This is a genomic window from Variovorax sp. AC103, assembly GCF_979254005.1.
Map to the genome: position 1 here is coordinate 1 of NZ_CEEDFC010000024.1, position 47,223 is coordinate 47,223.

The following is a 47,223-nucleotide window of genomic DNA, read 5'->3' on the forward strand; positions in this document are numbered from 1 at the left end:
CCCTCAAGACCCTCCCCCTGCTCGCCACCCTGCTGCTGCCGTTCGCAGCCAGCGCCCACGTCGGTGTCGATGGCGGCATGCACCACGGGTTCACCACCGGCTTCCTGCACCCGCTGACCGGTGCCGACCACCTGGCCGCCATGGTCGCGGTCGGCTTCTGGAGCGCCCTGGCCGCGCGCCGCGCCTGGCCCGACCTGCTGTGGGCGCCGCTCGCCTTCGCCGGCATGCTGCTGGTGGGCGCGTTGATGGGCCTGGCCGGCGTGCAGTTGCCGGCGGTCGAGCCGATGATCGCGGCTTCGCTGCTGGTGCTGGGCCTGCTGGTGGTCACGCGCGTGCACCTGCCGGCCGGCGTCGCGATGGCGGTCGTCGGCGTGTTCGCCGTGTTCCACGGCGTGGCGCACGGCCACGAACTGGCCAGCGAACAGGGAGCGGCCCCCACGCTGGCCGGCATGGTCGGCGCCACGGTGCTGCTGCACGGCGCGGGCATCGCGCTGGGCTGGTCGCTGCGCCGTGCCAACGCCTGGCTGCCGCGCGTGGCCGGTGCCGCGGTGGTCGGCCTGGGCGCCACGCTGCTGGCCCAGGCCATCTGAGGCCGGCCATGATCCCCGGCGAACTCCTCACCGACGACGGCGAGCACACGCTCAACCCCGGCCGCCGCACCCTCACGCTGGTGGTGCAGAACACCGCCGACCGGCCGATCCAGGTCGGTTCGCACTACCACTTCGCCGAGACCAACGGCGCGCTCGGCTTCGACCGCGAGGCCGCGCGCGGCATGCGGCTGAACATCGCCTCGGGCGCTGCGGTGCGCTTCGAGCCGGGCCAGCAGCGCACGGTCGAACTGGTCGACTACTCGGGCGATCGCATCGTCTACGGCTTTCGCGGCCTCGTTCAAGGAAAGCTCTGATGGCGACCATTTCAAGGCGTGCTTACGCCGAAATCTTCGGCCCCACCGTGGGTGACCGCGTGCGCCTGGCGGACACCGAACTCCTGATCGAGGTCGAGGCAGACTACACCCTGCGTGCCGGCGGCTACGGCGAAGAGGTGAAGTTCGGCGGCGGCAAGACCATTCGCGACGGCATGGCGCAGTCGCAGCGCACCAGGGCGCAAGGCGCCGTCGACACCGTGCTGACCAACGCGCTCATCCTCGACCACTGGGGCATCGTGAAAGCCGACATCGGCCTGAAGGACGGCCGCATCGCCGCCATCGGCAAGGCCGGCAACCCCGACGTGCAACCGGGCGTGGACATCGTCATCGGCCCGGGCACCGAGATCATCAGCTGCGAAGGCAACATCGTCACGGCCGGCGGCATCGACAGCCACATCCACTTCATCTGCCCGCAGCAGATCGAGGAGGCCCTGGCGTCCGGCGTCACCACCATGCTCGGCGGCGGCACCGGCCCGGCCACCGGCACCTTCGCCACCACCGCCACGCCCGGCCCCTGGCACATCGAGCGCATGCTGCAGGCAGCCGACGCGTTCCCGATGAACCTGGGCTTCCTGGGCAAGGGCAACGCCAGCCTGCCCGACGCGCTGCACGAGCAGATCGACGCCGGCGTCATCGGCCTGAAGCTGCACGAAGACTGGGGCACCACGCCGGCAGCCATCAGCAACTGCCTGGACGTGGCCGACGCCACCGACACGCAGGTGGCCATCCACAGCGACACGCTCAACGAATCGGGCTTCGTGGAGAACACCATCGCGGCGGTGGGCGGGCGCGCCATCTGCGCCTTCCACACCGAAGGCGCGGGCGGCGGGCATGCGCCCGACATCCTGCGCGTGGTGGGCGAGGCGAACTTCCTGCCGTCGTCGACCAACCCCACGATGCCCTACACCGTGAACACGCTCGACGAGCACGTCGACATGCTCATGGTGTGCCACCACCTGGACGCCGGCATCGCCGAGGACCTGGCCTTTGCCGAGTCGCGCATCCGCAAGGAAACCATCGCCGCCGAAGACGTGCTGCACGACCTGGGCGCCATCAGCATGTTCAGCTCCGACAGCCAGGCCATGGGCCGCGTCGGCGAGGTGATCATCCGCACCTGGCAGACCGCGCACAAGATGAAGGTTCAGCGCGGCACGCTGCCCGAAGACAGCGAGCGCAACGACAACTTCCGCGCCAGGCGCTACATCGCCAAGTACACGATCAACCCGGCCATTGCGCACGGCATCGCGCACGAGGTCGGCTCGCTCGAGGTCGGCAAGTGGGCCGACATCGTGATCTGGAAGCCCGCATTCTTCGGCGTGAAGCCCTTCACCATCCTGAAGGGCGGCACCATCGCCATGGCGGCGATGGGCGACCCCAGCGCATCGATCCCGACGCCGCAGCCGGTGCACTTCCGCCCGATGTTCGGCGCCTACGGCGGCTCGCTCGCAAAGAGTTCGCTGACCTTCGTGTCGCAGGCCGGCCTGGCCTCGGGCATCAAGGAGCGCTACGGCCTGGCCAAGCACCTGAGCGCGGTGAAGAACATCCGCGGCGTGCGCAAGCACCACATGGTGCACAACGGCTACGCGCCGAAGATGGAGATCGACGCGCAGACCTACGCGGTGCGCGCCGACGGGCACCTGCTGACCTGCGAGCCGGCAAAGCTGCTGCCGATGGCGCAGCGGTATTTCCTGTTCTGAATGTCAGAGGTCACGCGGCGCGAGGTGATCGCGAATCCATTGCGCGAAGGACGCTTCATCGGTGTCCCCTGCCGCAAGGCCGAGCGTCTTCAGCACGCAGTCCTCATCGGATGCGAGAAGCTCGAATCCGTTGAGGGCCAGGAAGGTTTCCATGGCCACGAACGCGGTTCGCTTGTTGCCGTCCACGAACGGGTGATTGCGAGCAATGCCGAAGGCGTAGCTCGCGGCCAGCGTTGCGGCATCGGGAGACTCGTACGTCGCCCGGTTCTGCGTTCGCCCCATCGCGGATGCGAGCATTCCTTCGTCGCGCACACCGCCCGGCCCCCCATGCTCTGCGAGTTGTTCTTCATGCACCAACTGGATCATCTGGAGGTTCAGCCAGACCCAGCGCTGGTTGGCAGCGCTCACTTGGCAAGTTCGCGCAGGACGTTGCGCCGCTTCTTCATGACGCGGCGCGCGGCTTCCATCTGGCGCTCGAACTCGTCGTCGTACGGCGTGATCGTCACCCCGCCGTTGGCAGCCTGCGTGAGGTAGACCGTGTCGCCCTTGCCCACGTTCATGCTCGCCAGGACTTCCTTGGGCAGGATGACCCCGACCGAATTGCCGATCTGAGTCAATTTGAGGGCGGACATGGGACGCTCCGTTGAACAGAAGTTATAACAAGCGTTATATTAGCCCGCCCTATTTGGAGCCGCAAGCCACATGCTCACCGCCAACAAACTCATGCCCCAGGGCCGCGGCCTTGCGCCCGTGCTGCTCAAGCGCGCTGCCACCATCGAGCTCGACTGGGACGTGCGCCAGAAAAGCCGTTTCGACGCCACCGATTCGCAGGGCCGCCAGATCGGCGTGTTCCTGCCGCGCGGCACGGCGGTGCGGGGCGGCGACGTGCTGGTGGCCGAAGACGGTTCGCTGGTGCGCGTGATCGCGGCGCCGCAGCCCGTGCTGCGCATCACGCACTGCACCGCCCACGGCACGCCGTTCGACCTGACGCGCGCGGCCTACCACCTGGGCAACCGGCATGTGCCGATCGAGCTCAAGCCCGACCACCTGAAGATCGAGCCCGACCATGTGCTGGCCGACATGCTGCGTTCGATGCACCTGATCGTGGTGGCGGTCGATGAAGCCTTCGAGCCCGAGGGCGGCGCGTATGGGTCGCACGGCGGCGGTCACAGCCATGACCATGCGCCATCGCATGGCAGCAGCAAAGGGCCGAAGCCGCTCGTGCTCGCACCGGAACTGCTCGACGACCATGGCCATTCGCACGGCCATGACCACCACGGTCACTCGCACTGAACCAGAGCGGTGTACCACTGACATGTCCGACCCAGCCGGCGCCCACAGCCTCCTGCAGCTCATCTGGCTGGCCTCCCCCGCCCTGCCCGTGGGCGGCTTCTCGTATTCGGAAGGCGTCGAGGCGGCCGTCGAATGGGCGGGCATCGACTCGGAAGCCAAGGCTGCCGAATGGCTCTCGGACCAGTTGCACCTGAGCTTTGCGCGCGGCGACCTCGCCCTGTTCGCGCAGGCCGTTGCAGCCTGGCGCGCCAACGACATGCCGCGCGTGCGCGAGCTCAACCAGTGGGTCATGACCACCCGCGAATCGGCCGAATTCTTCCTGCAGACCGAGCAGATGGGCCGCTCCTTCGTCGAGTGGCTCAAGCTGCACCATGCCGACACCGCCGAAGTCTTTGCCGGCCTGCCCGCCAGCTACCCCGTGGCCTTCGCGTTCGCGGTGAGCCGCACGGGCGCCAGCGTGCACGACGGCTGCCTGGCCTTCGCGTTCGGCTGGGCCGAGAACATGGTCGGCGCCGCCGTCAAGGCCGTGCCACTGGGCCAGAGCGCGGGCCAGCGCATCCTGGGGCGGCTGTCGCAAGAAATACCCGCCGCCGTCACCCGCGCCATGGCCCTGGGCGACGACGACCGCCAGGCCTTCGCCCCCCTGCTGGCCGTGCTCTCGGCCCGCCACGAAACACAATATTCCCGCCTCTTCCGAAGCTGAACCGAGCCCACCCGCCATGACCTCCGCCCTGCACCACATCCCGAATCGCACCAAGAGACTGCCCCCGCTGCGCGTGGGCATCGGCGGCCCGGTCGGCTCCGGCAAGACCACGCTGCTCGAAATGCTCTGCAAGGCGATGCGCGACAAGTACGACCTGATCGCCATCACCAACGACATCTACACCAAGGAAGACCAGCGCCTGCTGACCGTGGCCGGCGCGCTGCCGGCCGAGCGCATCATGGGCGTGGAAACCGGCGGCTGCCCGCACACCGCCATTCGCGAAGATGCATCGATCAACCTCGAGGCGATCGACCGCATGCTCGAAGACTTTCCGGACGCCGACATCGTGTTCGTCGAGTCCGGGGGCGACAACCTGGCAGCGACGTTCAGCCCCGAGCTGTCAGACCTCACCATCTACGTGATCGACGTGGCGGCCGGCGAGAAGATCCCGCGCAAGGGCGGCCCTGGCATCACCAAGAGCGATCTCTTCGTGATCAACAAGACCGACCTGGCACCCTACGTGGGCGCCAACCTCGACGTGATGGAGCAGGACACGCAGCGCATGCGCCGCCAGCGTCCCTACGTGATGACCAACCTCAAGACCCACACCGGCGTGGCCGAGGTGGTGGCGTTCATCGAAGCGCGAGGCATGCTCGCCGAAGGATGAGCCTGCCGGGGGTCAGGGCAGGCCGAGGTAGATGCGCAGGTCGTCCTTTACCGTGCCCGCCGAGGCCACCGCCGTGCGCAGCCGTGCCTCGCTCACGCCGAACCATTGGGTCCAGTAGTCGACCTCCTTGAGGTCGGTGACATCGATGCGTTCATCGTCCTGGGGAATGCGGATCTCGGTGTCTTCGCGCATCGTCTTCTCCTGAAGAACTGAAGGTGGTTAAGGGGTTGGCAGGCAGGAAACGCAGTTTCCATGGCCGCCACGCCGCGCCAGCCGGACGATTCCGACGCGCCGTGCAGGACATGGCCTTGCCCTCCGTGCCACCGACAAAAGCTTCCGCCAGCCGTTGGCGGCGCCGTCCTGCAAGCCGCCCGGATGCTTCGATGTTTGAATTTGGGCAACCTCTTTCAATACGGAGAAGCAACATGGAGCCTCATCACCAGCGACTGCTGAGTGTTGGCGTACCGGGCCTGAACGACGTGCTCGGCGGCGGACTGGAGCCCAACCGCCTGTACCTGCTCGAAGGCACCCCGGGCGCGGGCAAGACGACGATCGCCATGCAGTTCCTGCTCGAAGGCGCACGCCTCGGCGAGTCGGTGCTGTACGTCACGCTGTCGGAAACCGAGACCGAGCTGCGCGGGGTGGCCGCCTCGCACGGCTGGGACGTGTCGCCCATCCATGTGCGCGAGATGCTGCCCACGCAGGACAGCCTGCAGCCCGACGAGCAGTACACGATGTTCCACCCCTCGGAGGTGGAGCTCAGCGAGACCACGCTGCGCATCCTGAGCGACGTGGAAGCCCTCAAGCCCTCGCGCATCGTGTTCGATTCGCTGTCCGAGCTGCGGTTGCTCTCGGGCACGTCACTGCGCTACCGGCGGCAGATCCTGGCGCTCAAGCAATTCTTCGCGGGGCGCCAGTGCACGGTGCTGCTACTCGACGACATGACCGCCACCGAGCACGACCTGCAGGTGCAGAGCATCGCGCACGCGGTCGTGCGGCTGGAGCAGTCGAACTCCGACTACGGCGCGTCGCGCCGCCGCCTGCTGGTCGTGAAGTACCGCGGGCAGTCGTTTCGCGGCGGCTACCACGACTACAAGATCCACCGCGGCGGCCTGCAGGTGTTCCCGCGCCTGGTGGCGGCCGAGCACGTGGCGGACACGACCCTCACCAAGCTGCCCAGCGGCATCGAGGAACTCGACGCACTGCTCGGAGGCGGGCTCGAAAAGGGCACCAGCACCTTGCTGGTCGGCGCACCAGGCACAGGCAAGTCGTCGGTGGCGGTGCAGTTCGCCATCGCGGCCGCCCAGCGGGGCGAGTCGGCGGCGCTGTTCATCTTCGACGAGAGCGTCAACACCCTGCGCACGCGCTGCGCCGGCCTGGGCATGACGCTGGAGCCCCACCTTCGGTCGGGCCAGATCCGCATCAAGCAGGTCGACCCGGCGGAGTTGTCTCCCGGCGAGCTGGTGCACGAGATCCGCATGGCGGTGACCCAACACGGCGCGAAGGTGGTCGTCATCGACAGCCTGAATGGCTACCTGAACGCGATGCCCGACGAGCGCTTCCTGATCGTGCAGTTGCACGAACTGCTCACCTACCTCGGCCAGTCCGGCGTGGCCACCATCCTTGTCGGCGCGCAGCACGGGCTGATCGGCATGCAGATGCAGACGCCGGTCGACGCGAGCTACCTGGCCGATGCGGTGGTGCTCATGCGCTACTTCGAAGCCGAAGGCGAGGTGCGCCAGGCCATCTCGGTGCTCAAGAAGCGCGGCGGCGCGCATGAGCGCTCCATCCGGGCCTTCTCGATGAACAGCGAAGGCCTGAACGTGGGCGAGCCGCTGCGCCATTTCCGCGGCATCCTGACCGGCGTGCCGGTGCCGGTCGACGGCATCGCCTCGCCCCCGCCGTGACGGACACCCTCCCCCTCCAGAACCCGCAGTTGCGCGTTCTGATGCGAACGGCCACGACGCGGGACGCGGTCATGGCCTCCGCCGTGCTCTCGAGCGCCAGCATCGAGACCCAGGTGTGCGCCGATCTGCCGGAACTGCTGCGCGCGGTCGGCGAAGGCGCGGGGGCATTGCTGGTGTCCGAGGAAATGCTCTCGGGCAGCGGCGCCTCGGAGCTCGCCGCCGCGGTGGCCGCCCAGCCCCCGTGGTCCGACCTGCCGGTGCTGATCCTGGCGCGGCAGGGCGCCGATTCGCGCGCCATTTCCACCGCCATGGAAGGCATGGCCAATGTCACCGTGCTGGAGCGCCCGATCCGCGTGGCGTCGCTGGTGAGTGCGCTGCGCAGCGCGCTGCGTGCGCGGCGCCGGCAGTACGAACTGCGCCGCATCCTGGAAGACCTCAACGAGGCCGACAAGCGCAAGACCGAATTCCTCGCGACCCTGGCGCACGAGCTGCGCAACCCGATGGCCCCGCTGAGCACCGCGCTGGCCATCCTGAAGCGCAAGGCACTGACGCCGGAGACCGCCCTGCCCTACTACGAGCTCATGGGCCGCCAGCTGGAGCACATGGTGCGGCTCGTGAGCGACCTGATGGAGGTCTCGCGCATCACGCGCGGCAAGATCGAACTGCAGCCCGCGGAGCTGGCGCTCAGCCAGGTGATCCGCAGCGCGGTGGAGCTCAGCCGCCCGCTGATGGACGCCGGCAAGCACACGCTCTCGCTGCACATCGCCGACGCCTCGCTGGCGGTGGAAGGCGACGGCGTGCGCCTGACGCAGGTGTTCTCCAACCTGCTGAACAACGCCGCCAAGTACACCCCCGAGGGCGGGCGCATCGATGTCTTCGTCGAGCGCGACGACCACGGCCACGCGGTGGTACGGGTGAAGGACAGCGGCGCGGGCATCCCGGCCGCGATGCTCGGCGCCATCTTCGACATGTTCGTGCAGGTGAGCGACACCGCGCGGGCCGCGCAGGGCGGCCTGGGCATCGGCCTCACCCTGGTGAAGAGCCTGGTGGAACTGCACGGCGGCACGGTCGTCGCGAAGAGCGAGGGTGCGAACCAGGGCAGCGAATTCATCGTCTCGCTCCCGCTGCTCGAGCACGGGGTGCGGGCCGGCGCCAAGGCCCGCGCATCGCAGGAGACCATCGCCGCGAAGCACCGCATCCTGGTGGTGGACGACAACCGCGATGCCGCGGAGTCGCTCGCGGCGCTGCTGGGGCTGCTGGGTGCGCAAACCGCCGTGGCGTTCAGCGGCGCGGACGCGCTGGAACAGGCCGAACACTTCAACCCGTCGTTCGGCATCCTGGACATCGGCATGCCGGGCATGGACGGCTGCGAGCTGGCGCGCCGGCTTCGGGCCCATCCGCGACTGCACGGCATGGGGCTGATCGCGCTCACGGGCTGGGGTCAGGCCGACGACCGGCTGCGCATCGCGCGGGCGGGATTCGACCACCACCTGCTGAAGCCGGTCGATGTGGAGGCGCTGTCGGCCGCGCTGCACAAGCTCGCGCAGCGCGGGGCGGGCTGAAGCGACGCGGCGCCGCTGGAGCGGCGCGCCCGCTCAGAGTTCGCTGCCGTCGCGCAGCTGCCGGGCCTTGTACACGAGCCGCACGCTGGCGCGGCGCGGGTCGCTGACCTGCTGCACGTAGACGTCGGTGTCGTTGCTCACCCAGGCGGCGTAGGCGCTGCCGGGGTCGCGCGAGGCGAGCTCGGCGCCGAACACACCGCGGCCCCATTGCACGAGCGCCGCGAAAGCCGAAGCGCCGCTGTCCGGCATGGCCTGAGCCGTGGCCACGTACTCGACGCGACGCAACTCCGAGGCGGCAAAGAAGAAGGTCGGCTCGAACAGCAGCCCGGCCATCTGGACCGGTGCGCCGTGCCAGCTGCCGACCAGGCCGCCGCTCAGGCGCTGGGGCCGTTGCACGCGTTCGGCGGCAGGCAATGCGGCCTGCAGCGCCTCGGCCGACATGCCCAGACGCACGCCCGCAGGCAGCGCCTGCGCATGCGGCGCGCCCGCTGCGAGAAGGGCCGCGCTCGCGGCAAGCGCACGAAGAAGGATCAGGGGAGCGTAGAGGCGCACGTTCGGCATCGGGGAAAAAGCGGCGGAACCATGGGACCGCGAGTATGACGCGGAGTTCCGTGGCGCCGCTTTTTCCAGGGCCTTGCGATGCATCACTCCTCGACGAAAGCCTCTTCCCGCTTGGCCTTCACCGACGGCAGCAGCACGATGACCAGCAGCAACCCGGCCACCACCAGCAGCCCCGCGGACAGCGGCCGCGTGACGAACACGCTCCAGTCGCCGCGCGACAGCAGCAGCGCGCGGCGCAGGTTCTCTTCCATCATCGGCCCCAGGATGAAGCCCAGCAGCAGCGGCGCAGGCTCGCATTTCAGCTTCAGGAAGGCGTAGCCCACGATGCCGAAGATCGCGACCATCCACACATCGAAGGTGTTGTTGTTCTCCGAGTACACGCCCACCGCGCAGAACAGCACGATCGACGGAAAGAGCCACTTGTAGGGAATGGTCAGCAGCTTGATCCAGATGCCGATCATCGGCAGGTTCAGCACGATGAGCATCAGGTTGCCGATCCACATCGAGGCGATCAGGCCCCAGAACAGCTCGGGGTTGCTGGTCATCACCTGCGGGCCGGGCTGGATGTTGTGGATGGTCATGGCGCCCACCATCAGCGCCATCACCGCGTTGGGCGGAATGCCCAGCGTGAGCAGCGGAATGAACGAGGTCTGCGCACCGGCGTTGTTGGCCGACTCGGGGCCCGCCACGCCGCGGATGTTGCCCTTGCCGAAGGGCACTTCGCCCGCCTTGAGCTTCATCTTCTTCTCGATGGTGTAGGCCGCGAAGGCCGACAGCAAAGCGCCGCCGCCCGGCAGGATGCCCAGCGCCGAACCCAGCGCCGTGCCGCGCAGCACCGCGGGCGTCATGTCCTTGAAGTCCTGCTTGGTGGGCCACAGGCCCTTGACCTTCGCGGTGAACACTTCGCGCTCGTGCTCGGGCACCGCCAGGTTGGCAATGATTTCGCCGTAGCCGAACACGCCCATCGCAATGGCGATGAAGCCGATGCCGTCGGTGAGCTCGGGAATGTCGAAGCTGTAGCGCGCCACGCCCGAATTCACGTCGGTACCGACCAGGCCCAGCGCCAGGCCGAACAGGATCATGGTGATCGCCTTGAGCAGCGAGCCCGAGGCCAGCACCACGGCGCCGATCAGGCCCAGGATCATCAGCGAGAAGTACTCGGCCGGGCCGAACTTGAAGGCCAGCTCGGTCAGCGGCGGCGCGAACGCGGCCAGGATCAGCGTGCCCACGCAGCCCGCGAAGAACGAGCCCAGCCCGGCCGCGGCGAGCGCCGGTCCGGCGCGCCCCTTTCTTGCCATCTGGTAGCCGTCGATCACGGTCACCACCGACGACGACTCGCCCGGCAGATTGACCAGAATGGCCGTGGTGGAGCCGCCGTACTGCGCGCCGTAGTAGATGCCGGCCAGCATGATCAGCGCCGACACGGGCGGCAGCGCATACGTGGCGGGCAGCAGCATCGCGATGGTCGCGACCGGGCCGATGCCCGGGAGCACGCCGATCAGCGTGCCCAGCAGGCAGCCGACGAAGGCATACACGAGGTTCTGCGCCGTGAAGGCGACGCCGAAGCCGATCGAGAGATTGGTAATCAGGTCCATTTGTCTTGTCTTGTTCTTGTGCGAATCAGCCGGCGATGAAGGTCGGCCACACCTGGAACTGCAGCTTCAGCGCGACCACGAAGGCCAGGTAGCTGCCCAGCGCCAGCACGGTCGCCAGCACGGTCACGCCCTTCCAGCCGAAGTTGTCTCCCGCGAGGCTGGCGATGAAGGTCAGCGCGTAGATGGCCACGATGAGCCCCATCGACGGCAGCCCGATGCTCGGCAGGCCGCCCAGCAGCACGCCGAAGATCAGGTTCGCGCCGATGATGAAGACCAGCGGCTTCCATGCGATGCGCCCGATGGGCTCGCCGTCTTCCGTCTCCACGCTGAGCGCCTTGAGCGTGATGGCCACGCCCATGAGGGCAATGAGGATGCCCACGATCAGGGGAAAGTAGCCGGGGCCCATGCGGGCGCCCGAGCCCACGTTGTAGGTCGTGGCGCCCCATGCGAAGGCCACGCCGAAGGCGCTGAAAAGCACGCCCGAGCAGAAGTCTCTCTGACTCTTGATTCTCACCGTTGATGTCTCCTGGAACTGCGTTGATCGGCACAGGTTGTGCGCCGAGCGATCCTAGGAATTCACCGGACTTTTGTGCATGACCAATACATTGCCGTTCGGCAATGTGGCGAACGCACGCGGCGCGTTCAGTCGCCCGCCATCGGCAGGTCGATGCACGCGCGCAGCCCCGGGCGCGCATCCGCGAACTGCAGCCGCCCGCCGTGCAGCGCCACCACCGCCTGCACGCTGGCCAGCCCCAGGCCGTGGCCCGGCGTGCTGCGGTCCAGCCGGTGGAAGCGCACGCCGATGCGCTCGTACTCGGCAGCGGGAATGCCGGGGCCGTTGTCCTGCATGAAGAGCTGCGCCCTGCCGTCCACCGTGTGCGTGCCGATGCGCACGGTGGCACCGGTGCCTGCGTACTTCAGCGCGTTGTCCAGCAGGTTGGCCGCCGCGCCGGCCAGCAGGTCGCGGTCGCCCAGCGCCACCGCGATGTCGGCGGGCTCGCGCAGCAACGCGATGCCCTGCATCTCCGCCACGGCCTCGTACAACTCCGCCACGTCGTCGGCAATCACGTGCAGCGCCACCGGCGCGAACTGCTGCCGGCGCGCACCGGCCTCGACCTCGGCGATCTGCAGCAGCTTCTCGAACACCACCGCGAGTTCCTCGAGCTCGCGGATGGCGGTGGCCACGGCCTCGCGCTGCGGGTCTTGCTGCTGCAGCGCGGCTTCCACAGCGCGCAGCCGCACCAGCACTCGCGTGAGCGGCGTGCGCAGGTTGTGCGCGATGGTGTTGGACACATGGCGCACGCCGTCCATCAGCGACTGGATGCGGTCGAGCATGGCGTTGATTTCGTGCTCCAGCAGCGCGAACTCGTCCTCCTCGCCCGACGGCGCCACGCGCTCCTGCAGCTCGCCGGCCGCAATGCGCGCGGCCGTGCGGCGCACCGCGCCCACGCTGCGTTCCAGCTCCTGGCGGAACACGAAGGTGCCGCCGATCAGCAGCAGCACCGCCACGATGCCCGCCGCCGCGCTGGCGCTCGCCACCAGCGATTCGATCGATTCCTGGTCGCGCAGGTCGTGCCCCACCACCAGCTGCCCGCCGTCCGGCAGGGGGCGCAGCACGATGTAGGCGATGACGGTCTGCCCCGCGCGCACCACGCGCCGGTGCACGCCGTCGCCCGCGTCGGGCGCGGCCGAGGGCACCTGGTCGAGGTTGCCCGCGAGCTTGCTGCCTTCGCTGTCGGTCAGCAGATAGATCTCGTTGTCGGAGTTGCGCCCGTCCGACAGCGCATTCGAAATTTCGCCCGCCACGCCGTCGGCGCCGCGCGCGTCGTAGCGCACCATCAGCTGCTGCACGCTGGCCTCCACCTGGCGCACCATGCGCTGCTGCAGTACGCCCACCGTCTGCATGTAGACGATGGCCAGCGCGGCCAGCATCGTGATGGCCACCAGCAGGCCGTAGTAGAAGGCCAGCCGGAAGCCGACCGAGCGCCACAGCTGGCGCAGCGTGCGGATCATTGCGGCGGGGCCAGCGTATAGCCCACGCCGCGCACGGTGTGAATCAGCGTGGGCACGCCGCCCGCGTCGAGCTTGCCGCGCAGCCGGCTCACCTGCACGTCGATCACGTTGGTCTGCGGGTCGAACTGGTAGTCCCACACGGCCTCCAGCAGCATGGTGCGCGTGACCACCTGGCCCGGATGCATCATGAGATAGGCCAGCAGCCGGAACTCGCGCGGCTGCAGCGCAATGTGCCGCCCGCCGCGCTCCACATGCCGGCGTGCCAGGTCCAGCGTGAGGTCGGCCAGCTGCAGCGTGCGGATCTCGGGCCCGGTGCGCGAGCGCCGCACCAGTGCCTCGGCGCGCGCCGCCAGTTCCGAGAAGGCGAAGGGCTTGGCCAGGTAGTCGTCGCCGCCGGCCTTCAGGCCGCGCACGCGTTCGTCGAGCGCGCTCAATGCGCTGAGCACCAGCACCGGCGTCTTCTTGCCGAGGGCGCGCAGGGTCGAGAGGATCGACAGGCCGTCAACGTCGTTGGGCAGCATGCGGTCGAGGATCACCAGGTCCCACGGCTCGCCCGTGGCGCGCGCCAGCGCATCGGCACCGTCCCGGCTGATCACGGCCACGTGGCCGAGCGAACGGAAGCCGTCGGCGATGTAGCGCGCGTTGTCGGCGTCGTCCTCGACGATGAGGCAGCGCCACATGGCGGTGGGGCCTAGCACGCCGGTGCCGCGCCCTCGTGCGGGGCAACGCGGCGGGCCGGGGAAACAGGAAGATCGGGGAGTGACTGCGTTCGGGTGCTCATGGCGATGGAGTCGGCCGGCCCACCGTCCATCCGGGCGCCGCCGGGACCATCCTAGCCGCGATTGAACCCGAGAAAGCGCAGCCGCTTCATTACCGTTTGTCCATGTTGGCGCAAGCCGGCGGTTGCCGGCTAGGCCTGCAGCGGCAGGCGCAGCGTCAGGCCCAGCACGCCGCCCGCACACGGCGCCGAGTAGATGCGCCCGCCGTGGTGGTCGGCAATGCGCTCGCAGGCCCGCGCGCTGGCGCCGGCTGCGTGCGCGCTGTCGAAGAACCTCGCGAGCGGCGGTCGTGCATCGACGGCATCGAGGTCGCGCCAATGGATCACGGCCTGCTCGCCTTCCGCGTGCGCGGACACCTGCAGCGTCGCGCCCGCGCGCATCACGCTGGCCGCATAGGCCGTGACCTCGGCGAGCAGTTCGCGCAGCTCGGCCTCGATCGCGAGCACGGGCACCGCTTGCGGCGGCAGCTGGACTTCGAAGCGGATGGCCTTGCCGTGCATATCGCCCGAGGCCGCGTCGAGCAGCGGCCGCAGGTCTTGCACGCGGCTGGCGCCCAGCCGCTGCTGCGCGTGCTGCCTGGCTTGTGCCGCGAGTTCACGCGCCTTCGCGCCCTGGCGCAGGTTGGCGAGGAACAGCGAGCCCATCAGGCAGACCACGCCGCCAAGGCCGAGAGAGATCACGCTGGCAATGACCACGCCGAGGTTGCCGGACTGGAGTTGTCCCGCAGCCATCAACGGGCTCCCGGCACAGGCGCGCCGGGGTCGCCCGGCGCGCCGCGCGTGCAATCGTTGCCCGGGCCGCTGCGCTGGCCATCGCAGTCCTCCCACCCGGGCGCCGGCGGCCTGCGGGCGCCGCCGAAAGGCATGGGCGGCGCGTCACCACGAAAGCCCGGTGGCAAGGGGCGGTAAGGCATGGGCGGCGGCGGCAGCACGATGCAGCCTGCGAGGCTGGTGGCCACCAGGACCCCCGCCAGAAGTCGGATTCGGTTCATTGAAAGCTCATTGCTGAATGGACGGGCTGCGCATGGGAATAAGGGCGAGCCCTTCTTCCCGCGCACAGAGCGCGCTTCGCTTCAGAACGCGTGGCGAATGCCGAAGTCGTAGCCGGTCGAGGAACGCGGCACGCCCGAGAAGCCCACGCCCGCGCTGCCGTAGCCCGTCGTGCTCGCCGAGACCAGGCTGCCGGTGTAGTTGGCGTCGTTGCGGTTGTTCACACGCGCCACCGTGGCGTACAGCGCCGTGCGCTTGGACAGGTTGTGCACGTAGCCGATGGCCAGCTTCTGCGCGCGCGGGTCTTCGCCCGTGATGCCGGCCGCACCCTCGTTGTAGCGAACCACCGAGTACGACGCGCGGATCAGACCCGCACCCACCGGCACGGTCGCACCGATCAGGTAGCCGTTGTAGGTGTCGTGCGTGTTGCCCAGCGCCGTGTCGAACTTGTTCTGCACGTTCGACAGCTCCCCGAACAGCTTCACCGGGCCGAAGTCGTACGACGCGCCCAGGTTGATGGTCTGCACCTTGCGCTCCAGCGTGGCGGTGTCCACCGCCACGCTCTGGCCCACGCCCAGGGCCACGTCCAGCGGGCCGTTGGCATAGCCGAAGCGCCCGCCCACGTAGCGGCCCGCGCTGCTGCTGCTCGCAGCCGTGGTGCTGGTGGCGTCGGTGCTGGTGTTCTCGTGGAAGCTGTACTGCAGCTGGCCGTAGAAGCCGCCCAGGTTCGGCGGCAGGAAGTAGCCCACCGAGTTGCTCGCGCGCGCATAGTTGGCGTTGTTGATGGTGCTGTTGCCGCTGACGGTGCTGATCACGTTGGTGCCCGAGCCGTTGGTGCCGAACGGGTCGAACACGGTGTCGTTCCAGAACGTGGGCGTGTAGTCGCGGCCCAGGCGCAGCTCGCCGAAGCCACCCGACAGGCTCACGGTGGAGCGCCGCGCGAAGGTGGAGATGCCGGTGGCGCCGTCGTCGTTGGTGATGGGCGCTTCGAGCCAGAAGCTCGCAGCCAGCCCGCCGCCCAGGTCTTCGGTGCCCCGGAAGCCGATGCGGCTGGAGTTGTAGCCGGAGTTGGCCAGGCTGGTCTTGCTTTGCTTGACCGAGGCGCCCGTGAGCGCGTCGCGCGCGGTGGCCGACTGGTAGGTCACGCCGGCGTCGACGACACCGAACAGCGTGACGGACGATTGGGCAGAGGCCAGGCCACAGACGGCCAGGGCAGCGAATGCCGTGAGGGTTTTCTTCATTCAGGTTTCTCCAGTTTCAGGTCTGATGCGGCCGCTCGGTATCGACCGGCTGTACGCATGGTTTCGTTCAATTCCGGAGGAATTTGGTAGATACGTTTTCTGCGGCCTGGAGTGTTGTGCGCGCGCGTCATGACCTGGTGCGCGCACGCGGCGCACTCATTTCTCGGCCCTTCAAATTTCTCCCAATTCGCCTGAAAAGATCCACGCATGACAACGCTGGGAACTCACAGGTGAAGCGCTCACGAACCCTCATGGCCGCGGTGTGCGGTGCCATGGCCGTCGCATGCGCCAGCACGAGCATCGCGATGGTTCACACCACCTCGGTGCTGGCGGCGGGCATGTTCGTCGATCACGCCGTGCGCGCGAAGACGCAGCCCATCGCGCAGCCTTGGTGGAACGGCTTCGAGGACGCGGCGATGAACCGGCTGATGGCCGCATCGCACGGCACCAACGAATCGGGCGTGGCAGCGGCCTACATCGCGCTCAAGGTGAAGACGCTCGAACTCGTCTACCTGGAGAACACGCGTGCGGCCGTCGTGCGGCAGTCCGTGCTCATCCGGGGCCGCGCATTGCCGCACGACGACTTTGCAAAGCAGCTCGCGGCGCGGCAGGCCGGCGCGGACACGACCATCGGCAAGCTGAAGACGCAACGCACGAGCTACATCTCTTATCTGGCGGCGCAGTGCCGCATGTCGGAAGCCGCGCTGGCCGCGCTCCTCGCCGACGCGCTACAGGACAAGTCGCTGCCCCGCTTCGCGGCCGAGGTGCCGCGCGCGCTGCCGATGGCCGTGCTGGCCCACCGCAACGACATCCACCTGGCCGCCGCGCTCGACGGCACGGACCCCGGTGCGATGCCCGCCGGCACCATCGACGCGACCGACGAAGCGCCGGCCATCGACGTGCCCGGCAAGCCGCTCTACGCCCGCGCGGTGATGCAGGCGCGCGACCAGGTCGCCGCAGCGCTGCAGCACCTGCAGATGCAGAGCGACATTGCGAACACCGCCTACGCGCGCGTCGCCGACGCCCGGGCCGATTTCGAATCGTCGAAGACGCGCCGCGACCGCGGCGAGATCTCCGAGGTGCAGCTCATGGAGGACTTCCAGGGCCTGCTGCTCGACCTGCATGTGCTGGCCGCCGCCAACGGCGAACTGGCCATGGCGTGGGTCGTGTTCATGGGAAGCATCGGCGACGACACGTCGATCGATGCCATGAAGCTTCCGCAAGCCATGCAAATGCCTTTTCTGCACAAAGTCTCCCGAAAGTTGCGCAATCCTTGAAGTTCGAAGGAGCCCTCCATGACCACTGCCTTGCACAAAGCCCCCGCCCGCACCGTGCTCACGCTGCCCGGCCAGCCGCACGCCCACCCGAAGCCGAACGCCGCCGCGCCCGCGCGCCGCGTGCATTCGCTGGACGGCGAGCAGTCGGACACCACCGCGACCAGGCTGGGCATCCAGCAACTTGCCAGCGCGTTCCAGCCCGCGTTCGGGCGAATGCACGTGCTGCAGGACCTTGTCATTCCCATGTACGAAGGCAGCGCCGTGCCCACCGCGCGCTTCGACGTGGCGCTGGTGTGCGAGGCCGGCGTGTACCTGTTCGAAGTGAAGGGCTGGCGCAACGCGGTGGTGTACCGCAAGACCTCGGGCCAGGCGCTGCCGCGCTGGTTCCTGCGCCAGCACGACCATTCGCTGGCGCGCGAGGTGAAAGACCCCGCCTGGCAGTGCGGGCGCAAGACCACGCACCTGCGCAGCCTGCTGCCGCCCGACCTGCGCGTGCAGTACTTCGTGCTGCTCCCGTTCGAGGGCGTCGAGCTTCAAGGCGTGATGCCCACCGTCGTGATCACGCCGCAGGACCTGCCCTACATCGCACGCGTGGCGCGCAACAACGGGCGCGCCGAGCATGGCTATGCGCTGCTGGACGACGCCGCCATCGACCGCACGCGGCAGCTGCTGGACGACCTGCAGGGCGACCTGACGCTCGAAGACCACATGCGCAACAGCCGCGAGAAGAGCGCGCCCGGCGCGCGCGTGCAGGTCCGCCCCGCGCACCCGGGCGTGCTGAATCTGCAATGACACGATGAGCCGGATCCTGTTGGTGGAGGAGGGGTACGAAGCCGCCTCGGTGCTGCACGAAGAACTGCACCAGGCCGGTCATGAGATCGAACACATCGAGGACGGCGCGCTCGCGCTGCATCGCATGCTGACCGCGCCGCCGGCCCTCACCCTGCTCGACGTGGCGCTGCCGCATGTCAGCGGCCTGCAGATCCTGGAGAAGGTGCGCGCGCGCAGCGACCATCCGGTCATCATGCTGACGGCGCGCAGCAGCGAGTCCGACCGGCTGCGCGGCTTCGAACTGGGCGCGGACGACTACGTGTGCAAACCCTTCTCCCCCAAGGAAGTGGCGGTGCGCATCCACGTGGTGCTGCGCCGCTATGCGCAGCGCCTGCGCGTGACGCGCCCTCAGGTGCCGATCAGCTTCGGGGCGGTGCGCGGCTGCGCGATTCTCGACGGGCACTACCTGCCGCTGACGCGGCGCGAGTCGCTGTTGCTGCGCGCGCTGTCGCAGGAGCCCGGGCGCGTGCTCACGCGCTCCAAGCTGCTGGAGGCGGCGTTTCCCGAAGCGCTCGATGTGAACGAGCGCGTGGTCGACACGCACATCAAGAACCTGCGCAAGAAGCTCGCCACCGTGTCGGCGGCGCACGACTGGATCCGCTCGGTCTACGGCGTGGGTTTCGCCTGGGAATCGCAGGGCCGGCAGGACGCCTGAGCCGCGCCGGATTCCCCGGAAACCTCTTTTCATCGCTCCTCATGAAACTACGCTGGCGCGGTCTGCCGCTGCCGTCGATGGCGCTTTCGCTGATGCTCCTGCTGCACGCGCGGGCGACTCCGGCGCAGGAAGCCTGGGTCGAGGCCCCGCTCACGCTGCGGCGCATGCCGCAGCTGCCCGAAACCATTGCACCGGCCGAGCGCGGCGCAAGGCCCAACCTGGTCGACGGCGACCGGCTCTCGGGCCGGCCCGACCTTGAGGTGGTGGTCGAAGGCGACGCCTCGCTGCGGCGCGGCGACACCCACATCACGGCCGACCGGCTCGAATACCAGCCGCCGGGCGACCTCGCCACGGCCACCGGCAACGTGCGGCTGAACCAGGCCGGCAACGTCTATGAAGGGCCCGCGCTGCACCTGAAGGTCGACAGCTTCGAGGGCTTCTTCGACCACGTGCGCTACACGCTGCTGGAAACAGGCGCGCACGGCGAGGCCGAGCGCATCGACTTCGTCGATGCCAAGGTGTCGGTGGCGCGGCACGTGACCTACACCACCTGCCTGCGCGAGAACTACCCGGACTGGGCCCCCGCATGGCTCTTGAGCGCCGTGACGATGACCACCGACAGCGACACCAACCTGGCCACCGCCACCGATGCGCAGATCAGCTTCCTGGGACTGACCACGCCGGCGATTCCCTCGGTGAGCTTTCCGCTGAACAACGCGCGCCAGAGCGGCCTGCTGCCGCCGGTGATCGGCTTCGACAGCACCAACGGCTTCGAGTACCTGCAGCCGTACTACTGGAACATCGCGTCGAACCGCGACGCCACGCTGTACCCGGAGATCATGAGCAACCGCGGCGTGAACCTGGGCACCGAGTTCCGCTACCTCGAGAAGGGCTACAGCGGCCAGATCCGGGTGGACGAGATGCCCAGCGACAGCCTGCGCGATCGCAACCGCTGGGGCCTGTGGGCGCAGCACAACCAGCAGCTCGACCCCAAGCCCTTCGGGCTCGATTCGCTGAGCACCGCGTTCAACATCAACCGCGTGAGCGACGACGACTACTGGCGCGACTTCTCCCACACGCCCACGCTGACCTCGCGCCAGCTCACGAACGAGGCCGACCTCAACTGGACCAAGGGCGACTGGAGCGGACAGGCGCGCACCCTGTCGTACCAGACGCTGCAGTACGCGGCCTCGCCGATCACGCCGTCGTACAACCGCGTGCCTCAGGTCACGGCCAACTACAACACCTACGACTGGCACGGCCTGGACGTGTCGGGCACGCTGGACTACACGCGCTTCCAGGTCGACCCGACCTACGCACCGACGCTCAACGGCATCGCGCAGCCGAACGGCGAGCGCGTGGTCGGCAACCTGCAGGTCAGCCGGCCCTGGGTCACGCCGGGCGGCTTCATCATTCCGAAGCTGCTGCTGCACACGGCCTCCTACCAGCTCGACTCGCCGCTGGCCAGCGGCGCCAGCGCCATCACCAGCGTGGTGCCGACCGTGAGCCTGGACAGCGGCCTGGTGTTCGAGCGCGACGCCAACCTGTTCGGCCGCGCCTGGCGCCAGACGCTGGAGCCGCGCGCCTTCTACGTGCACACGCCCTACCGCGACCAGAGCCAGCTGCCGGTGTACGACACGGCCGCCAACGACGTGAGCTTTGCCACGCTCTACACGGAGAACGCGTTCTCGGGCAACGACCGCGTGTCGGACACCGACACGCTGACCACGGGCGTGACCACGCGCCTGATCGACCCCGTGACGGGTGCGGAGTCGGCGCGCTTCGGCATTGCGCAGCGCTTTCGCTTCAGCGACCAGAACGTGACGCTGCCCGGGGGCACCGCGGTGACCGACCGCGCGGGCGACTTCATCTTCGGCGGACAGGTGCACTGGAACCCGAAGTGGAGCGTCGACGGCCTCGCGCAATACAACATGGACACCGGCAAGACCACGCGCGACGCACTCACGCTGCGCTACATGCCCGCGCAGTTCCACACGCTCACGGCCGCCTTTCGCTACCAGGCGGACAGCACCGCGACGGCGAACGACGGCACGAAGACGGTGGACTTCAACTGGCAATGGCCGCTGAGCGAACTCACGGGTGGACTGATGGGCGGCAAGTCGGCCGCAGAGCCGGGGCGCTGGTATGCGGTGGGGCGGCTGAGCTACAGCCTGCACGACCGCGCGATGTCCGACAGCCTGGTCGGCGCGGAGTACAACGCCTGCTGCTGGGTGGGCCGCATCGTGCTCGAGCGGCTGGTGTCGGGGCGCGCGACGCCCGACACGCGGCTGATGTTCCAGATCCAGTTCAATGGCTTCGGCAACATCGGCTCGAACCCGACGAGCACGCTGCTGCAGAACATCCAGGGCTACCAGCCGCTGAACCAGCCGACGCAGGGGCCGAGCCGGTTCACCAACTACGACTGAGCCGGCCGAGGGCGTGTCAGGGCAGCAGTTCGAACTTCAGCTCGGCCAGAGGCATGACCTTTTCTTCGCGCACCATCTTGTATTCGGTGTTCGGGCCCAGCCACTTGGCCCAGATGCGGTCGAGCTCGCCCGACTTCTCCAGCGCATAGAGCGCGCCGTTCACCTTGGCCAGCAGCGCGGGCTCGTCCTTCTTCATGCCCACGCCGATGGGCTGCAGCACCATCGGGTCCTTGATCATCTTGAGCGCCACGCCGTCGGTCTTCGACTGGTTGACGAGCTTGGTGATGGTCATGGTGTTGGCCACCATGCCGACCGACTTGTTCTGCTGCACCGCCATGAAGGCCGAGCCCGTGTCCTGGAAGGTCACGGGCTCGGAGCCGTTCATCTTGATGGACATCTCCGAGGTGGAGCCCTTGGTCGAGCTCAGGCGCTTGCCCTTGAAGTCGGCCTTGGCCGTGCCGGGGTCGGAGGCCTTCACGGCCAGCATCTCCTTGGCCACGTAGTACGGGTCGCTGAACTGGATCTGCTCGCCGCGGCTCTTGGTGTAGGCCAGGTTGGCGATGGTCACGTCGACGCGGCCGAGCTTCACCTCGGGCACGCGCGCCTCCACCGACAGCGGCGTGACCTTGGCGGCGAGGCCGAGTTCCTTGGCGATGGCGTTGCACAGGTCGACGTCGTGGCCCACCATTTCGCGGGTCTTCGGGTCGGGTGCGGCGAAGGGCGGCACGTCGGCGAAGGTGCCGCACTTGAGCTCCTTGCGCTGGGCGATGTCGCTCCACTGGTCGGCATGCGCCAGCAGGGACGCCGCGCACAGACAGGCGCCGAGGGTGGCGAGGCGGAAGACGGACTTGTTCGACATGAGGAGCTCCTGGGAGATTGCGAAAAAGGTGAACGGCGAAAGACTGGCAACGACTCAGTGCGCGCGCAGGTCCGACAGGAAGCGCTGCGCGCGCGGATGCTGCGGACTGCCGAAGAAGGTGGCGGGGTCGGCCTTCTCCAGGATGCGGCCCGCGTCCATGAACCAGACGCGGTCGGCCACCTCGCGGGCGAAGTTCATCTCGTGTGTGACGCACATCATGGTCATGCCGTCGTGGGCCAGCCCGCGCATCACCGACAGCACCTCGCCCACCATCTCGGGGTCGAGCGCGCTGGTCGGTTCGTCGAACAGCATGGCCGGCGGCTCCATGGCCAGCGCGCGGGCAATGGCCACGCGCTGCTGCTGGCCGCCCGACAGCTGCGCGGGGTAGGCGCCGGCCTTGTTCGACAGGCCCACGCGCTCGAGCAGCTGGCCTGCCTTGGCCTTGGCATCGGCGCGCTTCACGCCGAGCACGCGCATGGGCGACAGCATGATGTTCTCCAGCACCGACAGGTGCGGGAACAGGTTGAAGCTCTGGAACACGAAGCCGATGCGGCTGCGCAGCCGGTTCAACGCCTTGCTGCTCATGGGCGCGTGGATGTCGTGGCCGTCGAACAGCAGCTGGCCCGACTTCACCTCTTCCAGCCGGTTCACGGTGCGGATCAGCGTGGACTTGCCCGAGCCCGAAGGCCCGCACACCACCACCACCTCGCCCTTCTTCACCTCGGCGTTGATGTCGGCCAGCGCCTGGTAGTCGCCGTACCACTTGTTGATGTCGGAGAACAGGATCATGGGGTCGTCCTTGGGCGTCATGGCAGGGTCGCCACGGGGGGAACAGGGGCCGCGGGGGCGACCGGCGCGGCGTCGCCTTCGACGGTCTTCACGGGCGCGGCACCGAGCCGTTTGTGCGCAATGCGACGCTCCAGCCACAGCGCCAGCTGCGTGAGGCTGAAGCACACGACGTAGTACGTCAGCGCCAGGATGAAGAACACCTGGAACGGCTTGGTCAGCAGCTGGTTGTTGATCTGGTTGGCCGCGAAGGTGAGTTCCTGCACGTTGATCACGTAGCCCAGCGTGGTCTCCTTGATGGTGGAGATGAACTGGCTCAGCATGCTGGGCAGCATGTTGTAGAGCGCCTGCGGAAGAATGACGAACCACATGGTGCCCAGGTGGCTGTGGCCCAGCGCGCGCGCCGCCTCGCCCTGCCCCTTGGGCAGCGACAGGATGCCGGCGCGCACCACCTCCGACAGGTAGGCGCCCTCGTAGATCACCAGCGTGCACAGCATGGTGGTGAAGCCCGACACCTCGCGCCCGATGAGGATGGGCACCAGAAAGTACACCCACAGGATGACCATGAGCAGCGGCACGCCGCGCACCACGTACACCAGCACCGTGGCGGGCCAGCACAGCAAGCGCCAGGGCGACAGGCGCGCGAGCGCCAGCAACACCGACAGCGGAAAGGCCAGCACGATGCCCAGCACCGAGAGGATGAGCGTGGCGACGATGCCGCCGAGCGGGCCGCTCGGGTACTGGCCGACCAGCAGCAGCAGCCAGTTGTCGCGCAGGATTTCGAAGACGCTGTACATCGTGGTCTCCGCTTACCTGGCACCGACGATGCGGTAGCGCCGCGCCAGCCAGCCGCCCACCGCCATGATCAGCAGCGAGCACACCAGGTACAGCACGGTGGCCACGCTGTAGGCCTCGAAGGTGCGAAAGCTCTGGCTCTCGATTTCCTTCACCGCGTGCGTGAGTTCGGCCACGCCGATGGCCATGGCCAGGCTGCTGTTCTTGAACAGCGACACGCTGTGGTTCACCAGCGCCGGCACCGCGTTGCGGATGGCCTGCGGCAGCATCACGTGGCGCATGGAACCGATGTAGCCGTGCCCCAGCGCGCGCGCGGCCTCGGCCTGGCCCGGGGGAATGGCGCGCAGCCCCGAGCGCATGTCTTCGCTGAAGTAGGCGGCCTGGCACAGGCCGAGCGCGACAATCGACAAAATGGTTTCGGCGTTGTGCACCGACAGCCAGCCCTGCAGCGCGTCGGGCAGCAGGCTGAAGATGCCGAAGTACCAGAACATGAGCTGCACCAGCGTGGGCACGTTGCGGTGGTAGGACACGTAGCCCGCCACCACGCGCTCGGCGATGCGGTTCGGCGTGAGCCGCACCACCAGCAGCACCACGGCCACGGCCATGGCCAGCAGCCACGAGCCGGCCGCGATCTTCAGCGTCTGCAGCAGGCCGTGCAGCAGCATGGCGCCGAACTCGGGCTTCAGCAGGATCGCCAGCAGGTCGAAGTCCTTCATGCGCTGTTCCTTTGCATGGCGTGCTTGGCTTTCATGGCGCCGGGGCGTCAGGCCCGTGGCGTTTCGGGCCGCGTGGTCTGCAACCCGCCCGGCACCTGCAGCGTGGGCGTGATTTCCATGTGGCCCACGTTCACCGCGATGGGCGCGGCAATGCAGAAGGCGATGGCGTTGGCGATGTCCTCGGCCTGCGGCAACTCGAAGCCTTCGACGAAGCGCTGGCGGGTGTCCTCGGAATCGCCGTGCACGTGCGCGAAGATGTCGGTGGCCACACGGCCGGGGCAGATCTCGGTGACGCGCACGCGCTTGCCGAACACGTCGATGCGCAGCTGGCGCGACAGCATGCTCACCGCCGCCTTGGTGGCGTGGTACGTGCTGTTGCCGCCGAAGTTGTAGGCCGCGGCAATGGAGCTGATGTTCACCACATGGCCGCGGTCTCGCGCCACCATGCCGGGCACCACGAGCCGGCACAGGTGCAGCACGGCGCGCAGGTTCACGTCCACCAGCAGGTCGATGCCTTCGGCGTCGGCCTTGAGGATGGAGCCGGGGCGGTCCACGCCGGCGTTGTTGACCAGCACGTCGAACTCGACCTCCTGTGCGAGCCGCGTCACGGCGGCGAGGTCGCTCACGTCGATGGCGTGGGGAATGCAGCCGGTGCGCGCGGCCAGGTCGGCCAGCTTGTCGGCGCTGCGCGCGAGCGCATGGACCTTAAGGCCTTCCTTGCTCAGGCGCTCGACGACGGCGGCGCCGATGCCCGAGGAGGCACCTGTCACCAGCGCGGTCTTGTAGTCGGAAAACGGCATCTTGGGTTCTTTCTTTAGAAGGCGGATGAGCGCCTGGAATTCACTGTATCGAGCACCTTTGCGCGGCGCCAAGACGGATTGGCTGTGGAGAGATAAGCCGCCCTTATGTCGCCCGGCATCTGTGCATAGACACAAGGGTAAGCACCATGTTCGTGCCCGCTCCGGGTGCCTGCACGTCCGTTCTCTCAGGTCGTTTGCCGGGAGATGGGCACGATGCGCCCCCCCTGCTCGACCACCCCACGCACGGCGCGCGCCAGGTCGACCGCGCCGGGCGTGTCGCCGTGCAGCAGGATCGAATGCACGCGCATCGGGATTTTCTTGCCGGTGTAGCTGGTGACGGTGCCGTCCTCGAGCAACTGGCGCACGCGCGCCAGCACGGCGCTGCGGTCGTGAATGACGGCGTCGGGCAGCTTGCGCGGCACCAGCAGGCCGTCGTCGCCGCAGGCGCGGTCGGCCAGGAACACGGTGCGCACGCGCAGGCCATAGCGCTCGGCCGCGCCTTCGATGGCGGCGCTGGCGGAGGTGCTGACGGTGAGCGAGGGGTCGAAGTCGGCCACGGCGCGCACCAGCGGCTCGGCCAGCGCGGAGTCGGCCGCGGCCATGTTGCCGAGCGCGCCGTGAAAGCTCATGTGCGTCATGCGGTGGCCGGCGGTGCGTGCCATGCCTTCGAGCGCGCTGAGCTGGTAGAGCACGTACGCCACGAGCTCCCTGGTCTCGATCTGCATCGGGCGGCGCCCGAAGCCCATGAGGTCGGGAAAGCCCACGTGCGCCCCCACGTCGACGCCGCGCTGCCGCGCCATGCGCACGGTGCGGTCCATGATGACCGGGTCGCCCGCGTGGAAGCCGCAGGCGACGTTGGCGGAAGAAACGATGTCCAGCAGGGCTTCGTCCTCGCCCATGCGCCAGGGTCCGAAGCCTTCGCCGAGGTCTGCGTTGAGGTCGATGTCCATGGGGAGTCCTTCTCTCTCTTGGGTCAGAGGGGGTGCAGGTCGATGAGGGGTGCGCCGTAGCCGACGGCGATGCCGCTTTCCACATGGAGCGCGTCGACGATGCCGGCCTGGGGTGCGCTCACGGGCAGCAGCAGGGGGCCGATGTTCAGCAGGCCGATGAGCTGGCCTGCGCCCACGCGCTGGCCGATGCGTGCGAGGGGTTCGGTGGCGACGGGATGGGTGTGAAGGAACAGCCCGACCGAAGAGGCCTTGACCGTGACGGGTTCGGCTTCGCCCTCTTCTTCTTCCTCTTCCTCTTCCATCGGCAGTTCGACCATGTCGTCGCCCTGCCTCCCGAGGCGCAAGGTTCCGTGGGGTGTGCGCAGTTCGAGCAGGCCTATGTCCGTGTTCGCCAACCAGGCTGAAAGTTGTGCGATGCGCTCAACCACGAGGCGCCCCCCGATGCAGCGCCACCACACGCGCCACCTTGTCGAGCCAGGCGCGCACTTCGTCCAGGGCGTCGAGCGCCTCGTCCCACGTGGCCTCGACGAAGCGCACGCGGCTGCCGATGGGCGCCTGGCCGAGCCGCCACATGTCGGCCTCGATCACGGTGCCGAACTTGGGGTAGCCGCCCGAGGGCTGGGCGTCGCGCATCTGGATGATCGGCTGGCCGCTGTGGGGCACCTGGATGACGCCGGGCACGATGCCGTGCGAGCGCAACTCCATCGGCGCGATGGGGCGCAAGGCCTCGCCTTCGAGGCGGTAGCCGTAGCGGTCGCTCTGGGGGGTGATCTTCCAGTCGGCGGACCAGAAGGCCTCGCGCGATGGCGCCTCGAAGGCCAGGTATTCGGCCGCGGGGAGTACACGCACTGCCGGCACGCCGTCGCGCTGCAGTGGCAATGCGAGGGCGGGCGGAACGAGGCCGAAGCCTGTGCGGCATGGCGCCGCCGTACCCGCGGCGCGCAGCACATCGCCCCGGCGCAGCGCGCGCCCTTCGTGGCCGCCGAAAGCGCCGCGCAACTGGGTGCTGCGCGAGCCCAGCACCTCGGGCACGTCGATGCCGCCGGCCACGCACAGCACCGCGCGGCTGCCGCGCTGCGCACCGCCTTGCGGCAGGCCCAGCGTCAGCACCTGGCCCGCGCGGGCCTGGTGCGCCCACCAGGGCATGAGCGGCTGGTCGTCGAGCCGGGCCGCGCAGTCGGCGCCGGTGATTGCGAAGGCGCAGTCCTCGGCGAAGCGCACCTTGAACGGGAAGACCGGCACCTCGATGGCCGCCACGCCCAGTTCGTTGCCCAGCATCAGGTTGCCCGCGGCCAGGGCCAGGTTGTCCATGGCACCCGAGGTGCCCACGCCCCAGCGCAGGCTGCCGGTGCGGCCCAGGTCCTGCACGGTGGCGAGCGCCGCGGACGAAAGGATCTCGATCATCGGACGATGCCCTCCACGCGAAAACGGATCAGGTCGCCCGGCTGCAGCATCGCGGGCGGGTCTTGCGCCGGGTCGAAGAACACCATCGACGTGCTGCCGATGGTGTTCCAGCCGCTGGGGCCGGCCGAGGCCGACACGCCCGTCTGCGCGCCGCCGATGGACACCGCGCCGCCCGGGATGCTCAGCACCGGCACCTTGCGCCGCGGCGTGGCGATGCGCGCGTCCATGCCGCCCAGGTAGCAATAGCCGGGATGGCTGCCCAGCGCATACACCGGGTAGAGCGGCGCGCTGTGCAGCTCGACGATGGCCTCCACGCTCAGGCCGGTGTGCGCCACCACGTCGGCCATGTGCGGGCCGCCCTCGCCGCCGTAGACCACCGGGAGCTCGACCACGCGGCCTTCGCGCTGCAGTGCGGTGGCGGCGGCCCATGCCTCGTGCAGGCGCGCACGCAGCGCATCGAGCTGGCGCGGCGGCCGGGTGAAGGTGAGCATCAGGTTGTTCATGCCCGGCACGGCTTCGCGCACCTCGGGCCAGGTCTCGGCTTCGTGGGCCAGCGCCCAGATGCGCTGCTGCGACGGCAGGTTCATGTCGCCGGGCGCTTCGAACAGCAGCGCCGTGGTGCCCAGGAGGCTGATGGACGGTTCGGTACGGGATGCCTGTGCGCTCACGCCGCGCTCCTTTGCTGCAGCCAGCGTTCGAGGTGGTGGATGTCGACGCCGCCGGCGGCAAAGCCCACGTCGCGCAGCAGCGCACGGTGCAGCGGCACGTTGGTGGCAATGCCCTCCACGCGGGTCTCGGCCAGCGCCAGGCGCATGCGTTCCAGCGCGTCGGCGCGGTTGTCGCCGTGCACGATGAGCTTGGCGATCATCGAGTCGTAGTACGGCGGCACGCGGTAGCCGGCGCCCGCGTGCGAATCGACCCGCACGCCGAAGCCGCCGGGCACCTGCCAGCCGGTGATGCGGCCCGGCGCGGGCGCGAAGGTGTCAGGGTCTTCAGCGTTGATGCGGCACTCGACGGCATGGCCCTGGCAGCGCACGTCGGCCTGCGCGAGCAGCAGCCGCTCGCCGCGCGCCATGCGCAGCTGCTGCTGCACGATGTCGATGCCGGTGGTCATCTCTGTCACCGGGTGCTCGACCTGCAGGCGCGTGTTCATCTCGATGAAATAGAAGGCGCCGCGCTCGTAGAGAAACTCGAAGGTGCCCACGCCGCAGTAGCCGATCTGCCGGCATGCGGCGGCGCAGCGCTCGCCCACCTCGGCCATCAGCGCCTCGTCGATGCCGGGCGCGGGCGCCTCCTCGATCACCTTCTGGTGGCGCCGCTGCAGCGAGCAGTCGCGGCTGCCCAGCCACACGGCATGGCCGTGGCTGTCGGCCAGCACCTGGATCTCGACATGGCGCGGGTGCAGCAGGAACTTCTCGATGTAGACCTCGGGGTTGCCGAAGGCCTGGCGCGCCTCTTCGCGCGTGAGGGCCATCGCGTCGAGCAGCGCGGCCTCTTCGCGCACCACGCGCATGCCGCGCCCGCCGCCGCCGCCCGCGGCCTTCACGATCACCGGGTAGCCGATGCCGCGTGCCAGCGCCTGCACGGCGGCCGGGTCGTCGGGCAGCGGCTCGTCGGGGCCGGGCACGCAGGGCACGCCGGCCTTGCGCATCGCGCGCTTGGCCGAGACCTTGTCGCCCATGGTGCGGATGCACTGGGCGCTCGGTCCGACGAACACCAGCCCGGCCTCCTCGATGCGCGCCGCGAAGCCCGCGTTCTCCGACAGGAAACCATAGCCGGGATGGATGGCCTGCGCGCCGCTCACCTCGGCAGCGAACAGGATGGCGGACTGGTTCAGGTAGCTCAGGCCCGGCGCGGCCGGGCCGATGCACAGCGCCTGGTCGGCCTGCGCGACGTACATGGCGTCGCGGTCGGCCTCGGAGTGCGCGACCACCGTGCGCAGGCCCAGGCCCCGGCAGGCGCGCTGGATGCGCAGGGCGATCTCGCCGCGGTTGGCAATGAGCACGGTGTCGAACATGGCGCGTGCCTCCTCAGTCGAAGCGGAACAGGGGCTGGCCCGCTTCCACTTCCTGGCCCGAATGGGCGAGCACCTGCCGCACGCTGCCCGCGCGCTCGGCGCGAACCTCGTTGAACATCTTCATGGCCTCGATCACGCACAGCAGCTGGCCGGCTTCCACGGCCTGGCCCACTTGAACGAAAGGCGGCTCGCCGGGCGCGGGCTGCAGGTGCACCACGCCGTGCAGCGGGGCGAGGCATTCGGGGCTGGCCGCGGCCGATGCCGTCGTTGTTTCTTCCAGTGCCCGTCGCGGCACCTTGCGTGCGACAGGCAGGCTTCGCGCAGCGGGCGTGGCGCCCAGCGCCGACAGCTTCACCAGCCGCAACGTGCTGCCGTGTTCGCTGAACTCCAGTTCCGCCAGGTCCGATGCGGCCAAAGCGTCGATGAGCGTCTTGATCTGTTCCTGCTTCATGCCCGGGGCTGTGGTGGCCGACGCGTTCCGCGAACGCGTGACGGCATGCATGAAAGGTAACGGGCCGCGGCCCCAAAGCCCAAGACGGAATGGCTGTGCCGGGATAAGGGCGGCTTATGACAGCGCGGAAAGCTCGGGCTCGGGCGTCGACGCCACGGTGGCTGCCAGATCGACCACCAGCTCGAGCAGGATGTCCTTGACGGCCTGCGCGGGCTCCGACAGCGGCAGGTGGTCGGACTGGCACAGCGCCAGCGGCGCCTCGATGACCGGGTCGACGATGGGGAACTGCCAGGCCCCGCAGCTCGCGACCACCTCGCGCGCCATCGACGCGGGCAGGATGGTGGCGCCCAGCCCGTCGGCAATGGCTGCGGTGAGCGTGAAGGCCGACTCGATCTCGGCCACCACGCGCGGCACCATGCCGGCGCGCACGAAGGCAGCGTCCACCAGCTTGCGCACCACGTTGTACGGGCGCGGCAGGAAGAGCTCGATGTCGCGCAGGTCGGCCAGCTTCACCGGCTGCGAGGGCGCCGGCATCGACGCCGGGCCGACCAGGTACAGCGGCTCCTTGAGCAGCGGCACGAACGCCAGGCCGTGGATGGCCTTGTCGCCGTACAGCACGGCCAGGTCCATGCGGCCGTTCATGATGAGCTCGCTCAGCGTGGTGCCGTAGTTCTCGTTCAGGTAGAGCAGGATGCCCGGGTGGCGCGCGCGCACGGTGCGCAGCAGCGGCAACGACAGCGCCGAGGCGGCCGTGCCGGGCGCCAGGCCCACCGACACCTGGCCCGAGAGCCCCTCGCCGGCTGCTTCCATGTCGACACGGGCCTGCTCGCACTGGCGCAGGATGATCTGCGCGTGGCGGTACAGCACCTTGCCCGCCTCGGTGGGCGTCACGCCGCGCTTGGTGCGCACGAGCAGTTGCTGGCGCACCTCGCCTTCCAGCGTGGCCAGTTGCTGGCTCAGCGCGGGCTGGGCGATGAAAAGGACTTCGGCGGCCTGCGTGAGGCTGCCGATGTCCACGATCTTCACGAAATATTTGAGGCGTCGAAGGTTCACGCCTTGTCCCCAAGCAAAAGCCAAGCCTAGCACCGCGCATGGGCAGCCGGTATCAGGGCTCGCCATAGTCATAAGCTGCGCCTATACGACCAGTGCAATCTCGTCTTGGCCTCGCGGGGTCGATGTGCGTACCGTTCGGTGCATGCCATCTCCAACCCAGGAAAGCCGCGTGACCACCTCCCGCATTGCCGCCCGCGTGCGGCGCATCAAGCCCTCGCCCAGCACCTCGGCCGCCGACCGCGCCAACGAACTGCGCAGGCAGGGAAAGTCGATCGTGAACCTGGTGGTCGGCGAGCCCGACTTCGACACGCCGCCCCACATCCGCCAGGCCGCGGCGGCCGCCATCGAGCGCGGCGCCACGCGCTACACGCTGATGGCCGGCACGGTGGAGCTGCGCGAAGCCATCGCGGCCAAGCTGGCGCGCGAGAACGGCCTGCGCTACGCGATGAACGAGATCATCGCCACCAGCGGCGCCAAGAGCGCGATCTACAACGCCTTCGCGATCACGCTGGAGCCGGGCGACGAGGTGATCATTCCCGCGCCCTACTGGGTGTCGTACCCCGACATGGTGCTGGCCTGCGAAGGCACGCCCGTCACCGTGGCCTGCCCCGAGGCCAACGGCTTCAAGCTGGCGCCCGCGCAGCTCGAGGCCGCCATCACGCCGCGCACGCGCTGGCTGCTGATCAACTCGCCGAGCAACCCGACCGGCGCGAGCTACACCGCCGCCGAATACCGCGCGCTGGCCGAGGTGCTGCAGCGCCATCCGCACGTGATGGTGATGACCGACGACATCTACGAGCACATCCGCTTCGACGGCGAGCCCACGCCGCACATCCTGGCGGTGGCGCCTGCGCTGCGCGAGCGCACGCTGGTGGTGAACGGCGTGTCCAAGACCTATGCGATGACGGGCTGGCGCATCGGCTACGCGGCCGGTCCGGTGGACCTCGTCAAGGCGCTGGACACGCTGCTGTCGCAGTCCACCGGCAACTGCTGCTCGGTGAGCCAGGCCGCCGCGGCCGCGGCGCTGAACGGCGACCAGGGCTTCGTGGAACAGAGCGTGGCGGTCTACAAGCAGCGGCGCGACCGCACGCTCGAACTCATCAACGACATTCCCGGCCTGAGCTGCGCCACGCCGGCGGGCGCCTTCTACCTCTACATCAACTGCGGCGGCCTGATCGGCACGACCACGCCCGAGGGCAAGCGCCTGGACGCGGACGGCGACGTGGTGATGTACCTGCTGGAACGCGAAGGCGTGGCCGTGGTCGCGGGCACCGCGTACGGGCTGTCGCCCTACTTCCGGCTGTCGATCGCCACGTCGATCGAGACGCTGGAAGAAGGCTGCACGCGCATCGCGCGGGCCGTGGCCGCCCTGCGCTGACGCGCCCCGGATCCAGTCGCATCCAAGAACACAAGGACAACGCCATGCCCTACAAGGCCATTCTGAAGAACCCTTCCGCCCCGCAAGCGGCGCCCGCCGTCATCGCCGCGCTGCACGACATTCCGGTGGCCGCGCTCAGCGACAACATGCACCGCAACATCGGCAGCGTCGGCCTGCAGCCGTACCACCGCCCCGGGCCCAAGACCATGGCGGGCACGGCCGTGACCGTGAAGACGCGCGGCGGCGACAACTTCACGATGATGCGGGCCTTCGAGTTCTGCCGGCCCGGCGACGTGCTGGTGATCGACGCGGGCGGCGACGTGACCAACGCGGTCATCGGCGGCATTCTGTCGTTCTACGCCGCGACCATCGGCACCGTGGGCGTGGTGCTCGACGGCGCCATCCGCGACGTGGCCGAGATCCGAGAGCGCGACTACCCGGTGTACGCGCGCGGCGTGAACCACCGCGGCCCTTACAAGGACGGCCCCGGCGAGATCAACGTGCCGGTGTCGGTGGGCGGCATGGTGGTGAACCCGGGCGACATCGTGGTGGGCGACCAGGACGGGCTGATGGCGTTTTCGCCCGTCGATGCCGAGTGGCTGATCGAGAAGGCGCGTGCGCACCTGGAGACCGAGGCACGCACCATCCAGGCAATGAAGGAAGGCCGTTGGGACCGTTCGTTCCTGGACGCGCTGGAAGCACGCTGCGCGAACTGAGCCCGCGCCTCAGGCGCCCGGGGTGCCTTCGCTCACCAGCGCCCACAGCGCCTCCGCCACCGGCGCCATGTGCGCCTGCTGGCGGTACAGGCGGATGTCCACCGGCACGCGCCAGCCGCCCGCGCCGGCATCGACCAGCGTGCCGCCGCGCAGGTCGTCCGCCACCAGGCTCATCGGCAGCCACGCCAGGCCGCGGCCTTCGAGCGCCATGGTGCGCAGCAGCGCGGCGTGGTGCGCCGTGAAGACGACGGAGCGCGACGCGGCGAAGTCCTTGCCGAATTCGCTGTCGTGCATGGCGCGCATGATCCGGCCGAGCCCCGAGGCCTCGCTGTAGGCCAGCACGGCGGGTGCCTTGCCGGTGCCCAGTGCATGCAGCGGCGCACCGTTCGCATCGGCCGCGGAGACGGGCACCAGCACGTCTTCGCTCAAGCGCTGCACGGGGTACTGCCCCTCGTCGAGCCGACCCGGCGCACCCGCGTGGCCATGGCACAGCACGAACTGCACGCGGCGCTGCAGCATCAGGTCTTCGCAGGCGAACGAGCTGTCGGAGATGGTCTGGATCGGGCCCATGTCGAGCCGGGCCTCCACGCTGCCCAGCCAGCGCGGAAAGAAGGTCAGCGACAGCACGTGCGTGGCGGCGAAGCTCAGGCTGGCCGCGTCGAGGTCGTGCGCCGCGCGGGCCTGGGTGCGGGCGTGCTGCAGGCCCGAGAGCACGTCCTCCAGCAGCGGCTGGAAGCGCTGGCCGGCGGCGGTGAGCGTGGTCGGGTGCGCGCTGCGGTCGAACAGGTCGACGCCCACCCACTCTTCCAGCGAACGGATGTGGCGGCTGAACGCGGGCTGCGCGATGGAGCGCGCCTGCGCGGCGCGCGAGAAGTTGCCCGCCTGCGCCAGGGCAAGAAAGTCTTCCAGCCATTCGAGGTCGAGGGGTCGGTTGCCGGGGCCCATGCGCAGCGCCTTTGCTTTGAATAGTTGTATGCGATTCGGGTATTGGACGGTGCCCGCACTGCCGGCCGAAGATGCGGGCAGCCTTTCGCTCCGCCCGAATTATCGCGAGCCCACCCTCACCCGCCATACACCATGAAGATCGTCAACATCCTCGAGTCCACGCGCCCCATCAAGTCGGACATCCGCAACGCCTACATCGACTTCTCGAAGATGAGCCTGAGCCTGGTGGCCATGGTCACCGACGTGATCCGCGACGGCAAGCCCGTCATCGGGTACGGCTTCAACTCCAACGGGCGCTACGGCCAGGGCGGGCTGATCCGCGAGCGCTTCTTGCCGCGCCTGCTGGAGGCCGAGCCCGCCTCGCTGCTCGACGAGACCGGCGAGAACCTCGACCCGCACAAGATCTGGGCCCGCATGATGATCAACGAGAAGCCCGGCGGCCACGGCGAGCGCTCGGTGGCGGTGGGCACCATCGACATGGCCGTGTGGGACGCCACCGCCAAGATCGCGGGCCAGCCGCTCTACCAGCTGCTGGCCGAGCGCTACGGCACCGGCACGCCGGACCCGCGCGTGTTCGTGTACGCGGCGGGCGGCTACTACTACCCCGGCAAGGGCGTGGAAGGCCTGCAGCGCGAGATGACCAGCTACCTGGAGTGCGGCTACTCGGTGGTGAAGATGAAGATCGGCGGCGCCACGCTGGCCGAAGACTGCGCGCGCATCGAGTCGGTGCTGAAGATCCTCGGGCCCGGCCAGCAACTGGCGGTGGACGCCAACGGCCGCTTCGATTTGCAGACGGCCATCGACTACGGCCGTGCGCTGTCGCAGTACCCGCTGTTCTGGTACGAGGAAGCCGGCGATCCGCTCGACTACGAACTGCAGGCCAGGCTCGGCGAGGTGTATGCCGGCCCCATGGCCACGGGCGAGAACCTGTTCTCGATGCAGGACGCGCGCAACCTGATTCGCCACGGCGGCATGCGGCCCGACCGCGACTGGCTGCAGTTCGACTGCGCGCTGAGCTACGGGCTGGTGGAGTACCTGCGCACGCTCGACATGCTGAAGGCTTATGGCTGGTCGCCCTCGCGCTGCATTCCGCACGGCGGCCACCAGATGTCGCTGGCCATCGCGGCCGGCCTGGGCCTGGGCGGCAACGAGAGCTACCCCGACCTGTTCCAGCCGTACGGCGGCTTCCCCGACGGCGTCAAGGTGGACAACGGCTACGTCACGCTGCCGCCGCTGCCGGGCATCGGCTTCGAGGGCAAGGCCGATCTCATCGCGGAGATGCGGGCCCTCGCAAGCTGAACCTGGCGGCTCTCAGGGCTGGAAGCCGGAGCGGCGCACCACCGGCTCCCACTGCTGGCGGTACGTCTTCAGCATCTGCGCGGTCTCGGCCGCCGTGCTGGCCACGGACGTGATGTAGAGCGCGTCGGCTGCCTTCTGCAGGCCCGGGTCCTTCATGACGTCGTGGATCGCACCGGCCAGCAGCTGCACCTTGGCGGGCGCCATCGTGCTGGGCGCGAAGAAGGTGTTCCAGCCGTCGGCATCGATCTTCATGCCGGCTTCGCGGAAGGTCGGGATGTTGGGCGCGAAGCTCGCGCGCTTCTTGCCCGACACGGCAAGGATGCGCACCTTGCCGGCCACGTGCTGCGCATAGAGCGAGTCGAGCGTGTCGATGGCAATGGGCAGGCTGCCGCCGATCAGGTCGGCCGACAGCGGCGCCGAGCCGCCGTAGCCCTTGATCTGCGGCTGCACGCTCAGCGCATCACCCACCATCAGCCCGAAGAAGTGAGGCAGGCTGCCGGTGGCGGGCACGCCGAACACGGCCTCTTCGGGGTGCGCCCAGAGCCGGCCCACCAGGAACATCGCGCGGTCGAGCTGCAGCTTGTTGCCCACCGCCAGCGCGAAGTCGTAGCTGCTGACCTGGGACACGGGCACAAAGTCCTTGTCGGGGTCGTAGCCCGCGTCCTTGAACACCAGCGGCGCCACCACCATCACGGCGGGGTTGCCCAGCATCAGCACGTTCTGCCCCGCGGGGGTGCGCTTCACTTCCTTGGCCGCGAGCCGCCCGCCTTCGCCGGGACGGTTTTCCACGCTCACCTTCACGCCGAGCTTGGGCGTGAGCCGCTCGGCGATCAGGCGCGCGATGCGGTCGGTGCTGCCGCCGGGCGCATAGCCGACCACGAGCGAAACGGGGCCGTCCAGCGCGGGCGTCTGCGCATGGGCGGTGTGCGCGACGGGGGCGCAAGCGGCCAGGGCGAGGCCCCACGCCATGAGTTGTCGCCTGGAAAAGAATGCGGGCATGAAGTGTCCTGCGGGCAGTTGTCGGTGGTCGGGGATGGGCACGCGCGCAGCGTCTTCACAGCGAGAATCACCCGCCACGTTGTGTTGCTGTTCGTGCAAATTTGTTACCGAGTTATACGTAAGCACAAACAGTTGATCTAATCCATCACCTGTTCGCCGAGGCGGGCGGACCACACTCTTGCCGCCCGTTAATCCATCCGTATGCAAGCCTTTCCCGACGCCGACGCCTTGCGCGCGCCCCGCTCCCTGGACGACCTGCTGCTGTACCGCCTGGCGCGTGCCATGCGCGCGGGCAGCGGCATGGCCACGCGGCTGGTCGAGGGCGGCTTCGGCATCACGCGGCGCGAATGGGGAATGATCGCCACGCTCGCGCAGGAGGGCGAGATGACTTCGTCCACGCTGGCCACCAACCTGCACCTGGACCGCGTGCGCACGTCGCGCGGACTGCGCAGCCTGGTCGAGAAGAAGCTGGTCGAACGGCGGCAGGATTCCGAAGACCGGCGCGAGGTGCACGTGCGCCTGAGCGCGTCGGGCCAGCAGCTTTTCGGCCAGCTGTTTCCGCGCATCGCGGGGCTGAACACCGGCCTGCTCGAAGGCATCGCGCCCGCGGACCTCGATGTGTTTCTGCGCTGCCTGCAGCACCTGGAACAGCGCGGCAGCGAACTGGTGGCGCAGGGCACCGTCGCGGAGAAGGCCGACCGGCGCTCGGGCGGCACGCGGCACCGGTGGCCGGAGCGCGGCTGAGGCCTGGCCTTGGCCCTGACCCGGCAGGCTCCTTCGCCTTGTCAGGCTTCGACGTTGAGCGTGCCGCCGATGGGCACGCCGTTGGCGTTGGTGCGGAACGCGCTGCTGCTGTTGCTGTTCGATCCCGTTTCGTTCTTCACGGCGTCCATCTGCTGCTCGGCGCTCTTCTGCATTGCCGCCGCCTGAATCGCCTTCAGTTGCGCCTGCAGCATGGCGAGCTGGGTGTTGAGCGACTGCAGCTGCTGCTGCACCGCCTTGCGCGCATCGCCCTCGGGCGTTTCGATCAAGGTCTTCTGCGTGGCGGTGATCTGCTTTTGCGTGGCGACGATCTGGCGCTGAATCTTCGCGACTTCGGCGGCGGTGCCGCTCCCTGTTCCTGCTGTGCTCGAAGCACCGATGGCGGTCAGCATGTGAGTTCTCTGTTGTTGTCTAGACAGAGGACTATCGGCAGGTTTGGGGGGAAATTTAGGGGGAAGTGGCGGAGAGTGTGAGATTCGAACTCACGGACGATTTCTCGTCGGCAGTTTTCAAGACTGCTGGTTTAAACCACTCACCCAACTCTCCGGAGCCGACGATTCTAAGCCGCCGGCGAAAGCGTCAATCGCCCTCGGGCAGGAAGATCGTCTGCAGATCACTCAGGAAGTCCAGCCCGCGCTCGGTAGGCCACGCGCGGAACAGGTCGCGCGCCAGCAGTCCCTTACGTTCGGCTTCTTCCAGCCCGCGCTGTATGGACGTCATCGCCAGCCCCGTGCGTTCGCTGAACTGCGGCAGCGTGAAGCCCTGCTTCAGGCGCAGCGCATTCAGCATGAATTCGAACGGCAGGTCGGCCAGCGCCACCTCGTCGCTCTGCGACACCGCGGCGCCCGCGCGCGCGTTCTCCATGTACAGGCGCGGTTCGCGATAGCGCACCTGCCGCACGATGCGGTGCACAAAGCTCAGCTTGCTGTGCGCGCCGGCGCCTATGCCCAGGTAGTCGCCGAACTGCCAGTAGTTGAGGTTGTGCTGGCACACATGGCCGTCGCGCGCATAGGCCGACACCTCGTAGCGCGACATGCCCTGCGCCCCGGTGCGCTCGGTGATGCGGTCGAGCATGGCGTAGGCGATGTCGTCCTCGGGCAGGGTCGGCGGAAACTTGGCGAACCAGGTGTTGGGCTCGATGGTCAGGTGGTAGATCGAGAGGTGCGGCGGCGCCAAGGCCAGGGCCTGGGTCAGGTCGGCGTCCAGGTCTTCCATGGTCTGGCCCGGCAGCGCGTACATCAGGTCGAGGTTGAAGGTGTCGAACGCCTGCGCGGCCTCTTCCAGCGCGGCAATGGCCTGCGCGCGGTCGTGCACGCGGCCCAGGGCCTTCAGGTGCGCGTCGTTGAAGCTCTGCACGCCGACCGACAGGCGCGTGACGCCCGCGGCGCGGTACGCGCGGAAGCGGTTGCGCTCGAAGGTGCCGGGGTTGGCCTCGAGCGTGATCTCGCAGTCGGGTGCGAGTTTCAGGCGCGCGCGCACATCGCCCAGCAGGCGGTCGATGGCCTGCGGCGAGAACAGGCTGGGCGTGCCGCCGCCGATGAAGATGGTGTGCACGGTGCGGCCCCAGATGAGCGGCAGCGCCGCGTCCAGGTCGGCGACCAGCGCGTCGATGTAGGCAGCTTCGGGAAGCCCGCCGATGTCGGCCTCGCTGGTGGCGCGCCATTCGTGCGAGTTGAAGTCGCAGTACGGGCACTTGCGCAGGCACCACGGCAGGTGGATGTACAGCGACAGCGGCGGCAGCGCGGCCAGCTGCAGCGGGCCGGGCCGCATCCAGTGCAGCACGTCGTTGGCCTGCACGGCGGTGGCTTGGCCCGGGGGCTGCGCCGGCTGGATCGGGAAGACGGTGGCCATCGGCGCCTCAGAGCCAGCGCTCGCGCATCAACGCGAGCATGGCCTGCGCGGCGCGACCGCGGTGGCTGTTGGCGTTCTTCACCTCGGGCGAGAGCTGGGCAAAGGTCTTGCCGAAGCTCGGCAGGTGCATGACGGGGTCGAAGCCGAAGCCGTTGTCGCCCACGGGCGCCAGCGCGATCTCGCCGACCACGCGGCCGACGGCAATGAGCGGCTCGGGGTCGTCGTGGCTGCGCAGCGCGACCAGCGTGCTCACGAGCGCGGCGCGGCGATTGACCACGCCGTCGAGCTGTTCAAGCAGCGCCTTCACGTTGTTGGCGTCGCCCTTGTCGTAGCCGAACTGCGTCGCGTAGTAGGCGGTGTCGACGCCCGGCAAGCCGCCGAAGGCATCGACGCACAGGCCCGCGTCGTCGGCCATGGCCGGCAGGCCGGTCGCGGCGCTGGCATGGCGCGCCTTGGTCAGCGCGTTCTCCACGAAGGTGCGAAAGGGTTCTTCAGCCTCGCCCACGCCCAGCGCCGACTGCGGCACCAGGGTGACGGACAGCTCGGCAAACAGCTGCTGGAGTTCGGCGAGCTTGCCCGCGTTGTTGGAAGCCAGAACCAGTTTCATAAGTCAAAAGTGGCTGTAACGCACGTCAGACGTGCGTCAGTAGCTCTTAATTCGATAGCAACGCCTGCTGCTGCAGGACGACCAGTTCGCCGATGCCCTTTTCGGCCAGGCCGAGCAGGAGGTTCATTTCGTCGCGCGTGAAGGCCGCGCCTTCGGCCGTGCCCTGCACTTCGACGAAGTGGCCGGCACCGGTCATGACGACGTTCATGTCGGTGTCGCAGGTCGAGTCTTCGGTGTATTCGAGGTCGAGCAGCGGCGTGCCGTCGACGATGCCCACCGAGATGGCGGCCACGTGGCCCTTGATGGGCGAGGCCTTCAGGCTGCCGGCGGCCAGCAGCTTGTTGACGGCGTCCTGCGCGGCCACGAAGGCGCCGGTGATGGCCGCGGTGCGCGTGCCGCCGTCGGCCTGCAGCACGTCGCAGTCGAGGTGGATGGTGCGTTCACCGAGGGCGGCCAGGTCGAACACGGCGCGCATCGAGCGGCCGATGAGGCGCTGGATTTCCTGCGTGCGGCCGGTCTGCTTGCCCTTGGCGGCTTCGCGGGCGCTGCGGGTGTGCGTGGCGCGCGGCAGCATGCCGTATTCGGCGGTGACCCAGCCTTCGCCGCTGCCCTTCTTGTGCGGCGGCACCTTCTCTTCGACCGAGGCGGTGCACAGCACGCGGGTCTGGCCGAACTCGATGAGCACCGAGCCTTCGGCATGGACGGTGAAGCCGCGGGTGATGCGCACCGGGCGCAGCTGGTCGGCGGCACGGCCGCCGCTTCGTGTGAAAGCAGTCATTGTTTGAAACCGGAAAGGAAAAAAGAAAAGGCCGCGCGCGTGCGCGTATTCAGGTCTTGCGTGCGGCGGAGCGTCGGATGGCTTCGTTGATCTCGGCGATGGAGCGCTCGATGGCGTCTTCGTCGAGGTCGTCGATCTCGCTGTCGGAGGGCATGCCGGCCTGGATGGTCGAGGCGAACACGCCGTCTTCGATGGTTTCGGTGGACACGCCGCTGCGGTCGTCGCCGGCGACGGTGTCGGGCATTTCCCATTCGAGCGCGATGAGCGTGACGTTGTCGCTGTGCGCGCCGCCCTTGCGCAGCGCCATTTCGGCGAGGTCGGGGGCGGCGTCGGACACGGGCTTGCCCGAGGACAGCGTGTGCACGATGAGCGCATCGTCCAGCACCCCCCAGACGCCGTCGGAGCACAGCATGATGCGGTCTCCGCGCTGCAGGGGCAGCGGGGCCGAGATGTCGAACAGCGGCGTGGTCGGCGAGCCCAGGCAGGTCAGCAGCAGGTTGCGGTTGACGGGCGCGTCGGAGCCGTGCGGCTTGGGGCGCTCGGCGTGCGAATGGTCGCGCGTGCGCACCAGCAGGCGGCCGTCGCGCACGACGTACAGGCGCGAGTCGCCGCAGTGCATCCAGGTGGCGGTGGAGTTCTGCAGCACGGCAGCCACCACGGTGGTGCGCGGCGTATCGAGCATGGCCTTGTGGCTGGCGTACCGCATGATCTGCTGGTGCGCGGCCATGGCCGATTCGGCGAGAAACGCCTTCACGTCCTTCACGGTCGGGCGCGCCTCGCGCTGGTAGAGCGCGGCTATGGTCTGCAGCGCGAGCTGCGCCGCAACTTCGCCTTCCGGATGGCCACCCATGCCGTCGGCCAGCACGAACAGGCCCGACTCCCGCGTGTAGCAATAGCCCATGCGGTCTTCGTTCTTGACACGGCCGCCCTTGCGGCTGACCTGGAAGACGGAAAATTTCATGATGTCATGCGGGGCGCGTGGTGGGCGCTACAGCCTTGGGCAGGCTCTTCTTGTCGAAGGAGCGGATGTTGTCGATCGACAGGCGCACTTTCTCGCCCACCGTGAGCTTGGTGTAGCGGCGCTCGCCTTCGCGGCTGAGCTCCTTCTGCAGCGCAAAGACGGACTGCGGGCGCGACAGCGGGTCCAGTGACATGCACCACTCGACCACTTCGATCAGGTTGTCGGAGTACACGCCGCGCAGGCGCGACAGCGACAGGCTGAGGCGGTCTTTCTCGATGCGCCGCGGCGCGTCGTTGGGCGGGTAGCCCTGCATGCAGGCGTAGATGCAGGCGCCGATGGCGTAGATGTCGGTCCACGGGCCCATCGAGGAATCGCGGCGGTACATCTCGGGGGCCGCGAAGCCGGGCGTGTACATCGGGCGGATGAAGATGCCTTCCTTGCTGAGCACTTCGCGCGCGGCGCCGAAGTCGATCAGCACGGCGCGGTCGTCGTCGGTGACGAAGATGTTGGCTGGCTTGATGTCCAGGTGCAGCATCTTGTACTGGTGGACGATGCGCAGGCCGCGCAGGATCTCGTCGAACAGCGAGCGGATGGTCGACTCGCGGAACACCTTCTGCTTTTTCAGGTCGCGCGCGGTGACCACGAAATCCTGAAGGGTCGCGCCCTCCAGGTAGTTCATGACCATGTAGACGGTTTCGTTCTCGCGAAAGAAGTTGAGCACGCTGACCACCGAGGCATGCGATATCTGGGCGAGCGAGCGGCCTTCCTCGAAAAAGCTCTTCAGGCCGAGCCGGTAGAGCGAGAGCTTCTCGGGGGGCACCTGCGGGTTCAATTCACCGGGCCCGCGGGTGGCCAGCGACGAAGGCAGGTATTCCTTGATGGCCACCTGCTGGCCGCTCGAGTCGATGGCAAGGTAGACAACGCCGAAACCGCCCGCTGAAAGCCGGCGAATCACGCGATATCCGCCAATGACCGTATCGGGCAGCAGGGGGGTAGGCTTGACCTTTGACATAATCCGGGAGTTTCGCCCGAAGGCGATGGTGCGGCAAGCGAACGCCGTGCCGACGCCTCGGTGCATGCAAGCAAAACCACAGTGAGGCGCAATGCCAGTTTACAGCATGACCGGCTACGCCAGCGGCCAAAACGGGTCCGCAGGCAGCCACTCCGAAGCCGAAGCACGGCCTCCCGCCGCGGGTCGGCTTGGGGTAGAAATCCGCTCGGTCAACAGCCGCTTTCTCGATCTCACCTTCAAGTTGCCGGAGGAACTGCGACAGCATGAAACCGCGCTGCGCGAGTTGCTCACGGGCAAGCTCAAGCGAGGCAAGGTCGAGGTGCGCGCCGCCATCGAGAACACGGCCCAGGCCGGCGTCGTCGAGCCTTCCGTCAAGCTGCTCCAGCGGCTCAACGGGGTGCAGGACACCGTCAAGGCCTGGTTGCCCGGTGCCCGCGAGCTGAGCGTGGCCGACGTGCTGCGCCTGGCCGGCGGCGACAGCGCCGCCCGCGGGGACTGGGGCACCGACCTGCTCGAGGTGGCCGGCAAGGCGCTCGACGGCCTGATGTCGGCCCGCCAGCGTGAAGGCGCGCGGCTGGCCAAGATGCTCGACGCCCACCTGGGCCAGTTGCGCACCCTGGTGCTGCTGGCCGGCCCGCTGGTGCCGCAACTGGTCGAACAGCAGCGCACCCGCTTCCTGGAGCGCTGGCAGGAGGCCATGGGCCTGACGGCCGGCACCGGAGGCACCCTGCCCGAGGCCGCCCAGGACCGCGCGCTGACCGAGGCCACCGCCTTTGCGATCCGCATCGACGTGGCCGAGGAGCTCACCCGGCTGAACTCGCACCTCGACGAGATCGAGCGCCTGCTCAAGAAGGGCGGCGAGGTCGGCAAGCGCCTGGACTTCCTGATCCAGGAGCTGCACCGCGAGGCCAACACCTTGGGCTCCAAGTCGGCCGCGCTGGAACTCACGCGCATCGGCGTGGACATGAAGGTCCTGATCGAGCAGATGCGCGAACAGGTGCAGAACATCGAATGACGAGCGAAAGAATGGACTACCCCGGCAATATCTTCGTCGTCGCGGCGCCCAGCGGGGCCGGCAAGTCGAGCCTGGTCAAGGCGCTCATGGAGCTCGATTCGGCCGTCCAGCCCTCGGTTTCCCACACCACCCGGTCGCCACGCGGCCAGGAAAAACACGGCCGCGAGTACTTCTTTGCCTCGCCGTCGGAGTTCGACGCAATGATCGTGGCCGACGGTTTCGTGGAATGGGCCCATGTGCACGGGCACAAGTACGGCACGTCGAAGAAGGCCATCGAGGAGCGGATCGCCCAGGGGGCGGACGTCATCCTCGAGATCGACTTCCAGGGTGCACTGCAGATCCGCAAGACCTTTTCCAACGCGGTGATGATCTTCATCCTGCCGCCGAGCTGGGAAGAACTGCGATCGCGGCTCGAGCGGCGCGGCGAAGACAGTGCCTCGGTGATCGAACTGCGCCTGAAAAACGCTGCTGAAGAGATGGCGCGGGCCGGGGAATTCGACTTCGTTATAATCAACGAGTTATTTGAGCGCGCGCTTTTCGATCTCAAGGCGATCGTCCACGCTCAGCGGCTTCGGTACTCCGCACAGCGCCGTGCGCGTGCCGACACATTTGCCGCACTGAACATCCCCTGATATCCGAGCCCTCGCTCACTGACAGAAAGATTCTCATCATGGCCCGCATCACCGTCGAAGATTGTCTCGTCCACATCCCGAACCGCTTCCAGCTCGTTCTGGCCGCGACGTACCGTGCGCGCATGCTGAGCCAGGGTCACGCACCCAAGATCGAGAGCAAGAACAAGCCCGCCGTGACCGCCCTGCGCGAAATCGCCGAAGGCAAGATCGGCCTCGAAATGCTCAAGAAGGTGCCGGGCTGATCTGACGCAGCCCTGCAACGAAAAGGCACCGCAAAGCGGTGCTTTTTTTATGCCCGGACGCGTCCATACAGCGGTCACGCTAAAGTGATAGACATGAGCGCGGTTGCCAAACATCAGTCCCAAGCCCCCAAGGGCCCGCCGAAGCCGAGCCCGGCGGCGCTGAATGCGGCGGCCGCAAGCTTTGCCGCATTGACGGCACGCCTCGACTACCTGAGCCCCGAAGACACCGACCTGGTGCGGCGCGCGTACCGCTTCGCCGACGAGGCCCACCTCGGCCAGCTGCGCAACAGCGGCGAGCCGTACATCACCCACCCGATCGCCGTGGCGGCGCAATGCGCCGAATGGAAGCTCGACGCGCAGGCGCTGATGGCGGCCCTGCTCCACGACGCCATCGAAGATTGCGGCGTCACCAAGCCTGAGCTCATCGAACGCTTCGGCGCCCCGGTGGCCGAACTGGTCGACGGGCTTACCAAGCTCGACAAGCTGCAGTTCAACACCCGCGAGGAAAACCAGGCCGAATCTTTCCGCAAGATGCTGCTGGCCATGGCGCGCGATGTGCGCGTCATCTTGGTCAAGCTGGCCGACCGCACGCACAACATGCGCACGCTGGCCGACGCGCCGCGGGAAAAGTGGGCGCGCATCTCGCGCGAAACACTCGAGATCTATGCGCCCATCGCCCATCGCCTCGGGCTGAACCAGACCTACCGCGAACTGCAGGAGCTGTCGTTCCGGCACATGAAGCCCTGGCGCTACGCCACGCTGTCCAAGGCCGTGGCCAAGGCACGCGGTCGCCGCCGCGACCTGATCCAGAAGGTGCAGCGCGAGGTCGAGACCGCCTTTGCCGGCGCCGGCATGACGCTGCGGATCGCGGGCCGCGAAAAGACGCTGTATTCCATCTACCGCAAGATGGAAGAGAAACACCTGAGCTTCGCCCAGGTGACCGACATCTACGGCTTTCGCCTGATCGTGCCGAACGTGATCGCCTGCTACACCGGTCTGGGCATCCTGCACCAGATGTACAAGCCGCTGCCGGGCAAGTTCAAGGACCATATCGCGATCGCCAAGCTCAACGGCTACCAGTCGCTGCACACCACGCTGGTGGGCCCGGCCGGCGTGAGCGTCGAGTTCCAGTTGCGAACCGAGGCGATGCACGTGGTGGCCGAATCCGGCGTGGCGGCGCACTGGCTGTACAAGGCGGCAGAACCGAATGCGGCCAGCAACGACCGGCTGGGCACCAAGTGGCTGCAGTCGCTGCTGGACATCCAGGACGAAACGCGCGACGCCGCGGAGTTCTGGGACCACGTCAAGGTCGACCTCTTTCCAGATGCGGTCTACGTGTTCACGCCGAAGAGCCAGATCATGGCGCTGCCTCGCGGTGCCACGGTGGTCGACTTCGCGTACGCCATTCACAGCAACATCGGCGACCACACGTCGGCCGCGCGCATCAACGGCGACCAGGTGCCGCTGCGCACCGAGCTCAAGAACGGCGACGTGGTCGAGGTGATCACGGCACCCGTGTCGACGCCCAACCCGGCATGGCTCGGGTTCGTGCGAACCGGGCGGGCGCGCTCCAAGATCCGTCACTACCTGAAGACCTTGGCGCACACCGAGTCCGAAGGCCTGGGTGAAAAGCTGCTGGCCCAGGCGCTGCGCGCCGAAGGGTTGAGCAAGCTGCCGGAGAACGACGACGAACACCAGCCATTGTGGGAAAAGCTGCTGCGCTTCACCGGCAACCGCACCCGCTCCGAACTGCTGACCGACATCGGCCTGGGCAAACGCATCGCGAGCATCGTGGCGAAGCGGCTGGTCTCCATGCTCTCCGAGTTGGGCGAACGGCCTGACGCCGTCCTGCTGAGCCGAGAGCGCTTCATCTCGCACGAGACCGTGTCCCAGGGCGCGGTCACGCTCGACGGCAGCGAGAACTCGTCGGTGCGTTTTGCGCTGTGCTGCCGCCCGATTCCGGGCGACCAGATCGTTGGCTATCTCGGGCATGGCGAAGGCCTGGTGGTGCACACCGACGACTGCGGCGTCGGCCAGCGTCTGCGCCACAAGGACAGCGAACGCTTCTTCGCGGTCGAGTGGGCGGACGAGCCCACGCGTCCCTTCGAAACCGGCGTGGTCATCACCGTGCGCAACGACAAGGGCGTGCTGGCTCGCGTCGCGGCCACGCTGGCCGATGCGGAGGCCGACATCACGCACGTGGAAATGGCCGACGAAACACCGCAGGATTCGACCGACCTGCGCTTCGTGATTGCCGTGCGCGACCGCACGCACCTGGACGCCGTGCTGCGCGCTGCGCGCCGGACCGCGTCGGTGCTGACGGCGTCCCGCACGGTTCCCGCGCCCTGAGGCCTGCGTTCTCTAGGCTGCGGCCGGGCGCGGCGCGGGGTAACTCACCGAAAGAATTTCGATCTCGTGCGCGCCGCCCGGCGTGACGAGCTTGACCACATCGCCCTCGCGCGCCTTGAGCAGCGCCCGCGCGATCGGGGAAATCCAGCTGACCTGGGCGTTCGCGCTCTCCGCCTCGTCGATCCCGAGGATGGTGACGCTGCGTTCATCGCCCGTCTCATCGACATAGCGGACCGTGGCGCCGAAGAAGACCTGATCGCGGCCATGGTGCACCGACGGGTCGGTGATCTCGGCGATCTCGAGGCGCTTGGTGAGAAAGCGGATGCGGCGGTCGATTTCGCGCAGGCGCTTCTTCCCGTAGAGATAGTCGCCGTTCTCGGAGCGGTCGCCGTTCTTGGCGGCCCAGTGCACCGTCTCGACGATCTTCGGGCGCTCCTCGTCCATCAGGTGCAGCAACTCGTCGCGCAGTCGCGCGTAGCCGTCGGGGGTGATGTAGTTCCTGCTGCCCGCGGGCAGCGGCGGCAAAGCGCCATCGGCGCCGTCATCGTCTCCGTCGGAATCCGTTTCCTTGGTGAATGCGTTGCTCAACGCAAAATCCTCCAAAAAGAAAAAAGCCCGGAAGATTCGTCTTCCGGGCTTTTCATGTAGTGGTGCGGCTGGCAGGAATTGAACCCACGACCCCTTGGTTCGTAGCCAAGTACTCTATCCAACTGAGCTACAGCCGC

The 47,223-nt window shown here is 68.3% G+C and carries 52 protein-coding genes and 2 tRNA genes; 20 read left to right on the forward strand and 34 right to left on the reverse strand.

Translation table 11 applies throughout. The annotated features are described in order from the left end of the window. The 3 genes from AC0IYU_RS27755 to ureC all read left to right on the forward strand — a co-directional run. Positions 1 to 590 (forward strand): HupE/UreJ family protein (locus AC0IYU_RS27755; protein ID WP_472123740.1); only part of this gene is annotated, 590 nt, incomplete at its 5' end. 8 nt (positions 591 to 598) lie between these two features. Beyond that, positions 599 to 904 carry an urease subunit beta gene (locus AC0IYU_RS27760; protein ID WP_435437213.1) on the forward strand — a complete coding sequence of 102 codons (306 nt, stop codon included), beginning with the start codon at positions 599 to 601 and terminating at the stop codon, positions 902 to 904. Beyond that, positions 904 to 2,622 (forward strand): urease subunit alpha, encoded by a 1,719-nt coding sequence (gene ureC, locus AC0IYU_RS27765; protein ID WP_472123743.1) that lies wholly within the window; start codon positions 904 to 906, stop codon positions 2,620 to 2,622. The genes AC0IYU_RS27760 and ureC overlap by 1 nt, the downstream gene beginning before the upstream one ends. A 3-nt stretch (positions 2,623 to 2,625) precedes the next feature. Here the strand turns inward: ureC and AC0IYU_RS27770 are convergent, their stop codons facing one another. Both AC0IYU_RS27770 and AC0IYU_RS27775 read right to left on the reverse strand, forming a co-directional pair. Beyond that, positions 2,626 to 3,030 carry a type II toxin-antitoxin system death-on-curing family toxin gene (locus AC0IYU_RS27770; protein ID WP_472123746.1) on the reverse strand — a complete coding sequence of 135 codons (405 nt, stop codon included), beginning with the start codon at positions 3,028 to 3,030 and terminating at the stop codon, positions 2,626 to 2,628. After that, the gene (locus AC0IYU_RS27775; RefSeq protein WP_215249659.1) at positions 3,027 to 3,254 is read right to left on the reverse strand and encodes an AbrB/MazE/SpoVT family DNA-binding domain-containing protein; all 228 of its coding nucleotides are present in this window, start codon (positions 3,252 to 3,254) and stop codon (positions 3,027 to 3,029) included. Before AC0IYU_RS27775 ends, AC0IYU_RS27770 begins: the two co-directional genes overlap by 4 nt. A gap of 70 nt (positions 3,255 to 3,324) precedes the next feature. Here AC0IYU_RS27775 and ureE point away from each other — a divergent pair, with 70 nt between their 5' ends. From ureE to ureG, 3 genes are read left to right on the forward strand one after another with little or no spacing between them, the layout of a single operon-like run. Continuing rightward, positions 3,325 to 3,915 (forward strand): urease accessory protein UreE, encoded by a 591-nt coding sequence (gene ureE, locus AC0IYU_RS27780; RefSeq protein ID WP_472123749.1) that lies wholly within the window; start codon positions 3,325 to 3,327, stop codon positions 3,913 to 3,915. Positions 3,916 to 3,937: 22 nt separating this feature from the next. Continuing rightward, complete coding sequence (locus tag AC0IYU_RS27785) at positions 3,938 to 4,618, forward strand: urease accessory protein UreF (RefSeq protein ID WP_472123752.1); 681 nt, start codon at positions 3,938 to 3,940, stop codon at positions 4,616 to 4,618. Between the two features lie 16 nt (positions 4,619 to 4,634). Beyond that, positions 4,635 to 5,285, forward strand: coding sequence for an urease accessory protein UreG (gene ureG / locus AC0IYU_RS27790; protein ID WP_472123755.1), 651 nt, complete (start codon positions 4,635 to 4,637; stop codon positions 5,283 to 5,285). A gap of 12 nt (positions 5,286 to 5,297) precedes the next feature. Here ureG and AC0IYU_RS27795 read toward each other — a convergent pair whose 3' ends face one another. Further along, positions 5,298 to 5,477 (reverse strand): DUF3606 domain-containing protein, encoded by a 180-nt coding sequence (locus AC0IYU_RS27795; RefSeq protein ID WP_435496972.1) that lies wholly within the window; start codon positions 5,475 to 5,477, stop codon positions 5,298 to 5,300. Between the two features lie 233 nt (positions 5,478 to 5,710). Here AC0IYU_RS27795 and AC0IYU_RS27800 point away from each other — a divergent pair, with 233 nt between their 5' ends. Together AC0IYU_RS27800 and AC0IYU_RS27805 are read left to right on the forward strand one after the other, a co-directional pair. Beyond that, positions 5,711 to 7,192 carry an ATPase domain-containing protein gene (locus AC0IYU_RS27800; protein WP_472123757.1) on the forward strand — a complete coding sequence of 494 codons (1,482 nt, stop codon included), beginning with the start codon at positions 5,711 to 5,713 and terminating at the stop codon, positions 7,190 to 7,192. Next, a complete protein-coding gene (locus AC0IYU_RS27805; RefSeq protein WP_472123760.1) occupies positions 7,189 to 8,754 on the forward strand; it encodes a hybrid sensor histidine kinase/response regulator in 1,566 nt (521 codons plus the stop codon). The genes AC0IYU_RS27800 and AC0IYU_RS27805 overlap by 4 nt, the downstream gene beginning before the upstream one ends. Positions 8,755 to 8,787: 33 nt before the next feature. On the opposite strand, the gene AC0IYU_RS27810 is transcribed toward AC0IYU_RS27805, so the two are convergent. From AC0IYU_RS27810 to AC0IYU_RS27845, 8 genes are all read right to left on the reverse strand, one after another. Then, complete coding sequence (locus AC0IYU_RS27810; protein WP_472123762.1) at positions 8,788 to 9,315, reverse strand: hypothetical protein; 528 nt, start codon at positions 9,313 to 9,315, stop codon at positions 8,788 to 8,790. An 83-nt stretch (positions 9,316 to 9,398) separates the two neighbouring features. Beyond that, entirely contained in the window at positions 9,399 to 10,910 is a 1,512-nt protein-coding gene (locus tag AC0IYU_RS27815) for a tripartite tricarboxylate transporter permease (protein ID WP_472123765.1), read from the reverse strand. Positions 10,911 to 10,935: 25 nt separating this feature from the next. Next, positions 10,936 to 11,424, reverse strand: coding sequence for a tripartite tricarboxylate transporter TctB family protein (locus AC0IYU_RS27820; RefSeq protein ID WP_435437202.1), 489 nt, complete (start codon positions 11,422 to 11,424; stop codon positions 10,936 to 10,938). Between the two features lie 128 nt (positions 11,425 to 11,552). Next, positions 11,553 to 12,923 (reverse strand): sensor histidine kinase, encoded by a 1,371-nt coding sequence (locus AC0IYU_RS27825; protein ID WP_472123768.1) that lies wholly within the window; start codon positions 12,921 to 12,923, stop codon positions 11,553 to 11,555. Then, entirely contained in the window at positions 12,920 to 13,603 is a 684-nt protein-coding gene (locus AC0IYU_RS27830) for a response regulator transcription factor (protein WP_472123771.1), read from the reverse strand. The genes AC0IYU_RS27825 and AC0IYU_RS27830 overlap by 4 nt, the downstream gene beginning before the upstream one ends. A 230-nt stretch (positions 13,604 to 13,833) precedes the next feature. Next, positions 13,834 to 14,433, reverse strand: a complete 600-nt coding sequence (locus tag AC0IYU_RS27835; protein WP_472123774.1) for an ATP-binding protein — start codon at positions 14,431 to 14,433, stop codon at positions 13,834 to 13,836. Further along, positions 14,433 to 14,693, reverse strand: a complete 261-nt coding sequence (locus tag AC0IYU_RS27840) for a hypothetical protein (RefSeq protein WP_472123776.1) — start codon at positions 14,691 to 14,693, stop codon at positions 14,433 to 14,435. The genes AC0IYU_RS27835 and AC0IYU_RS27840 overlap by 1 nt, the downstream gene beginning before the upstream one ends. A gap of 81 nt (positions 14,694 to 14,774) precedes the next feature. After that, positions 14,775 to 15,932, reverse strand: coding sequence for a porin (locus tag AC0IYU_RS27845; protein WP_472123779.1), 1,158 nt, complete (start codon positions 15,930 to 15,932; stop codon positions 14,775 to 14,777). A 230-nt stretch (positions 15,933 to 16,162) separates the two neighbouring features. Here AC0IYU_RS27845 and AC0IYU_RS27850 point away from each other — a divergent pair, with 230 nt between their 5' ends. The 4 genes from AC0IYU_RS27850 to AC0IYU_RS27865 are packed head-to-tail and all read left to right on the forward strand — an operon-like array spanning position 16,163 to position 21,121. Next, entirely contained in the window at positions 16,163 to 17,209 is a 1,047-nt protein-coding gene (locus AC0IYU_RS27850) for a hypothetical protein (protein ID WP_472123783.1), read from the forward strand. Positions 17,210 to 17,227: 18 nt separating this feature from the next. Then, the gene (locus AC0IYU_RS27855) at positions 17,228 to 18,001 is read left to right on the forward strand and encodes a nuclease-related domain-containing protein (protein ID WP_472123785.1); all 774 of its coding nucleotides are present in this window, start codon (positions 17,228 to 17,230) and stop codon (positions 17,999 to 18,001) included. A gap of 4 nt (positions 18,002 to 18,005) precedes the next feature. After that, on the forward strand, positions 18,006 to 18,695 hold the full coding sequence (locus AC0IYU_RS27860) for a response regulator (protein ID WP_472123787.1): 690 nt from the start codon (positions 18,006 to 18,008) through the stop codon (positions 18,693 to 18,695). Between the two features lie 41 nt (positions 18,696 to 18,736). After that, the gene (locus AC0IYU_RS27865) at positions 18,737 to 21,121 is read left to right on the forward strand and encodes an LPS-assembly protein LptD (protein ID WP_472123790.1); all 2,385 of its coding nucleotides are present in this window, start codon (positions 18,737 to 18,739) and stop codon (positions 21,119 to 21,121) included. Positions 21,122 to 21,137: 16 nt separating this feature from the next. Here the strand turns inward: AC0IYU_RS27865 and AC0IYU_RS27870 are convergent, their stop codons facing one another. The 12 genes from AC0IYU_RS27870 to nac all read right to left on the reverse strand — a co-directional run bounded on the left by AC0IYU_RS27870 (position 21,138) and on the right by nac (position 30,952). Then, on the reverse strand, positions 21,138 to 21,980 hold the full coding sequence (locus AC0IYU_RS27870; protein ID WP_472123793.1) for an ABC transporter substrate-binding protein: 843 nt from the start codon (positions 21,978 to 21,980) through the stop codon (positions 21,138 to 21,140). A 54-nt stretch (positions 21,981 to 22,034) separates the two neighbouring features. After that, on the reverse strand, positions 22,035 to 22,769 hold the full coding sequence (locus AC0IYU_RS27875) for an amino acid ABC transporter ATP-binding protein (protein WP_435437154.1): 735 nt from the start codon (positions 22,767 to 22,769) through the stop codon (positions 22,035 to 22,037). Positions 22,770 to 22,786: 17 nt separating this feature from the next. Next, positions 22,787 to 23,563, reverse strand: coding sequence for an amino acid ABC transporter permease (locus AC0IYU_RS27880; protein ID WP_472123795.1), 777 nt, complete (start codon positions 23,561 to 23,563; stop codon positions 22,787 to 22,789). Between the two features lie 12 nt (positions 23,564 to 23,575). Continuing rightward, entirely contained in the window at positions 23,576 to 24,277 is a 702-nt protein-coding gene (locus AC0IYU_RS27885; RefSeq protein WP_472123798.1) for an amino acid ABC transporter permease, read from the reverse strand. A gap of 47 nt (positions 24,278 to 24,324) precedes the next feature. After that, a complete protein-coding gene (locus tag AC0IYU_RS27890; RefSeq protein WP_472123801.1) occupies positions 24,325 to 25,077 on the reverse strand; it encodes an SDR family oxidoreductase in 753 nt (250 codons plus the stop codon). Positions 25,078 to 25,262: 185 nt separating this feature from the next. Beyond that, on the reverse strand, positions 25,263 to 26,027 hold the full coding sequence (locus tag AC0IYU_RS27895) for a LamB/YcsF family protein (RefSeq protein WP_472123804.1): 765 nt from the start codon (positions 26,025 to 26,027) through the stop codon (positions 25,263 to 25,265). A gap of 23 nt (positions 26,028 to 26,050) precedes the next feature. Further along, entirely contained in the window at positions 26,051 to 26,371 is a 321-nt protein-coding gene (locus AC0IYU_RS27900; RefSeq protein ID WP_472123805.1) for a biotin/lipoyl-containing protein, read from the reverse strand. 76 nt (positions 26,372 to 26,447) lie between these two features. Next, positions 26,448 to 27,431, reverse strand: coding sequence for a 5-oxoprolinase subunit C family protein (locus AC0IYU_RS27905; RefSeq protein WP_472123808.1), 984 nt, complete (start codon positions 27,429 to 27,431; stop codon positions 26,448 to 26,450). Continuing rightward, positions 27,428 to 28,099: a 5-oxoprolinase subunit PxpB gene (gene pxpB / locus AC0IYU_RS27910; protein ID WP_472123810.1), complete on the reverse strand. Its 672-nt coding sequence runs from the start codon at positions 28,097 to 28,099 to the stop codon at positions 27,428 to 27,430. The genes AC0IYU_RS27905 and pxpB overlap by 4 nt, the downstream gene beginning before the upstream one ends. After that, positions 28,096 to 29,448 (reverse strand): acetyl-CoA carboxylase biotin carboxylase subunit, encoded by a 1,353-nt coding sequence (gene accC / locus AC0IYU_RS27915; protein WP_472123812.1) that lies wholly within the window; start codon positions 29,446 to 29,448, stop codon positions 28,096 to 28,098. The genes pxpB and accC overlap by 4 nt, the downstream gene beginning before the upstream one ends. Positions 29,449 to 29,461: 13 nt before the next feature. After that, the gene (locus AC0IYU_RS27920; protein WP_472123815.1) at positions 29,462 to 29,899 is read right to left on the reverse strand and encodes an acetyl-CoA carboxylase biotin carboxyl carrier protein; all 438 of its coding nucleotides are present in this window, start codon (positions 29,897 to 29,899) and stop codon (positions 29,462 to 29,464) included. A 114-nt stretch (positions 29,900 to 30,013) separates the two neighbouring features. Further along, a complete protein-coding gene (nac, locus tag AC0IYU_RS27925) occupies positions 30,014 to 30,952 on the reverse strand; it encodes a nitrogen assimilation transcriptional regulator NAC (protein WP_472123818.1) in 939 nt (312 codons plus the stop codon). 169 nt (positions 30,953 to 31,121) lie between these two features. On the opposite strand from nac, the gene AC0IYU_RS27930 reads away from it, so the two are divergent. Both AC0IYU_RS27930 and AC0IYU_RS27935 read left to right on the forward strand, forming a co-directional pair. Next, positions 31,122 to 32,330 carry an aspartate transaminase gene (locus AC0IYU_RS27930; protein ID WP_472123821.1) on the forward strand — a complete coding sequence of 403 codons (1,209 nt, stop codon included), beginning with the start codon at positions 31,122 to 31,124 and terminating at the stop codon, positions 32,328 to 32,330. Between the two features lie 44 nt (positions 32,331 to 32,374). Continuing rightward, complete coding sequence (locus tag AC0IYU_RS27935) at positions 32,375 to 33,046, forward strand: RraA family protein (protein WP_472123822.1); 672 nt, start codon at positions 32,375 to 32,377, stop codon at positions 33,044 to 33,046. Positions 33,047 to 33,055: 9 nt separating this feature from the next. Here AC0IYU_RS27935 and AC0IYU_RS27940 read toward each other — a convergent pair whose 3' ends face one another. Next, complete coding sequence (locus AC0IYU_RS27940) at positions 33,056 to 33,991, reverse strand: LysR family transcriptional regulator (protein WP_472123824.1); 936 nt, start codon at positions 33,989 to 33,991, stop codon at positions 33,056 to 33,058. Between the two features lie 132 nt (positions 33,992 to 34,123). Between AC0IYU_RS27940 and AC0IYU_RS27945 the strand changes: the two genes are divergently transcribed. Beyond that, positions 34,124 to 35,290, forward strand: coding sequence for a mandelate racemase/muconate lactonizing enzyme family protein (locus AC0IYU_RS27945; RefSeq protein ID WP_472123826.1), 1,167 nt, complete (start codon positions 34,124 to 34,126; stop codon positions 35,288 to 35,290). Positions 35,291 to 35,302: 12 nt separating this feature from the next. Here the strand turns inward: AC0IYU_RS27945 and AC0IYU_RS27950 are convergent, their stop codons facing one another. Then, entirely contained in the window at positions 35,303 to 36,289 is a 987-nt protein-coding gene (locus tag AC0IYU_RS27950; protein ID WP_472123829.1) for a tripartite tricarboxylate transporter substrate-binding protein, read from the reverse strand. Positions 36,290 to 36,490: 201 nt separating this feature from the next. Here AC0IYU_RS27950 and AC0IYU_RS27955 point away from each other — a divergent pair, with 201 nt between their 5' ends. Continuing rightward, the gene (locus AC0IYU_RS27955; RefSeq protein WP_472123832.1) at positions 36,491 to 37,033 is read left to right on the forward strand and encodes a MarR family winged helix-turn-helix transcriptional regulator; all 543 of its coding nucleotides are present in this window, start codon (positions 36,491 to 36,493) and stop codon (positions 37,031 to 37,033) included. 41 nt (positions 37,034 to 37,074) lie between these two features. On the opposite strand, the gene AC0IYU_RS27960 is transcribed toward AC0IYU_RS27955, so the two are convergent. From AC0IYU_RS27960 to AC0IYU_RS27990, 7 genes are all read right to left on the reverse strand, one after another. Continuing rightward, positions 37,075 to 37,443, reverse strand: coding sequence for a FlxA-like family protein (locus tag AC0IYU_RS27960; RefSeq protein ID WP_472123834.1), 369 nt, complete (start codon positions 37,441 to 37,443; stop codon positions 37,075 to 37,077). A 66-nt stretch (positions 37,444 to 37,509) separates the two neighbouring features. Beyond that, a tRNA-Ser gene (locus tag AC0IYU_RS27965) sits at positions 37,510 to 37,597 on the reverse strand. A gap of 33 nt (positions 37,598 to 37,630) precedes the next feature. Further along, on the reverse strand, positions 37,631 to 38,902 hold the full coding sequence (hemW, locus tag AC0IYU_RS27970; protein ID WP_472123837.1) for a radical SAM family heme chaperone HemW: 1,272 nt from the start codon (positions 38,900 to 38,902) through the stop codon (positions 37,631 to 37,633). Positions 38,903 to 38,909: 7 nt separating this feature from the next. Then, a complete protein-coding gene (locus tag AC0IYU_RS27975; protein WP_435485107.1) occupies positions 38,910 to 39,509 on the reverse strand; it encodes a non-canonical purine NTP pyrophosphatase in 600 nt (199 codons plus the stop codon). Positions 39,510 to 39,555: 46 nt separating this feature from the next. Continuing rightward, positions 39,556 to 40,287: a ribonuclease PH gene (gene rph / locus AC0IYU_RS27980; protein ID WP_435485106.1), complete on the reverse strand. Its 732-nt coding sequence runs from the start codon at positions 40,285 to 40,287 to the stop codon at positions 39,556 to 39,558. A 49-nt stretch (positions 40,288 to 40,336) separates the two neighbouring features. Next, positions 40,337 to 41,248 (reverse strand): PP2C family protein-serine/threonine phosphatase, encoded by a 912-nt coding sequence (locus tag AC0IYU_RS27985; protein WP_435485105.1) that lies wholly within the window; start codon positions 41,246 to 41,248, stop codon positions 40,337 to 40,339. 4 nt (positions 41,249 to 41,252) lie between these two features. Next, on the reverse strand, positions 41,253 to 42,260 hold the full coding sequence (locus AC0IYU_RS27990; protein WP_435485104.1) for a serine/threonine protein kinase: 1,008 nt from the start codon (positions 42,258 to 42,260) through the stop codon (positions 41,253 to 41,255). Positions 42,261 to 42,351: 91 nt separating this feature from the next. On the opposite strand from AC0IYU_RS27990, the gene AC0IYU_RS27995 reads away from it, so the two are divergent. From AC0IYU_RS27995 to AC0IYU_RS28010, 4 genes are all read left to right on the forward strand, one after another. After that, positions 42,352 to 43,275 carry a YicC/YloC family endoribonuclease gene (locus tag AC0IYU_RS27995; RefSeq protein WP_435494788.1) on the forward strand — a complete coding sequence of 308 codons (924 nt, stop codon included), beginning with the start codon at positions 42,352 to 42,354 and terminating at the stop codon, positions 43,273 to 43,275. A gap of 11 nt (positions 43,276 to 43,286) precedes the next feature. Beyond that, positions 43,287 to 43,907, forward strand: a complete 621-nt coding sequence (gmk, locus tag AC0IYU_RS28000; protein WP_435437078.1) for a guanylate kinase — start codon at positions 43,287 to 43,289, stop codon at positions 43,905 to 43,907. Between the two features lie 38 nt (positions 43,908 to 43,945). After that, a complete protein-coding gene (gene rpoZ / locus AC0IYU_RS28005) occupies positions 43,946 to 44,149 on the forward strand; it encodes a DNA-directed RNA polymerase subunit omega (RefSeq protein ID WP_019656435.1) in 204 nt (67 codons plus the stop codon). A 93-nt stretch (positions 44,150 to 44,242) separates the two neighbouring features. After that, a complete protein-coding gene (locus tag AC0IYU_RS28010) occupies positions 44,243 to 46,498 on the forward strand; it encodes a RelA/SpoT family protein (protein WP_435437077.1) in 2,256 nt (751 codons plus the stop codon). A gap of 12 nt (positions 46,499 to 46,510) precedes the next feature. Here AC0IYU_RS28010 and greB read toward each other — a convergent pair whose 3' ends face one another. Both greB and AC0IYU_RS28020 read right to left on the reverse strand, forming a co-directional pair. Then, the gene (gene greB / locus AC0IYU_RS28015; protein WP_472123840.1) at positions 46,511 to 47,086 is read right to left on the reverse strand and encodes a transcription elongation factor GreB; all 576 of its coding nucleotides are present in this window, start codon (positions 47,084 to 47,086) and stop codon (positions 46,511 to 46,513) included. A gap of 60 nt (positions 47,087 to 47,146) precedes the next feature. Beyond that, positions 47,147 to 47,223, reverse strand: a tRNA-Arg gene (locus AC0IYU_RS28020).

Bases quoted from the DNA above. Each gene is read 5' to 3' on its own strand.
- AC0IYU_RS27760 (WP_435437213.1), top strand. From the start codon at position 599: ATGATCCCCGGCGAACTCCTCACCGACGACGGCGAGCACACGCTCAAC.
- ureC (WP_472123743.1), top strand. From the start codon at position 904: ATGGCGACCATTTCAAGGCGTGCTTACGCCGAAATCTTCGGCCCCACC.
- AC0IYU_RS27775 (WP_215249659.1), bottom strand. From the start codon at position 3,254: ATGTCCGCCCTCAAATTGACTCAGATCGGCAATTCGGTCGGGGTCATC.
- ureE (WP_472123749.1), top strand. From the start codon at position 3,325: ATGCTCACCGCCAACAAACTCATGCCCCAGGGCCGCGGCCTTGCGCCC.
- AC0IYU_RS27785 (WP_472123752.1), top strand. From the start codon at position 3,938: ATGTCCGACCCAGCCGGCGCCCACAGCCTCCTGCAGCTCATCTGGCTG.
- ureG (WP_472123755.1), top strand. From the start codon at position 4,635: ATGACCTCCGCCCTGCACCACATCCCGAATCGCACCAAGAGACTGCCC.
- AC0IYU_RS27795 (WP_435496972.1), bottom strand. From the start codon at position 5,477: ATGCGCGAAGACACCGAGATCCGCATTCCCCAGGACGATGAACGCATC.
- AC0IYU_RS27800 (WP_472123757.1), top strand. From the start codon at position 5,711: ATGGAGCCTCATCACCAGCGACTGCTGAGTGTTGGCGTACCGGGCCTG.
- AC0IYU_RS27810 (WP_472123762.1), bottom strand. From the start codon at position 9,315: ATGCCGAACGTGCGCCTCTACGCTCCCCTGATCCTTCTTCGTGCGCTT.
- AC0IYU_RS27815 (WP_472123765.1), bottom strand. From the start codon at position 10,910: ATGGACCTGATTACCAATCTCTCGATCGGCTTCGGCGTCGCCTTCACG.
- AC0IYU_RS27825 (WP_472123768.1), bottom strand. From the start codon at position 12,923: ATGATCCGCACGCTGCGCCAGCTGTGGCGCTCGGTCGGCTTCCGGCTG.
- AC0IYU_RS27830 (WP_472123771.1), bottom strand. From the start codon at position 13,603: ATGTGGCGCTGCCTCATCGTCGAGGACGACGCCGACAACGCGCGCTAC.
- AC0IYU_RS27835 (WP_472123774.1), bottom strand. From the start codon at position 14,433: ATGGCTGCGGGACAACTCCAGTCCGGCAACCTCGGCGTGGTCATTGCC.
- AC0IYU_RS27840 (WP_472123776.1), bottom strand. From the start codon at position 14,693: ATGAACCGAATCCGACTTCTGGCGGGGGTCCTGGTGGCCACCAGCCTC.
- AC0IYU_RS27845 (WP_472123779.1), bottom strand. From the start codon at position 15,932: ATGAAGAAAACCCTCACGGCATTCGCTGCCCTGGCCGTCTGTGGCCTG.
- AC0IYU_RS27855 (WP_472123785.1), top strand. From the start codon at position 17,228: ATGACCACTGCCTTGCACAAAGCCCCCGCCCGCACCGTGCTCACGCTG.
- AC0IYU_RS27860 (WP_472123787.1), top strand. From the start codon at position 18,006: ATGAGCCGGATCCTGTTGGTGGAGGAGGGGTACGAAGCCGCCTCGGTG.
- AC0IYU_RS27865 (WP_472123790.1), top strand. From the start codon at position 18,737: ATGAAACTACGCTGGCGCGGTCTGCCGCTGCCGTCGATGGCGCTTTCG.
- AC0IYU_RS27870 (WP_472123793.1), bottom strand. From the start codon at position 21,980: ATGTCGAACAAGTCCGTCTTCCGCCTCGCCACCCTCGGCGCCTGTCTG.
- AC0IYU_RS27875 (WP_435437154.1), bottom strand. From the start codon at position 22,769: ATGATCCTGTTCTCCGACATCAACAAGTGGTACGGCGACTACCAGGCG.
- AC0IYU_RS27880 (WP_472123795.1), bottom strand. From the start codon at position 23,563: ATGTACAGCGTCTTCGAAATCCTGCGCGACAACTGGCTGCTGCTGCTG.
- AC0IYU_RS27885 (WP_472123798.1), bottom strand. From the start codon at position 24,277: ATGAAGGACTTCGACCTGCTGGCGATCCTGCTGAAGCCCGAGTTCGGC.
- AC0IYU_RS27890 (WP_472123801.1), bottom strand. From the start codon at position 25,077: ATGCCGTTTTCCGACTACAAGACCGCGCTGGTGACAGGTGCCTCCTCG.
- AC0IYU_RS27895 (WP_472123804.1), bottom strand. From the start codon at position 26,027: ATGGACATCGACCTCAACGCAGACCTCGGCGAAGGCTTCGGACCCTGG.
- AC0IYU_RS27905 (WP_472123808.1), bottom strand. From the start codon at position 27,431: ATGATCGAGATCCTTTCGTCCGCGGCGCTCGCCACCGTGCAGGACCTG.
- accC (WP_472123812.1), bottom strand. From the start codon at position 29,448: ATGTTCGACACCGTGCTCATTGCCAACCGCGGCGAGATCGCCCTGCGC.
- AC0IYU_RS27920 (WP_472123815.1), bottom strand. From the start codon at position 29,899: ATGAAGCAGGAACAGATCAAGACGCTCATCGACGCTTTGGCCGCATCG.
- AC0IYU_RS27935 (WP_472123822.1), top strand. From the start codon at position 32,375: ATGCCCTACAAGGCCATTCTGAAGAACCCTTCCGCCCCGCAAGCGGCG.
- AC0IYU_RS27940 (WP_472123824.1), bottom strand. From the start codon at position 33,991: ATGGGCCCCGGCAACCGACCCCTCGACCTCGAATGGCTGGAAGACTTT.
- AC0IYU_RS27945 (WP_472123826.1), top strand. From the start codon at position 34,124: ATGAAGATCGTCAACATCCTCGAGTCCACGCGCCCCATCAAGTCGGAC.
- AC0IYU_RS27950 (WP_472123829.1), bottom strand. From the start codon at position 36,289: ATGCCCGCATTCTTTTCCAGGCGACAACTCATGGCGTGGGGCCTCGCC.
- AC0IYU_RS27955 (WP_472123832.1), top strand. From the start codon at position 36,491: ATGCAAGCCTTTCCCGACGCCGACGCCTTGCGCGCGCCCCGCTCCCTG.
- AC0IYU_RS27960 (WP_472123834.1), bottom strand. From the start codon at position 37,443: ATGCTGACCGCCATCGGTGCTTCGAGCACAGCAGGAACAGGGAGCGGC.
- hemW (WP_472123837.1), bottom strand. From the start codon at position 38,902: ATGGCCACCGTCTTCCCGATCCAGCCGGCGCAGCCCCCGGGCCAAGCC.
- AC0IYU_RS27975 (WP_435485107.1), bottom strand. From the start codon at position 39,509: ATGAAACTGGTTCTGGCTTCCAACAACGCGGGCAAGCTCGCCGAACTC.
- rph (WP_435485106.1), bottom strand. From the start codon at position 40,287: ATGACTGCTTTCACACGAAGCGGCGGCCGTGCCGCCGACCAGCTGCGC.
- AC0IYU_RS27985 (WP_435485105.1), bottom strand. From the start codon at position 41,248: ATGAAATTTTCCGTCTTCCAGGTCAGCCGCAAGGGCGGCCGTGTCAAG.
- AC0IYU_RS27990 (WP_435485104.1), bottom strand. From the start codon at position 42,260: ATGTCAAAGGTCAAGCCTACCCCCCTGCTGCCCGATACGGTCATTGGC.
- AC0IYU_RS27995 (WP_435494788.1), top strand. From the start codon at position 42,352: ATGCCAGTTTACAGCATGACCGGCTACGCCAGCGGCCAAAACGGGTCC.
- gmk (WP_435437078.1), top strand. From the start codon at position 43,287: ATGGACTACCCCGGCAATATCTTCGTCGTCGCGGCGCCCAGCGGGGCC.
- rpoZ (WP_019656435.1), top strand. From the start codon at position 43,946: ATGGCCCGCATCACCGTCGAAGATTGTCTCGTCCACATCCCGAACCGC.
- AC0IYU_RS28010 (WP_435437077.1), top strand. From the start codon at position 44,243: ATGAGCGCGGTTGCCAAACATCAGTCCCAAGCCCCCAAGGGCCCGCCG.